Here is a 56,028-nt window from a genome sequence, read left to right as displayed (position 1 = left end):
CATCTGTGTGGCACTGCTGTTGGTCGGTGCAGCGATCGCCGCGACGCTGATCCGCACTCCGACAGTAGAGCCTGTTCAGGAAGCGGATTCGGTTGCCTGCAAGCCGCATTGTGATCTGACGGGACCTGCAGTGCAACCGAATCCGATGAGGGACTAGACGCTGATGTCGCGATCGCGGCTGGGCACCAAGGGAATTGCTGCGGCGGGAAATGCCGCGACTATCGCGAAGGCGAGCGGGTAGCCGACCGCGCCGATCAGCGCACCGACCACCGGGCCCACTGCTGACGCGGCAATGAACTGCCCGGTGTTCTGTGCGCCCAATGCTTTTCCTTGCCATTTCGGCCCGGCAGCTTCGGCCACGGAAGTGAATGCCAAACCGTTGTCGGCGACGCTGATAGTGGTTGCCAGCAGCAGGATCAAGGCGGGAACGCCCCAAGGCGCTGCGCCGGCTGCCGCCATTGCCAACATGACCGCAGACGCGGAGACGGCAACCAACCGCAGCGGGCCTACTCTGCTTCCGGCGCGATCACTCCAGATGCCGACAACGATGCGTCCGAGTGCACCCACGAACTGGGAGATCCCGATCAGGAGCCCAGCGGGCGCAGCGTCCCATCCTTGCTCGCTGATCAGCCAGACCAGACCGAATGTCGAGAGGGTGAACTGCGGAAACACCAGCAGTGCCGAGACGACGTGAATGCGCCATAGGAACCAGTTCGAGCGATAAGGATTTACCGTTTCGACCGGGATGTCTGTGGGCCGCGCCGCCGGCCGCGGGGGATTGATCAATGCGACGGCGCAGATCAGGGCGAGAACGCCGTTGAGAGCTACCGACAGTCCGACGGCCGAACCGATTCCTACGTTCGCAGCGAGAGTCGGGATGGTCAGCGACGCGATGGTCACGCCCAGGGGCTGTGACATCTGCCGGATTCCCATCGCGAGGCCGCGCCGATCCTTGGGAAACCAGCCGACCACAACACGTCCACTGGCAGCATTGGTGCTCGCCGCAGCCATTCCGCCCAGCAGAAATGCGATCCCGAGGAGGGTGTAGTTGTCGGTGGTGGTCGCGGCCAGCGCGGCGATCGCCGTCAGGCCGAGCCCGATGGAGATGACCCATTTCTCGCCGAATCTGTCAGCCATGGCTCCCCACGCCACCAGCGTGAGAACCATGCCGAAAGTGGGTGCAGCGGCCAGAGTTCCGGCCTGCGTCAACGAGAGGCCGTGCGCGGAATGCAGCAGCGGGATCAAAAAGGCGGGGGTGCTGACGAAGACAGTGCCTGCGGCCTGGGCTGCGACGCCGATTCCGAGCATCGTCCACGCCTTCGGGGAGACGGCCGTCTTTTCCAGCCGCGACGCCTGCGTCATGGTGCCCCTCCGATCTCTGCGCTGTTCGACGATGCCGACGCTACTCCCGTGGTTTCACATGTTGAAACCAGAATCCCATTATTTGGTTAAACGCGGACGGTTCAGGGTGCGAAGTGCCCATCCCTTTTCGAGCGAACGGTACGACGATCGCCTTGGGTGCGCCGAAAGGTACGTTCGCTCGGGAAGGGGTCAGCGACGGGGCAGGCGAACCGTGAAGACCGTGCGACCATCCACCTGGTCGACGCCGATGGTGCCGCCGTGCAGGTGCACGTTCTCGACGGCGAGCGAGAGTCCGAGTCCGCTGCCCTCGCTGCGTCCGCGCGCGGTGTCGACCTTGTAGAACCGCCGAAAGATCGCCTGCCGGTCTTCGGGTGAGATGCCGGGGCCGTGGTCGACGACGGTGATGACGGAGAAACCGGATTCGACGCTCAACTCGACGCGAACCGGGGGCGCTCCGTGGCGCAGTGCATTGCCGACGAGGTTGGCGACGACAATGTCGATCCGACGCGAATCGACTCTGGCGCTGACACTTTCGGGTGCGCGCAGTTCGACGGTGTCGGTCCATCCGCGGCTCTCGAGTGTGCGCTCGGTCAATTCGACGAGGTCGACGTCGTCGAGGACGAGGTGCGCTTGCTGAGAGTCGTGGCGAGACATTTCGATGAGGTCTTCGACAAGTCGAGTGAGCTTGCCGATCTCACTGCTCACGATGCGCGCGGCAGCGGCGGCGTCGGGCGGAAGATTGGGGATCTCTTCACGGAGGATCTCACTGACCGGCACCAGTGCTGCGAGCGGCGTCCGGAGCTCGTGGGAGACGTCTGCGACAAACCTTCTCGACTGCTCTTCCGATTCTTCCAGACCGTGGATGACCGCTTCGTTGCGAGCGACCATGTTGTTGAACGTTGTTGTGACCTGGGCGAGTTCGGCTACTCCGTCTTCGGGGAGTCGGACGCTGAGGTCGCCGTCGGCAGCACGGGCGGCCGCCTTGTCCAGGCGTTTGAGCGGACGGACAAGCGTCGACGCGATCCACAGCCCGAGTAGTCCGCTCACCAACACACCGGCGGCGAGGGTGAGGCCGACAGCTCGAAGCAGGTCGTCGAACTTGTCCTGCACTCCTACCAGCGGCCGGATGGTGACGGCTTTGACCAATGTCTCGTTGTCGTAGCTGTCGTCCGCGCTCATGTCCACGACATTGACGGACATTCCCAACATGATGCGCTGGGAGTCGAGCCTCTCGAAACGGATCAGCTTCGGACTGTCCAAACCTTCGTCGAAGCTGGGCGGAATGGTCGCCGCATCCACGGATCCTTGACGGATGACTTCGCCGTCGACGATCAGCGTCATGTCGGACTGGAAGATCTGTTGGAGGTTGGCAGGCGTCAACTCGTCTACCGGTGTTCCGTTGACGTATTGCAGTTCGTCGCGAAATTGTGCGGTCGCGACATCCTGAGCGTTGGAATAGATCCACGACCGCGCCATGAACGAGACGACACCCGCGGTTGCCCCGGCGATGATCACGACGATTGCGATGAACACAAGCACGAGCCTGGTTCGCAGACCGTCGACCTGAAGCCAGGTCGGTTTCATCGGGCTGGGCTGGTGTTGAAGCGATACCCGAACCCGCGCACCGTTTCGATGACGGTCGGTGCGGCCGGGTCGTCCTCGATCTTTCCGCGCAGCCGCTGCACTGCTGCATCGACGATTCTGGAATCACCCAGATACTCCTGGTCCCAGGCTGCGGACAACAACTGTCGGCGGCTCAGGACCTGTCCGGGGTTCTCGGTCAGCGCCAGGATCAGTCGGAGTTCGGTCGGGGTGAGGGTCAGCAGCATCCCGGCCTTGCGGACCTGCAGCGACGACCGATCCAATTCCAGGTCGCCGAACGTCTCTGCACCCGGCGTCGCATCCGGGCGCGTCGTTGCCGGTGCCGAGCGCCGCACGACGGCTTTGATACGAGCGTCGAGGACGCGCGGACTGGCCGGTTTGACGACGTAGTCGTCGGCACCGGCTTCCAGGCCGGCGACGGTGTCGATGTCGTCGGATCGAGCGGTCAGAATGATGATCGGGATCGAACTTCGTGTGCGGATACGTCGGCAGATCTCGTAACCGTCGGCACCCGGCAGCCCGAGGTCGAGTAGGACGAGGTCCGTGGCACCCAGGGCGTCGTCGAAATCACCGTTACCGTCGGGGCGATGGCTGACGTCGTGCCCGAGTCGGTTCAGTCCCAACGTGATTGCCTCGGCCACGGCTGGATCGTCTTCTATGAAAAGAATGCTCACCATGAGCTCACCTTGGACTCGCCATGATCAGGGGCCTTCTGCGGTCGGAGAAATCTCGGTCAGCCAAGGGTACAGGGGTCACACTCGCGAGAGTCGCTCGTTGCCTGAGTCTGCCAGCACCGCATGCCGGGCGACGCTGGTGTTCAAGGGAAATGCCGACACAGCGAGGGTGTAGCAGCCGACGAGCAGTAGTGCACCGATCACGTCGCTCGGGCGGTGCCATTGCAGCACGACTACCGAGATCGCGGTTCCGATGGTGATCAGCGCACCGTTGACCGCAACGACCGCCCGCCACCTCGAGGGCGTGACGATCACGATCGCGCAGACCAGAGCAGCTATGGCCGTCAAAGTGCCGCTGGGGAAGGAATTGTGCATCACCAGACCGTTCAGGTCCGGTCGATTCAGCGATTGTTTGAGAACCCAGGCTGTCGTGATGGGGCCGAGGGTCACGACGACGACGCGTAAGGCTAGCGCAATCGGGTTGTTGCGCAATGTGATCATGAGCGCCACGAGCACTCCTCCCACTATCAGTATCGGGGTGACGAGGCCGATGAACTCGGCGGAGAACACGCTGAGGCGTTCGGAGGTGGCCGCGCCCACCATGAGTTGTTGGTCGACGATCTGACCACCGGTGGTGTTGACCGCCAATTCGAATTCGACGACTCCGAGGATCAAGACTGCCAGTGCGGCAATCAGTCTCGCTGGTTTGACTCGTGTCATGATCAGCCTTCCGCTCTCTCGTCCGAGGGGTTGCTCAGTTGTGGCGGGCATTCCCCGCCAGGAGTGGTTGCCAATTCGAAATGCCACATCTCGTTGGCGTAGGTCTGGCAGAGGCCGTAATCGCTGCCGTGCTGAATGAGCCAGTCGTCGGCGTCGGTCGGTCCGATGTCGACGGCCTGTCCACTGACATGCTTGGACAGGCTCGGCGAGTGCACCCACTTGGACGCTTCGTCCACGCTGCCGTACTTGACGACGGCTTCGTCGAACAGTCGCTGTTGGTATGCCGCGGACCGCCAACCCGACGTGACGTGCATGTCCACGCCGGATGCCTGTGCGTCGGCCGCTGCCGACTGGAGCGCCGCGAGCAGTGCGGAATCGAGACGGGCAAGCGCGGGCACATGAGTGTCCTGCAAGCTGATGCCGTCCTCGATCTCGCCGCCTGAGGGTCCTGAATCAGGCTGAGTGGCAAGGTAGTTACCGCTCTTCGGTTGTGCTTCTTCTGTGTACGAGCAGGAGCTGAGCGCGACCGCACCGAGCACGACTGCACCGAGTGCGACGAAGCGGATGATTCCGCGGTGGCTGGGCATACAACAGAGACTTCTCGGTCAGTGTCACCGGCAGGTGGTCACCGTTCGTCGACGGTGTCACGGTCTGCAACAGCTCTGTAACAGGACGGAACGGGGCTGGTGAGCGCGCGCTACGCGGGGCGCGGGATCGACGCGAAAGTCGACAGCTCGAACCACGAAGGCAAGCTACGACGCAACGCAGTAGGCCCAGAGATGGTGACGTCACCGGACCGTATGGCGTCCGACCAGGTCAGGTTACCTCGCCAGATCTCGGTCATCTGTCGCAAGCCCGCAGAGACCGACACTGCAACGTCGAAACCCGGATCGATATCGCACATGTCCACCTCCCCGGAATTGATGACGAGCCACCAGTTCCGCGAATGTCCACGTACTCCGGAGAATGCGAAGTGCACCACGGTCTTGCCTTCAGGCACCACGGAATGATCCACGCGGCGATGCATGTCCCACAGCAGCAGTTTCGGATCCAGATCTTCGTCGCCCAGTTCACCGATCCACCTGGTACCCCAGATGCCGAGAGCTTCGACCACAGGGCGCAGTTCACGGCCGGCGTCGGTCAGACGATAGCTGACGACACAGTCGGTTTCTTCTCGCTCCACGATGCCGGCGACCGCGAGTTGGTGAAGCCGGGTCGAGAGCAGAGTCGGTGACATTCGCGGGAGCCCGCGGCGGAGATCGTTGAAATGTTCGCTTCCCATGATCAGTTCGCGGAGGAGAAGCAGTGTCCACCGCTCGTCGAGTAGCTCCATCGCCTTGGCGACGGGGCAGAACTGGTGGTACGAGGACCCCATCTCTCGATCGTAGGCCTCCGGGGTGCTCCGGTACAGATTTCGTACTGGAGAGGAGTGAACCGTCGTCGTAGCGTCGGAGTAACGGCATGAACGCTGTCGGGCTCCGAGTACGAAAATTATTGAAGGAGAACGGTAATGAGTGAATCAACGGGGACTCTCGGGTTGGACCGGGAGCTGAAGGCCAAGCACCGGGCAATGTGGGGGCTCGGTAACTATCCGGCGGTGGCGACGCAGGTCATCGCGGAACTCGGACCTGTATTGGTGCGTGAATGCGGCGTGCAGAAAGGAGATCGGGTGCTCGACGTCGCGGCGGGGTCCGGCAACGCCGCCATTCCGGCGGCTGCGCTGGGTGCGCAGGTGATCGCCACCGACCTGGCTCCCGAACTGTTCGTGGCAGGACGGGAGGCCGCGGCACTCGCGGGTGTCGAACTCGATTGGCAGGAGGCCGACGCCGAGGCTCTTCCGTTCGGCGACAACGAGTTCGACGTAGTGCTCTCGTGCGTCGGTGTGATGTTTGCCCCGCATCATCGGCGCGCCGCGGACGAACTTTTGCGAGTATGCCGACCCGGCGGAAAGATCGGAGTGCTGAGTTGGACTCCGACGGGGTTCATCGGCGAGATGTTCAAAACGATGAAGCCGTATGCACCGCCCCCGCCTCCTGGTTCGCAGCCGGCGCCTTTGTGGGGCGACGAGAACCATGTTCGTGATCTGCTCGGCGATGTTGCCGCAAGGAAAGACGTACTTCGTGTGGACACATTCAGCGGGCCGGAAGATTTCCGCGATTTCTTCAAGAAGAATTACGGCCCGACCATCGCGGTGTACCGGAACATCGCCGGCGATCCTGACCGCACACAGGCGCTCGATCGCGATCTGCTCGAGTTGGCAAAGAAGTACGGCAGCGGAAGCGAGCCGTTCGTGATGGAGTGGGAATACCTGCTTCTCACCGCGACACCCGACGAGGGCGGTGCATGATGACGACGGTCGAGTTCGCGCCACTGAAATCGGCGATCACGGGTTCTGTGTTCAGCCCCCGAGATCCGGAGTACGACGACGCCAGGTCGATCTGGAACGGGCAGATCGATCATCGTCCGGCGGTGATCGCCAGGTGCCGGTCGGCGTCGGATGTATCTGTGGCACTTGCATTTGCCAGAGCCCATTCGTTGGAGGTTTCGGTCAGAGGTGGTGGGCATTCCTACCGAGGTACCTCGGTGTGTGAAGGCGGTGTGATGATCGATCTCAGTGCGATCAACGTAGTCAGTGTCGCCCCGTCCGCGAAGCGAGCCAGGGTCGGTGGTGGTGCGACGATTGCCGACCTCGACGCCGCGACGCAGGAACACGGATTGGCAGTGACCGGTGGAGTGATCAGTGATACCGGCGTCGGTGGCCTGACCCTCGGCGGCGGCATGGGGTGGTTGACGCGCACGCTCGGCCTGGCGATCGACAATCTGGTGTCGGCAGAGGTGGTGCTCGCCGACGGTTCGATCGTGCGGGCCTCCGAGAACGATCACAGCGACTTGTTCTGGGCGCTGCGCGGCGGCGGCGGAAACTTCGGAGTGGTCACCGAGTTCGAGTACCGTCTGAGCGAGATCGGTCCGGAAGTGCATCTGGGACTGTTCTTCTGGGGGATGGAGGACGGACCCGCAGCGCTTCGTCTGTGCCGCGAAGTGGTGCCTGCCCTGCCGAGAAATGCCGGAGCGATGGTTGCCGTCGGTTTGTCCGCGCCTCCGGCACCGTTTGTTCCGGATCAGTTTCACCTGCTGCCCGGATACGCGTTGCTGGTAGCCGGTTTCGGATCGGAAGAGGAACACTCGAACGCGATTGCGCCGATTCGAGAGGGCGTGCCGACGCTGTTCGAGTTCGTCACCCCGCTCCCGTACATCGGTTTACAGTCGATGCTCGACGAATCGGAACCATGGGGTGCATACGCCTATGAGAAGGCCTTGGACCTGGTGGATTTCTCCGACGCCGTGATCGATGTTCTGACCGAGCAAGCGGGCAAGAAATCGTCGCCGATGTCCTTCATGCCGATCTTTCCGCTGCAGGGAGCTTTCACCTCCGTCGGCGAGGACGACACTGCGTTCGGTGGTTCTCGCACACCACATTACGTGTGCAACATGACGGCTACGGCCACCGATGCCGGGACACTGGAATTGGATCGATCGTGGGTGCGTGAGACCTGGGAAGCCTTGCGTCCGTTCTCGTCCAATCAAGGCGGGTACGTCAACTTCATGACCGATGTCGACGAGGACCGAGTGCGAGCGTCCTACGGTGCGGCGAAGTACGCGCGATTGTCCGCCGTCAAGGCGAAGTACGACCCGGACAACGTGTTTCACCTCAACGCAAACATTCTGCCCGCGTAGAGCGTCCGGTCAGGCCGTGAATACCAGGATGACGACGATCAGTGCGGCCAAGATGATGACGGCAACCATGCCTGTCATGGCGAGGGGAGCCCAGGCCACTACCTTGTCGCGGGTGCTGGCATCGGCGGGGCCGGTCGGTATCCGCGGCGGCCAGGAGAACATGTCCATGGGGCTGGGGACGTTCCGCAGTGGCGTGTTCTGTTGCACTGCAGGCAGTCCGGTGATCGTGGAGCCGGTCAGGCGATTGCGGCGGTGTGGGTCGGCGAGTTGTGTGGTGCGGTGAGCCCACGCCGGCACGGCGCCTTCGGACGAGTAGACGGGAGCGTCGATCAACTGCTCGATCGTGCCACCGCCCGTCGCGGCTGCAGCGAGCGCGTCGCGTGCCTGCGCCATCGTCGGCCGACGGGTGGGGTCCGGCTCGAGGAGCTGAAGGAGAACGTCGGTGAGCGGTCCGGACTTGGTGGGTCGGTAGATCTCGGCCTTGGCGACACGATGCAGTAGAGCGATGGCGTCCGAGTCGATGCCGAAGGGCGGTTGACCCTCGATCACCGTGTAGAGCGTCGACCCGAGTGAGAAGACGTCACTGGCCTCGGTGGGATCGTCGCCGCGGGCAACTTCGGGTGCAAAGTACGCGGGAGTGCCGGTGATGACCTCGTCCTGGGTGTCGGATACGTCGCTCTTTGCGCGGGCGATGCCGAAGTCACTGATCTTGACGGTGCCGAGAGACTTGCCTCGGTCGGCGATCAGGATGTTGCCGGGCTTGATGTCGCGGTGGACGATGCCGGCGGCGTGCGCCTCGGTGAGTGCCGCAGCGATCTGCGCGCCGATCTGCGCGACCTCCAGCGGTGGCAACGTGTCGGCCAGGTTCATCGCCTGGGCGAGGCTGCGGGCGGGGAAGTACTCCATGACCAACCACGGTTCACCGGACTCGATCGCGACGTCGTACATGGCGATGGAGTGGGGGTGGGTGAGCTTTGCGGCGTTCCTGCCTTCGCGCAATGTACGTTCACGGACCTCTTCGGCCGTTTCGGTGTCGAGGCCTTCCGTGCTTGTGACCTGTTTCACCGCGACGTCACGGCTGAGGAGGGTGTCGCGGGCCAGCCAGACGGCGCCCATGCCTCCGTCGCCGATCTTGGAGCGGAGTCGGTACCGCCCCGCCAGCAGGTATTCGGGCCCGATGCCCCTCCCGGTCTGCTCCTGAGCTGTCACATCTCAAGGTTAATGGATTGATGCCACTGTGACGCTCGAGGCTCCTGTGAACTGGGTTTTTTGCTCTGCTTGACGTGTCGGGGGTGACACGGTTTACTGAAAACAGTTCGAAAATATGTTCGAAATTGCTGTTCGTTGGATGCATGTCAGACCCGACTTCCCCGCGGTTTGCCGGCTGGTTATGGATTGCTGCCGAGTGAGTTTTTCCGGTGTTCCGGAGGATGGGGATGACCGAGGTGACCGAGTTGGTGGAGCTGTCGGCAGATGCGGCGGGGTTGTCCCGTCAGGATCGGCTGGCACAGCTCCGCCGACAGATCGCGTCCATTCCCTCTCGCGGCGATACGTCGTTTTCGGGACCGAGTGTTTCCGTGGCTGGTGTTTCCGGGACAAGTGCAGCAGCCTTCGAGAGTGTTGCCGACCGGGACATACCGGTCGTGAACCGCGCGCACAAGGCTGGTGTTCTCCCAGTGCCGGAAGGTATCGGGGCATTGCTACCGCAGGGCGGTTTGGTGCGCGGAACCGTGGTGTCCGTCGAGGGCGCTGCTTCCTTGCTCTTGGGATTGGTCGCGTCCGTGACGGCGTCCGGGGGGCATGTGGCAGTCATCGGGCAACCTCGACTGGGATTGCTGGCGGCGTACGAGATGGGTGCGCAACTGGAACGTCTGGCGCTCATTCCGGCGCCTGGGCCGGATCCGGTCGAGATCGCTGCTGTGCTGCTCGACGGTATGGATCTGGTGATTCTGGGATTGGCGGGTGCGTCGGTATCCCCGTCGCGTGCGCGAGCGGTGGTGGCGCGCGCCCGGAGCAAGGGCTCGACTCTTGTTGTCACCGAAGGTCACTGGGACGGGGCCGAAGTTCGGTTGGACGCTCGGGTTCATGGTTACGGTGGGTTCGGTCAGGGCCGTGAGTTGGGGCGTGGTCGGCTCAGTTCCCTGAGCCTCGCGGTTCGTGCTCGGGGGCGCTCGTTCCAGCCCCGGACCACGCGTCTGGACATCTGCAGTGCAGCCGGGCGGGTCGAGTGGGTACCTTCCCGGCCGGTCGAGGCCGTGTCGGAGCAGGTGGTGTCGTCGCGGGTGGTGTCACTGTGAGCAGAGTTCTGGCGTTGTGGTGCCCGGACTGGCCGGCGGTGGCAGCGGCAGCGCTTGCCGATCTTCCTGCCACGCATCCTGTCGCAGTCACCTCGGGTAATCGGGTGATCGCATGTTCGGCGACGGCCCGCGCGGAGGGAGTGCGACGAGGCCTGCGCCGACGCGAGTCGCAGGCCCGCTGCCCGGAACTGTATGTGGCGATGGCAGATCCGGAACGCGACGCCAGATTGTTCGAGCCGGTCGCCGCGGCCATCGATGCGGTGGCACCGGGCGTCGAGGTACTTCGTCCTGGTTTGTTGGTGCTCAGTGCGCGAGGTGTCAGTCGGTACTTCGGTTCGGAGGAAGCCGCGGCGGAACGATTGGTGGATCAGGCATCTGCTGCGGGCGTCGAGAGTCAGGTGGGTGTGGCGGATCAACTGTCCACAGCGGTCATCGCCGCGCGCCGGGCAGCGCTGGTGCCGCCGGGGGAGGGGGCACGGTTTCTGGCGCCGCTACCCATGCCGGAGTTGGCGGCCGAGCCCAGTCTGTCTGCGCCGCATCGCGGGGAGTTGGTGGATCTGCTGCGCAGGCTCGGGATCAGAACCATCGGTGCTTTCGCGGATTTACCGGCAGTGGACGTCGCTTCGCGTTTCGGGGCCGATGCGGTGCTCGCGCATCGTGCGGCGCGCGGTGAACCCGAGCGGCCACCGTCGGCGCGGACGCTTCCGCCGGATCTGGAAGTGGAGCAGCATTACGATCCGTCGATCGAGCGGGTGGATGCCGCAGCGTTTGCCGGGCGCGCCTTGGCGAGTCTCCTGCACGACAAATTGTCGGCTGCCGCAGTGGCGTGCACCCGCCTGTCGATTTCGGCCAGCACGGGCAACGGTGAAAATCTTTCTCGGACTTGGCGTTGCGCCGAACCTCTGACACCGGAGGGAACGGCCGATCGAGTGCGATGGCAACTGGACGGCTGGCTCACCGGGCGCAGTGGGACCCGGCCGACCGCAGGCATAGCGGTGTTGCGTCTGGAACCGGTGGAGGTGGTCAGTGCCGGCGCTTTGCAGTTGGGGCTGTGGGGCGGTGTCGGCGACGAGGAGGAGCGGGCCAGGCGAGCATTGGTGCGCGTGCAAGGTCTTCTGGGCGGCGAATCGGTTCAGGTCGGTGTCCTGAGCGGTGGTCGAGGGCCCTCGGAGCGAATTACCCTGTTGCCCTTGGGTGACGAGCGGGTAGCTGCTCATGATCCGACAGCCCCGTGGCCTGGTCGTCTGCCGCAGCCGTCTCCGGGGTCGATCTTCGTCGACAATCCCAAGGTATGGCTGGAGGATGTGGCCGGCAACGCCGTGTACGTCACTGAGCGCGGTGTCTTCAGCTCGCAGCCGGGAAGGCTGAAGTGGGGGAGCAAGGAATGGGCAGTGCAGGGATGGGCCGGGCCCTGGCCGGTGGACGAGCGATGGTGGGACGCAGCCTCGGCGCGCACGGCCGCGCGGGCTCAGGTGCTGTTGGAGGAATCGCGGGCGTTGCTGATGATCTGTGAAGGCGGTGGATGGTCGGTGGAGGGCGTGTACGAATGAGCTCGTAGGTACAGCCAGCTGTACCGGACATGGTCGAGTCGACTGTACGAACAGTAGGGGCGCTGGCGCCATCGCACCGACGCCATCGGGCGCCTAGCGTTGATGACATTCAAAAACTCACTGTTGCAATGATTCTCGTCGTTGCAACTCTTCGCGAGGAGTGTCATGAAAACGGCGGGTCGAGCTGACGTTTCCGGAACCGATCGACTTCACTACGAGCCGATGGAGCTACGCGACGCACAACTTCTGGCATACGACGAGTCCGGCGAAGGCCGGATCGTGGAGGTGTTCGGCGATGTCGCCACAGCCGAGCACATCATGATCTTCGTGCCGGGCAACGACAACGGACTGGGAAACTACTTCGACGAGAACCGTCCGACAGGACCACGCGCGAGCGGATGGACACTGGGAAGGATGCTCCGAACGCTCGGGCCGAACGACCGCGTCGCGGTGATCGTGTGGGTCGGTTATCGGACGCCGTGGGGATTTCTCGAGTCGTTCTCCCGGACACTTGCAGAACTTGGTGCGATAGATCTGGCGCGGTTGACTCGTATCCTGCCGCGATCGGCGCATGTGACGCTCGTCGGGCACAGCTACGGGGCCGTGGTGTGCGGACTCGCTCTCCCGTCGGCGCGAGTGGACGATTGCGTGGTGCTGGGTAGTCCGGGGATGGGGACCAGTTCGCGCGAAGACCTGTGCTTTGCCGGAAATCTCTGGGCTGCGCTTGGTCCGTCGGACTGGATCCGCTACTTCCCACGCGTGAAGATCGGCCGCATCGGCCACGGCCCGTCTCCAGTTCGGGCGCAGCACGGAGCCATTGTTTTCGGTACCGGAGCCGTTCGAGGGCATTGCGGCTACTTCGCCGATGCAAGCGAGTCGCTGCGAAACATCGCGAGGATCGGACTCGGTCGCTACGACGAGGTCACGCGACCAGGGGAGTTGCAGCCTCGGCTGACCGCGTCAGCAATCCGTGAGGACGGGTCTATCCTGGGAACTCGTGAGTGTCGCTAACGTACGAAGTGCCGGCGGGGTCCAGATCAGCTACCGCGATTCCGGCTCGCATCCCAGTGTGGCCGATCTGCCTCCGGTAGTCCTCGTGCACGGGATGGGCGGCGACAGCGGTACCTGGGACAAGTTCGCGCGGACCTTGCGATCACGCAACCGGCGAGTTGTCTCGGTCGACCTTCGCGGCCACGGCCGGAGCGCTCGTGCGTCGTCGTATCTGTTCGAGGAGTTCGCGGACGACGTCATGGACGTGTGTGATCATCTCGAACTCGAGCAGGTGGATCTGGTCGGCCACTCGCTCGGCGGGCACGCGGCGTCGTTGATCGCGCAGAAACGTCCCACCGCGGTGCGGAAGTTGGTCATCGAGGAAGCGCCGTTACCACTACGTGCGGGTGACCCGGAACAGGTGTTCGCGAGGAAATTGCCGAGTGTCCCAGAACTGTGGCACGCCACAACAAGTTTGGTGCGGCATCCGCGAGCCGCGTTGACGTTCGATCGCTCGATGACGCGGTCCGCGCTCGAGCAGTTCCGCCGACCGGATCCGCAGTGGTGGGATCGGTTGCCGCTCATCGAGGCTGACATGTTGTTCCTGCGTGGAGGTCTGGGCGGGATGGTGGATCCTGTTCGCCTCGACGCTGTTGCAGCCACCGTCGCACGCTGCGAATTGGTCTCTTTCCGTACCGGCCACAGTGTCCACCGCGACGGTCATCGCCAATTCGAATCCGTTGTGTTGCCGTTCATTTCCTGAAAGCGCAATACTCGATCGGTGATGCCACGAACCCATCCGAAACGTGTGTGGCACCGAATGTACTTCCATGCATACCAACGGCAACGACTGGTCCGCACACGAATACGTCGACGCGGTAGCACGATCCGTTCACGGTGAGACAGTTCGATGGCCGCAGGGTCCGAGCACGGATGCGGTGATCGTTCTCCCCGTTCATGCCCGAAACCATCCGGGGAAGAACGCAGTTCTGCTCTGGAATCACGACTTCGGTTGGTCGTGGGGTGTCGAGGAGGCTGATGTGCGAAGGACGATTTCGATAGTCGACACCCTCGGTATCGGCCGGACACCGGATCCGCTGCGCTGTGCGGATCGGGTTATCGAACTGATCAGCGCACGGGCAGTTTGCTCGCGCATGTGTAGCGAAGAGTGATTCGGTCAACTCTGGGGCGACAACGCCTCCGAGAGGACGACGCCCGTGAACCCAGAGAACGTTCCAGCCCCGCATTGTCATTCATTGCCGCGCCGGACGTTCCTCGGTGGCGTCGGTGCCCTTGTCCTCGCGGGAGTGGCAGACGTCGCGGCCGGCGCGGTGAGCGCGGTGCCGGTACAAGCAGCACCTGCCGATCGGTTTCCGCAGAAACCCAACATCGTTGTCATCATCACCGATCAGGAACGCCGGCCGATGTACTGGCCACAAGGCTGGGCTGAACAGAATCTGCCCAACCGCAAGAGGATTGCCGATCACGGGCTGAGTTTCGACCAGGCAGTGTGCAACACCGCGATGTGCTCGCCCAGTCGCAGTACGTTCTTCACCGGCCTCTACCCCGCGCAGCACGGGGTCACCAGAACGCTCACCGAAGGTGGCACTGTCTCACCCACCGAGCCACAGTTGCAGGTCTCCGAACAGAACATGGCAAAGCTGCTGGCGTCGGCCGGCTACAACGTCCAGTACCGGGGGAAATGGCATCTGAGCAAAGGCGTCGAGGGTGGTGATCCGACAAGCGAGGACGTGGCAGGATTCGGCTTCGAGGGGTGGATTCCGCCGGACGCGGGCCAGGACACCAATCCGGATCACTTCGGTGGCGGGTGCGCAGACCATGATCGCCGTGTCGCCGAGGAAGCTGTCGAGTTTCTCTCCGGACCCGCAGTCGCATCCGGACAGCCTTGGGCGCTGATCGTCTCGTTCGTGAACCCGCACGATGTCCTCGCGTACCCCCAGACGTGGAACGCGATGAACGGCACGTGCGACAACTACGGATCGGACGCGCCAGGCGCCTTCGAGCAGGGTATCGACTTGCCGCCCACCTTCGACGAGATCCTGGCGCTCAATCACAAACCGACAGCCCAGGTTCAGTCGGAACTGCTGTTGGCAGCCGGGCTCGGGCCGCTGCTCGGACCCGATCAGGCGCGTAACTACATCAACTTCTACGCCTATATGCACAAGGTGGTCGACGAACACATCGGCAGCGTGCTCGACGCGATCGAAGCCACTCCACAGATGCTCGACGACACGGTGATCGTTCGGATGTCCGATCACGGGGAGATGGGGATGAGCCACGGAGGTTTGCGGCAGAAAGTGTTCAACGCCTACGAGGAAACACTGCGCGTTCCACTGGTCATCAGCAACCCCTTGCTGTTTCCCGAACCCGTTCGCACCGACGCCCTGGCGTCGTTGATCGACGTGATGCCCACTCTCGCCACACTCGCCCAAGCGCCTGCGCGTCAATCGTGGAACTTCCTGGGTACCGATCTGACACCGGTCATCGTCGACGCTGCGGCGTATCCGAAAAGTCCCAGCGCGCAGGTTCAGGACACGATTCTGTTCACCTACGACGATCAGAACTGTGCGACGCCCGACGGTCAGAACATCGTCACGCAGCCCAACCACATTCGGTGCATACGCGAGAGCCGCTGGAAGTACACGATGTACTTCGATCCTGCGGGAGTTGCTGCGCCGCAATACGAACTGTACGACTTACAAGCCGACCCCTTGGAACTGAACAATCTCGCCAATCCGCTCAACATCGGTTCGTATCGGCCGGATCTGGCAGCTCAGATGAACGCCAAGCTCTTCGCAGTGATGGAGACCAAGGGTGTTTCCCTGAAGGAATAGATCGAATTTCGTCAAAACTGATTCACGTTTCAGTTCTGCGGGCATGCTGGTGGGGCATCTGTCTTCGGTTCGGGAAGAAGGAATGTCATGACTGTCACCTCGCCGGGGCGAGAAGGTTTCAGTTCTCTTCGGTCGGGAGGGTTGAACTGGGATTCGTTCCCACTCCGATTGTTCACCAAGGGAAACGCCAAATTCTGGAACCCAACCGACCTCGATTTTTCGCAGGATGCCCGTGACTGGCAGGAGCTGACCAGCGAACAACAGCGCAGCGCCACCTTCCTGTGTGCGCAGTTCATCGCCGGTGAAGAAGCCGTCACCGAAGACATTCAACCGTTCATGAAAGCAATGTCGACCGAGGGACGATTCGGCGACGAGATGTACTTGACGCAGTTCTGTTTCGAGGAAGCCAAGCACACCCAGGTGTTTCGGCTGTGGATGGACGAAGTGGGATTGACCAGTGACCTGCATTCCTACGTCGCTGACAATCCATACTACCGGCAACTGTTCTACGAGGAGCTGCCGTCGTCGCTACGCATTCTCGAGACAGACCCCAGCCCGGTCAACCAGGTGCGTGCCAGCGTCACGTACAACCACGTCATCGAGGGCAGTCTGGCGTTGACGGGTTACTACGCCTGGCAGAAAGTTTGTGCGACGCGCGGAATCCTCCCTGGCATGCAGCAATTGGTGCGAAAGATCGGTGACGACGAACGACGGCACATGGCTTGGGGAACGTTCACCTGCCGAAGGCACGTCGCCGCCGACGATCACAACTGGGACGTCGTTCAGCAGCGGATGGGTGAACTCATGCCCATGGCCCTCGGAATGATCAACTGGGTCAACGATCAATTCGAGGTGCAGCCGTTCGGTTTGGACAATCAGGAGTTCCTCGAGTATGCCGCAGACCGTGCGCAGCGCCGACTTTCGGCGATCGAGTCTGCACGCGGGCGCGACGTCGCCGAGATCGACCTCGACTATTCGCCGGAGACCCTCGAGGAAAAGTTCGGGGCAGAAGATGCCGCTGCGATGAGTGAGGCGGCCAAATGACTGCGAATTCTATTGGGGCCAAGCCGAGTTCTGGATGACCTCGACAAAATCGATGTGCCGAAATCCCGGGACAAAATGTTCGAGTACGTCAGCGTTCACCGTCCCGAACGTGCTTTCGGGACGGTGCTTGAAGCCGTCGGTGAAGGCCTTCAAGATCTGATTCTTGAAATCCGGACGGGGGTGGGCCGCGGTGACGGCGTCGATGTCGGCCTGGTCGAGTTCGCTGTATCCGATTCCGAGTACATCGGTCTCCACACCCGCTGTCACCAAGGCGATTTCGGGCTCCAGCCGCGAGGGGACCTCGGGCGTCGTATGTAGAGCGATGCCTTCCCACACTTTGCGGATGTCGGTTTCGTCGACTTCGTAGCCGGTGAGGAATCGCCGCGCTTCGTCCGCGCTGTCCAATTCGAATCGCGCCGTACTGTCCCGGAATTTCTCGGTGAGCCCCAGGTCGTGAAACATGGCGCCGACGTAGAGCAATTCGGGGTCGGCGTGCAGTCCCAAACGCGCGCCTTGCAGCGATCCGAAGAGGAAGACGCGTCGCGAGTGGTGAAACAGTAACTCGGACGCCGTATCTCGGACGAGTTCGGTGGCGTCGGCAGCCATCTTCGAATCGGGGATTTTCACACCGGCAATGATCGTGTTCATCGGTACCTGCTCTGCTCGTCGCTACTGCGAATTTCTCGGTCTGTCCCAGTGTCGGTCGAGCACGCACGCGGGCGCACCCTGATCTCGGCCATACTGTCCACAGATCAGGACGAAGGGGAGCGATCGTGACCGCAGTGCATCGAGTTGCCGTCCTGGTGTTCGACGGCGTCAAACTGCTCGACGTCGCAGGTCCGAGCGAGGTGTTCGCAGAGGCCAATCGCGGCGGAGCGAACTACGAGTTGGTGATCTGCTCGGTGGGTGGACACGATGTCGACTCGTCGACCGGCATGCGCATTCCGGTCGACTGTGACGTCGCAGATTCCGGTTCCTTCGACACGTTGCTGGTCATGGGTGGCGACGTGTTCCCGTCGATGCCGGTGAGTCCGGAATTGCGTGAGGCAGCGAGCGATCTTGCGAGACGTTCGGGTCGGGTTGCCTCGATCTGTACCGGGACATTCATCCTGGCGGCGAGTGGACTGCTCGATGGACGCCGCGCAACGACGCATTGGCAACACACGGCAACGCTGGCGCGCGCCTATCCGCAGATCACGGTAGTTCCCGACGCCATTTTCATCCAGGACGGCACGGTGTTCTCGTCGGCGGGTGTGACCGCCGGGATCGACCTCGCGCTCGCATTGCTCGAGCGAGATCAGGGTGCAGAAATGGCCCGACGTGTCGCACAGCTTCTGGTGGTATTTCTCCAACGTCCAGGTGGGCAGTCACAGTTCTCGCCGTCGTTGAGCGGGCCGCGGCCCCGGGTGCCCGCGCTTCGCGCAGTGGTCGAGGCGGTGGCCGCCGATCCGGCGGGGGAGTACTCGGTCGACGAACTGGCTGCCCTGGCGCACCTGAGCCCACGGCATCTGACGAGGCTCTTTCGGGAAGAACTCGGTACGACGCCGGCCAAATACGTCGAGTTGATCCGTTTCGACTCCGCGAAAGCGCTCCTCGATGCCGGCCACTCGGTGACCGAAGCCGCGCAATTGGCGGGATTCGGCAGTTCGGAATCCCTACGACGAGCATTTTCGACGCATCTCGGAATCTCGCCGCAGGTGTACCGCCGTCGTTTTCAAGCTTTCGGCTGAGACTGACTTTCGTGCTTGCCTTGCGGCGGGCTCATGCCCTGCTTGTCGAGCCAGGCAAGGCTGTAGTCCGCGATCTCACGCCAGCCGTGGTCGATGGTCAGCGAGTGACCTCGATCGCCGAAGACCTTGTATTCGTTGATCGTCGGGGCCTTGGCGTACTTCTTGAACGAGCTGTCCGAACTGGCCTTCGGGACTGTGCGATCCTTGCCGCCGCCGATCATCAGGAGTGGCCCGCGGCGGGCGTTGAAATCTACTGCAGCGGGGCTGTGGGGCGCGAAGTTGGCGAGTGCTGCCTCGAACAACGGCCGACCAGGGGCGGGAATCGCATACTGCTCGAACAAGGCGTCGGACTCGTCCTTGGACACGGCACTGGCGAAGGACTTGTGGAACGACTCTCTGTTGTGTGAGTACGCCTTCCGGTAGTTCCCGGGGTTGGACAGGACCGGGAAAACACTGCCCAGTTGAACGAGGGGAAGTTTCAACACCCCTTTGGGCTGAGCCGGGTCGATGGCAATTGCCGCGGTCGCCAACTTCTGGCCCAGCAGTTTCTGCGCGATCAAACCTCCGAACGAATGCCCCACCACGATCGGTGGCTCGTCGAGATCGGCTATCACCTTGGCGTAGTGATCCGTCACGTCCTCGATGCCGTGTCCCGCGATGTCTTCCGGGTGTTCACGCGTCTCACCCACGGTCGACGCGTCCCCTGGCCATCCCGGCGCCATTGTGGAGTACCCCTGCGCGCTGAAAACCTGCGCCCAGGGGTCCCAGGTGGTCGGGTGCATCCAAAGTCCGTGGATGAACAGAACAGTCGGGTTGGATTTGGGCGACATGCGCGCTCCCCGCTATCGGACCGATGATCGATACGGAATGCCCGCTTTTTACAACCTCATTCACATTTGAGGCGAGCTCTTCCGTCGGGCCGTTCCGTTCTGTTGTGCGAAGATGGCACGATCGTGGCATGGCACCAACTGGATCTGCGAAGGCGATGGCACTGTGGACCACCGCTTTTGTTGTCTCACAAGCGAATATTGCTCGCCTACTCGGGCCGGTGGCTCCCAAAGTATTGGAAGTGCAGACGGCCTTCTCTGCTCGCCGGTACGTCGAAATATTGGACTCCATGGACGCAGAGGCCACGGCACGATTTCGTAGTCACTACTACCCCGACTTCGTACATCCCGCGATCTACGCGATGGCTTTGCGGTCAGCGGGCACGAGGCTCGGGGAGCGGGTTCCCCTTTCCCCGGCAACTCGGCGCGCCCTTGCCGTAGTGCCCGTACTGTCGGCGGCCGGCGACTACGTCGAGAACGTGGTCGGACTCCATTTCCTCGATCATCGCGACAGGATCACCGACTCGAGGGTTCGCGCCGCTTCGACCGTCAGTATTGCCAAATGGGTGCTCGCACTCGGAACTCTCGGATATTTGTCGCAGGGTTTTGTCAGAGTATGGGTATCGCGAAAATGAGGAGCACTGATGGCAGTCGAACTCGGCACCGAATACTTCGCTGACGGAGCAGAGTTCCGTCGATGGCTGTCCGAGAACCACGAGGTGGTCCCCGGCCTTTGGCTGAAAATGGCCAAGAAGACCTCGTCGCACAGTTCGATCGACTACGACCAAGCGTTGGACGTTGCCCTGTGCTTCGGCTGGATCGACAGCCTCGCACGGCGAATCGACGACGATTTCTTCGTACAGAAGTTTTCACGACGCACCGCGCGGAGTCCGTGGTCCAAACGCAACGTCGAGATAGTCGCCCGCCTCGACGCTGCGGGACTTCTCGAGCCTTCCGGCATCGCCGAGATCGAGAAGGCCAAGGCCGACGGTCGATGGGATCGCGCGTACGAGGGATCAGCCAAGGCCGAGGTCCCGAAAGACTTTCTCGATGCGCTCGCGGAAAACCCGAAGGCTCGTGAGTTCTACGCGACGCTCAATTCCACCAACCGATTCACCATCGCGTACCGACTGCAGGAGGCAAAGCGTCCGGAGACGCGAGCCAGGCGGATCGAGAAGTTCGTGAACCAGCTTGCGGAGGGCAAGAAGTTCTACTGAGCTGCCGCGTCACTGGGCCACAGGGACTTGCGAATCGACACCCAGCGAGGCTGACACAATGGGCCTCGTGATCGAAGCCGAAACCTGTTCCGCGCTGTCTGCTGTCGATGAACCGCTGGCAGGCAGCGCTGCCGTCGTGCAGGGCTGGGTATGCCTCGAATTCAATGCCGCGTGGGGTCGTGACGTGTTGGACGGTACGGCCTTGGGGGAGGAGCTTGCCGCCGAGTTGAGCCGCCGAGCCGATGCAGCGAACGTACGAATCATGTTCGTTCGGCGACCCGGGCGCACCGATCCGATGGCTGATGGACACACCGTCCTGCTTGCGCGCTCCGATCCGAGCGACTCATGGTGTGAAAGGTTGCACATCGATTCGCCGATGGAATTACTCGACGTCGATTTCTTCTTGTTGGATGGGCCGCCACCAGGACTGGGCGAGCAAGTGACCGAGCCAGTCGTATTGGTTTGCGCACACGGCAAGCGCGACCAGTGCTGCGCTGTATTCGGCAGGCCGATCGCCGCAGCGCTGATGTCGTCCTTCGGACCCCAGGTGTGGGAGTGTTCGCATACCGGCGGGCACCGATTCGCGCCGTCGATGATCCTGTTGCCGAGCGGCAATACGTACGGCCGTCTGTCCGCAAGTGAGAGTGTCACGGCCGTGGAGGTGGCTTCCCGAGATCAGGTCCATTTGCCAGGCCTGCGTGGACGGAGTTGTTGGTCTCCTGCGGGGCAGGCTTCGGAAATTGCTGTGCGACAGCAAATAACCTGCAGAATCGACGACTTGGCTGTCATCGAGCAGGCGAGTGACGGGACATGCGTCGTCGCACATGTGGACGGCCGGCGATGGGCGGTGGAGACGGCACTCTCCGAACTCGAGCCGCGTCCACCGAGTTGCGGCGCGGCGCCCAAGCCGGTCAGGCCAGTTGTGGTCACGGCGATTCGAGACCTGTGATTTCATCGTCGGTTTTCTACGATCAGTCTCGATGAACTCGGGTGTGGGTCATCGCTACTGCAACAGGAGCGCAATGACTGCGGGCGGTAATTGACGTTGTCCGAGGAGGTTTACGCGTTGGCATCCGTCGAGTTCGACTGCCATCCGCGTGCCGCCCGATCCGTCGGGACGAAGTACGTCGATCGAAGCGATGTGATGGGCGACGAGATCGCATGGGCCTGCAGGTGGCGCGGTGGATGCAACCTCCATCAGATCAGTACTCTGCTGGCGTGACAAGCGGATTCGGGACTCGGGCAGCGGCGGTTCGGTGGAATAGCGGCACACCCGTAGTCTGCCGACGTCGGAAATCGGTGTAGCCAAAGCTGTTTCCGTCAGTGGGCGCGCGTGAGTGTCTTCGTGTTCTGCCATGCGACTCATGTCAGCTTCAGTGGTCGTCGCGAACGGTTGTCCGATCGACTCCGCGCAGGTTCCGGCATCATCGGAGGAGATGCCGTCGACCGGATGCTGCGCGCGGCTGATCTCATGTAGTTGGCTCAGGGCTGCGTGTGGTTTCTCTTGCAGTCCGCAGGGCGCGGTCGGCCAGGTAGGGCGTATGGCTGCTCCTGCTTCGTCTACCAGCCACAAACCGGCTGGCGGGACGAGACGGTACGCGCAGTCGGCCCGGACGTTGGCAGGAAATCGACGAGACTGTTCGCGGAATGCATCGTCCATCGCGTGGATGTCCCCCTCGAGGCGTACGGAGTCGATGGTCAACCCACCGTCGGACGTTTCTCCGCGTTCGCATCGAACAACGGCAACGGGGCTGAAATCAGGAGGCGGGTAACCACTTCCCTCGGGGCGAAGTGCGATGCTGCTGTCGCGTGCCTCGGGGGCTACGAGCGCGGCGGTGATATCAGGGGCGAGGCAGTCTGCCCGATCGACCACCGTCGCGACCGGTGGAGTGAAAGATTCATAGTCTCGAACGCCGGTCCAAACCAACGCAACGGCGACGACACTGACGACGACGATAAAGACCCCAGCTGTGAATCGTCCACTCATACATCGACACTATGTGCTTTTGCGATGGATTGAGGTGAAGTCTCGACCATTGCGGGTGCGACGTAGCATCGCTGCTATGACAGTCGATTTGGTTGCGCCTGACGAGGCCTTGTGGGTGTCCTGGTTGGAGTCGCGTGACGAGTGGGGTGGACCGCAGGCGGATCAGCCCGGTTCGGCGTTGGGAGTTGCGCAACGTCTGGATCTCGACCTTGCCTCCCGCGATGGATTCGGGCAGTGGGTTCAGGAGTTGTTGGCGCAGCCCGAGGCGTTGCCGGGGCCCGACATTGTCCCGGCAACCAACTGGTGGATCGTGCGAGACGGCAGGTATCTCGGTGCTATCCAGTTGCGACACAGCTTGAATGAGTTCTTGGCTGATCTTGGTGGTCATATCGGCTACGGGATTCGGCCGTCGGAACGGCGGAAAGGGATAGCGTCGGCTGCTCTGCGGGAAGTGCTCACGTATGCCGGCGACCCGGTGGGGCTCAGTGGCGTCCTGATTACGTGCGACGAGACCAACGCGGGTTCGCGTAGGGCAATCGAAGCGTGCGGGGGACTTCTCGATAGCGTGCGCCCAGCTGATCAGTTGTCGCGCAACCTCGGCCATTCGGGAGACACGCTTCGCTACTGGGCGGCCACGGGCCGGTCAAGCGCCAGTTGACCGTTTTTGACCGTCAACGGGAAGTCGCGGTCGCAGGGTAGGCGACACGGGACGCGATGCTTTCGCTGAGGTCGTGGATTTCTGCGGCGAGGACGTCTCGGCTCTTCGTGTCCGACTCGTGAACGAAGGTTGTCGATCCCAGTGTGGCACCGCAATATTCGATGATTCCGCGTTCGATCTGTGTCCAGAAGGCCTCGTACACGCCGTGTCGGTCGAAACTCTCGGCGTCGTCACCTGCGACTGGAATCAGGTGGACGGTGAGTCGGTCCAGTTTCTTCACGAATTCGCTTCCCGGGGTGAATTCGTAAGCCCATCCGCTGACGAAGACTCGATCGATCCAACCTTTGAGTAGTGCGGGCATCGACCACCAGTACATCGGAAACACGAGAATCAGATCGTCTGCACGATCGATTCGCTCCTGCTCGGCTACAACGTCGGCCGGGGGAGTCCCTTTGCCGCGGAACAGGTTCACATCGGCTTCGGCGAATCGGGGATCGAAATTCTCGGCATGTAGGTCCGCGAAGTCGACGTCGCCGCCCAGGTCGCGGATCGCGTCGGCGGTAGAACGGGCGACATGCTGGGTAAGTGACTGGGGATCGGGGTGGGAGACTACGAGGAGTGTGGTCATGAGCGTCCTTCGGTAGATGGTGCGCTTATGTACTAAGAGTAGGTTACTATTGGTATATAGCGCAAGGAGGTGTCCGATGGCACGTACGAGACTGTCGCGAGCCGGCAGGTACGAACAACTCGTGGAGGTGTCGTGGGCGTTGGTGCGAGAGGAGGGTGCGGACGCGCTGACCCTTGGTCGGTTGGCTGAACGTGCCGGCGTTGCAAAGCCGGTTGTATACAGCCATTTCGCCTCTCGCGCCGCGTTGTTGGCAGCCCTCTTCAAGGAATTCGACGATCGTCAGACGGTGATGCTCGAGGAGTATCTCGATGCCGCGGATGAGTCTCTGAACGGACGCGCGAATGCCATCGCCGACTCCTACGTCGGATGTTCGCTGGCGCAGGGGCGTGAACTGACGGGTGTGCTTGCAGCGCTGGAGGGTTCGCCCGAGCTGGAGCGGGTCAAGCGTGAATCGGAACACGCCTATTCCGAACGATGTCGGGAGGTGCTGACTCCCTTTGGTGCGGGCGGAGGACTTGCGCAACCTTCGATGACCGCAATATTCGGTGCTGCAGAGGCACTCTCGCATGCGGCGGTAGCGGGAGCGCTCTCGCCCGACGATGCTCGAAGCGAACTTGCCGCACTGATAGTCGCGGTGGTCGGCCGGACCTGAGGTCACCGGTTATCTTGGTGCCCATCCAATTCGACGCGCTCACGCATGGATTCGGATATCGCTGTCAGAGTTCTGACGAACGCGTCGATCGCGGGAGCAAGTGGAGGTTTGCCGTAGGTTGCGACGGAGACAGTGCGTCGCTCGCCGGGTATGCGGTGTGCGCGGATACTCGGGTTCTGATGTGCCTGGAGGGCGAGGGCCGGAAGGGTGCTTACCCCGCTTCCGGAGGCGACCAGGGCTTGGACGGCGACGTAGTCGTCGGTCTCGAACTCGATCCGCGGAATGAATCCAGCTCGATTGCAAGCGGTGAGGAGGTGGGCTCGGCAGCTCGGGCAACCGGCAATCCAGGTCTCACCGGCGTAGTCCGTGATCTCGTTGGTGGCATCTGCATTCCGTGCAGAGGTGATCAGGTACAACGGATCTTCCAGCAAAGTCGTCTGCGCGACCTGCTTGAGCCCGACTTCAGGGGTGTCCTCGTGCGCGAAGACAACAGCTACGTCGACATCGTTGTTACGGAGCAGTGCAAGTGCTTTGGGTGGTTCTGCATCAACGAGGCTGATGGACACATCGGGGTACTGGGACGTGAACGCTGCCATCGCCTGCGGAATCAAACTCGCCAGGGCTGACGGGAATGCGGCCAGTCGTACCCGCCCGGCCCTCAGTCCTGCGTACGTCTGGACTTCGGCTACCGCTGCGTCGACGTGGCCGAGGATCTCGGTGGCTCGCCGAACCAGCACTGCGCCGGCGTCCGTCAGGCGCAGTCCACGACCCGCTCGCTGGAACAGTGGAACCACGACTTCCGATTCGAGCTGTCGAAGGTGGTGACTGATGGAGGGCTGCGCGTAACCGAGAGAATCGGCGGCGGCTGTCACCGACCCTTCCTGTGCAACAGCGACCAGGACCCTCAGCCGAATTAGATCGAGCATGCCAAAATCATAGAAGATTTCGATGCTTTGGACGAAAACACGTATTGGATCTATGAATCGGTGTTTGGCAGGGTGAATCACATGGCACCGGCATCTGATCTCACGGCATCAAACCAGCTACATCCACCCGTATGGGCAGACATCGAGCGTGCCAGTCAGGTCGTCCGTCGGCATCTACCGGTCACGCCCCTGATATCGCACCCGACCTTGGGTGCGGGCTCGTGCAGCCAATTGTTCGTCAAACACGAGAACGTGCACCCCACGGGTGCGTTCAAGGTTCGCGGCGGACTGAACCTGGTGGCAGGACTGGATGAGGCGACGCGGGCGCGGGGGATTGTCGGCTACTCGACCGGAAACCATGCTCAATCCTTGGCGTATGCCGCGGCGGGTGCGGGCGTGCGGTGTGTGATCGTCATGCCGGTTGGGGCGAATCCAGTCAAGGCTCACGCTGTCCGCATGCTCGGAGCCGAGCTCATCGAGCACGGTGTGAACTTCGACGAGGCACGTGCTCATGCCGATTTCATCAGCGAACGTGACGGCCTGCGTCTCGTGAGCGCCGCCAATGAGCCGGCAATCCTCGCCGGTGTTGCAACGGCCTACGTCGAACTCCTCGAACAACAACCTGATCTGGACGCGGTGGTGGTCCCAGTCGGTGGCGGCAGCGGTGCGGCGGCGGCGTGTCTCGTCGCCAGTGCGCTTGCACCGCACCTCGAGGTGTTCGCAGTGCAGTCTGAGGCCGCACGAGCCGCACATGACTCGTGGAGTTCCGGCACGTGCGTCGAGCGCCCGAACACCACCCGTGTCGAAGGGCTTGCGACCGGTGCCGGGTTCGCACTCACTCAACGTGTCTTGCGTGAACGCCTCGGGGGATTCCTGCTCGTCACGGACGACGACATCACCCTCGCGCAGCGGGCGTTGCTCTTCGACGCTCACACTTTGAGCGAAGGCGCCGGTGCGGCCGCACTTGCTGCGGTCTATGCGCATCCGAACACCTTCGCTGGCAAGCGCGTTGCTGTTGTCTGCACGGGCGCCAATGCCTCCGAGAATGAGATCCGCAGGATCGTCGGCTGACCGATGGCATGATCGGAACCATGGGCCAGTTTGGTAGGGCGGCACCAATTTTGCATCGCGTATGTGTGTCTGGAACAAGATTTCGCTTCCACGATTCAGCAAAGTGAACAGGGTCGCATCTCGCGACAGCAAGGCCACCGTGGAGGAGACGTGATGCTGCCGACAATCGTCGTTCGGGACGGGACTGTGCTCGATGGTAGAGGGAGCCCGCCCAGGAAAGCGGATGTTGCGATCTCCGGTGACACGATCGTGGAAGTCGGAACGATCGGTGCTGTGCCGGGGGCGATCGACATCGATGCTCGCGGTTGCATGGTGGCTCCCGGTTTTGTGAATGTGCTCAGCCATAGTTACCTCACGCTGCAGCAAGACCCACGAGGATTGTCGGACTTGTATCAGGGGGTCACAACCCAGGTCTTCGGTGAAGGCGTGTCTCTCGGACCGGTCACGGGTTCGATGACTCCGGCGATGCTCGGATTGGGCGCGATTCCAACTGGGGTGCAATCACATTGGCCGAGGTTGCATGATTTTCTCGAATCCTTGGAGACGAACGGCGTCGGTTTCAACGTGGCGAGCTTCGTCGGCGCGGCGAATCTGCGCATGGTGGTTGCGGGTGTGGACAATCGCCTGTTGAGTGAACAAGAGCTGGCCGAAGCGTGTGCCCTGCTCGACGAGGAGCTTGAAAATGGAGCTCTCGGAGTGGGTTCGGCTCTGATCTATCCACCCGGAAGCTATGCGGATTCCGGCGAGTTGCGAGCATTTTCGCAGGTGCTCGCCAGACACGATGCCGTCCATATCTGCCATCTCCGAAGCGAAGGGCAGAGGTTTCTCGAAAGCATCGAGGAACTGGTCGATATCGCTCGAACGACAGGAGCGCGCGGGGAGATCTACCACCTCAAGGTTGCTGGTAAGTCGCACTGGCACAAAATGTCCGAGGCCTTGCAATTCGTTGAGTCGGCTCGCGAGGACGGTGTGCGAATCACCGCGGACGTATATCCGTACGAGGCGGGGAACACGCTGCTCAGTGCCGCGTTGCCACCGGAGTTTCGGTGTCGTGACACCACGGCCGGGCGCACGCACCTGAACTCGACCGGTGTCCGAGAGCAGATCCGCGAGAGGATCCATCGTGAGGACGAGGACTGGGAGAATCTCTACGCTGCGTCCGGAGGCGCCGATGGGGTGACGATCTTGTCCGAGGTACCGGCACTCGGGATCCGAGCGGGGGAAGCTCTGGGATCTATTGCTCGGAGGATGGGGCATCACGACCCGGTGGACACCATACTGGCTGTTCTCGACGCTCTCCCCACAGCCGAGGCTGCCTATTTCATTGCGTCGGAGGACAACACGCGAACTGCCTTCGAGCGTCCCTGGGTTTCGGTTGGTTCCGATGCCGATGCTCAAAGCACGGAGACCCTTTTCGCGGGGCAACCCGTCCACCCCCGTTCATTCGGAACTTTCGCCCGTATTCTGAGCCGCTACACCCGCGGCATTGGCGGGCAATCAGTCGAGGAATGCGTTCGCCGAATGACCAGCCTTCCTGCTGAAAACTTCGGTTTGGCGAAGCGGGGCTACATTGCGCCAGGGGGATACGCCGATCTGGCGATCTTTGACCCCTCGCAGGTAGAGGATCTCGCGACATACGACAACCCAAGAGTGTATGCGACCGGAATGCGGCACGTTGTGGTCAATGGGCAACCGGCACTGTCGGACGGGGTGCCGACGGGGATGCTTGCAGGGCGCGCACTTCGGCGCTCGCGCAACGGGTTCGATGCAGTGAGGTGACGAGCTGGCACCGGGGTCAGCTCCGGATCGGCGAAGCGGCCACTGCCGGGAACGACCCTTCAGCGGCCACTTCGCCGGACCACGTGAGAGCCCTCAGAATTTCGCCGGGGTTTGCGGAACGATCATGGCCACCAAAGCCGCCGCAGCCGTCGCGCCGACCAGGACTCCGAACGCGGCCATGTACGAGAACTGGTCCACCATCCATCCCATCACGAGGGGGGTGATGAAACCGGCGAGCTGTCCACAACCGTTGATCAAACCCATTCCGGAACCGAGGAATTCGGCAGGCAATGCCCGCAACGGGAGGGCGAAGATCGACATCGAGCACAGTCCGCTGACGCCCATCGCGAGGGTTTGATAGAACGTGAACATCGCGACGGTATCGGTGGTAGTCATCAAGAACAGCAGAATGGCGGAGGTGGCCATGCACGGAACGAGCAGAATGCGCGCGCTGTCGTGAAAGTACTTGTCCACCAGACGTCCACCGACGACGATGGCCAATGCCGTGACGATGAACGGGATCGCCGCGAAGATTCCCGTATCGATCAGCGAGAGCCCCTTTTCGTTGAGGAGGTAGCTCGGCACCCAGGTCAACAGCCCATATCCGGCCATGTTGGCCAGGCAGAACAGAAGTGCGAACTTCCAGACCGAAACGGACTTGAATACCGCGGCGCGTGAGTGTTCACTGGCGAGCGGTTGCAGTGCGGCCTCCGGATCTTCCGTGATCTCTGTGTCCAACGGCGCCGGGAGCACCAACCAGACGACTGTGCCGATCACGGCGCCGACTATGGCCACCAGCCAAAATGCGTCCCGCCAACCGACGGCCATGAGAACTGGGGCGATGATCAATGGTGCGATGCCGGGGCCCAGGTTGTTTGCACCGATCATGAAGCCCATGGCCGTGGCGCGAGTTTTCGGACGGGTTCGCTCAGCCAGAGCTTTGAACGACGCTGCTGGGAAGAGGCCCTGGCTGAGCCCGAACATCGCACGCATGACCATCAGCGAGACGAGTCCCCAGGCGAATCCTGTCAGTGCGGTGAACACCGACCACAGGATCAACGCAACGATCAATAGTGGCCGGGGTCCGAATCGGTCGGCCAGCATGCCGCCGGGGACCTGCCCGAGCATGTAAAAGATGGCGAAGATCGACACGACTCCGCCCAATTGCGTATTACTGAGGGAGAATTCGTCTCCGATCATCGGCAGTGCAAGCCCGATCATCACGCGATCTATCATGTCGATCATCCAGATCGTACTGAGCAGCCCAACAGTCATAGTCGTTGTTCGACGAATTGACCTGTTGTCCAATATGTTTTGTATCGACTTGCCGCCGCTATGCGAGGGTTCCTCAACTGTGGCGCGTTCCGACTTCATCATGTCTCCTGAATTGCGTTGTGCCGCATGGACTGATGAAGTGTGGCAGCGGACACGTTGGCCGCATTGGTCCGTTCGGCCAATAACCGACCGAATGTTTCGTCGGGCGGTACAGCGTCACTCGGGTGAGATTCCGGGTGACGCTGTCACCAGAGCTTTAACTGCACAAAGCTCTGTCCACGGTGTCTACGACGTGTTGCGTGGCGGACGCAGTCGTGGGAAGAGCAGTCACCGCAAGGTTTACGGCGCGCCCGTTGTCGGTGATGCCGCCGCGGGTCTCGTAACCGACTATGTCGCCGCCATGGCCCCAGTAGACCCCGCCGCACGAGAGAGTCCTGCTGGTGAGGCCGAGGCCGTACTCGAGTCCGGTGGGCCCGCCGACGTGGACGGTGGTACGCATCTGGTCGAGTTCGGCTGCGGGGAGCAGTCGTCCGTCGAGTAGCGCGTAGAGGAACTGGTTGAGGTCCGAGGTGGTGGAGATCAGCTGCCCTGCGGCCCATCCCCACGACGGGTCCATCTCTGTGACGTCACTCAGTGGGCTGTCTGGTGCGGTGCGGTGGTATCCCTTGGGATGGGGACCCCGGATGGTCATGTCTCCCGGGGATGGGAAGTAGGTGTCGCGCAGGCCGATCGGCGCGAAGATACGTCGATTCATCTCCTCGGCGAGGGGGCGGCCGGTAACCTTCTGTACGAGTAGGCCGGCCAGAATGTAGTTGGTGTTGCTGTACCCCCAACTCGTTCCGGGCGGTGCGTCGGCGGGGTGTTGGAACGCGACGTCGAGCAAATCGTGGGGGTCGGCGTAGCGGTATCTGATCTCTTCGTCATTGACGTGTATTCCGTAATCGGGGAGTCCGCTGGTGTGTTGGAGGAGTTGGCGGATGGTGATGTTGTGGCCGTCGATCCCGTCTCCGCGGACGAGTCCGGGTAGGTGGGTCTCGATGGGGGTGTCGAGTTCGATCTTTCCTTCGGCGACCAGTTGCAGGACCACCACTGCGGTGAAGGTTTTGGTGTTGCTGCCGATTCGTATCTGGCCGTTGGGGGGTACCTCTGATCCGGTGGTCAGGTCACCGACTCCTGCGGTGTAGTTGTGGGAGTTGCCGTTTCGGTCTTGGATGCTTGCGAGGGCGGCGGGTAGTCCGTCCTCGCTCACCAGCGCGTCGAGGGAGCGTTGAACCGCGTCGGACTCGGTGGAGGAAGAACCGACGGTATCGGGACTGAGGGCGGATGACGGCGAGCAGGACGCCAGCGTCATGGCACCGAGGGCCGCCGCGGCAACGACCGAAAAGGTCCGGTGCCGTTTGCGGTCCTGCCGGCGATCTGAGGAAGGGAAGCCCTTTCGAATATTGTTACGCATCAGTAGAACTCCTGAGGATTGGTAGGTTCGGGACATCGTTCGCTCGGGAAGAATTGTTGTTCGATGTTGCGTGCGAAGTCGTGCACGAACATGTTTCCTTCACTTCTCGCACATCGCTGCGTCGACAACTCGCTGTGCTGCTACGAAGGCGTCCTCGCTCATCGGGATGTGATTGAGGGTGAGAGTCACAGCGCGTCCTGTGGTATCGACTCCGCCCGAGGTGCCGAAGCCGGGAATTCCGCCGCCGTGACCCCAGATCTCCTTCCCGCAGGAGCTGTTCACGCGGACTAGTCCGAGTCCGTAGCTGTCCTGCGGGCTCCTGTCGAACGGCACGGTGTGTTTCATCTCGGCGAGCCTGTCATTCGAGACGAGATCGCCGCGTAGCAAAGCCGTGAAGAAAGTGTTGAGGTCGGCGCCCGTTGCGACCATCGCACCTGCGGTGTCGGCCCACGACACGTCGCCATCGGTGACATCGACCTGAATGCCGTCAATCGGGTGATAGCCCTGTGCATGAGAACCGCGGATCTGTGTCTCGCGGGAGGCGGGAAAATAGGTGTCCATCAGTCCGAGCGGATCGATTATGCGGGTGGTGATCTCCTGCGCAGCAGGGCGTCCTGTGACCTTCTCGATGAGCATCCCGAGCAGAATGTAGTTCGTGTTCGAATAGACAGCCTTGTCTTTGGCTGCCGGGCCGGGTGGAAGAGACATCGCGATATCGACCAGTTCAGTGGGGGAGAAGTGCTCGGGTGGTTGTGCGCTTGTCCCCACCAGCAGCTGGCCGGGCTTGATGTCTTCCGGCCGTGCTCCGCCGGCGGCGAGGTAGTCCGTCAGTCCACTGGTGTGCTGCAAGAGATCTCGAATGGTGACTCGGTTGCCGTCGTTCCCGTTGCCTACGACCGTTCCGGGCAGGTAGTGCTCGATGCTCATATCGAGGTCGAGCAGTCCGTCGTCGACGAGTTGCATGACGACGGTCGAGACGAAGGCCTTTGTGTTGCTGCCGATTCGGACCCGCGCATCATCGGGGATAGGCTCGCCGGTGGCGGTGTTTCCCATTCCTGCACGAATGATGCGAGTGCCCCGCGACGGGTCGGAGATCACGAGTTGTGCGCCGGGGATCCCCTGCTCGATGACGCCGTCGAGCGCCTGTTGCACGGCAGCGTCGGTTTGCCGAGTGGAATCAGTGGAGTCAGTGGTGTCACCACATCCGCTCACGCCCAATATGAGGGCTGCAGCGGTGACTGCCGGAAGCACGGTGAGCAGGGGGCGACGTCGAAGGGTGGTCATTGGTTGTGGTCTCCTGTTCGTCGAATCTCGTGGTGAGTTCCACATGCAGAGAACAGTATTGACGTGCGTACGCGTCCTCCATGGTGCGAAGTGCAGTCTCTCGGTGGTGCGTGCCGGAGCGTACGGGGTGTAGCTGGCTGCACCTCGGAGTCCGGCGTCTCGCGGCCGATACTGTCGGTTTGACGAGCTATTTCGGAGTAGGCGGCCTTTGGTGATTGACAGGAGGCCTCAGCGACAAAGGGCGATATCCACCGCGTGTTCGAGTTTTCTCCGGGTGGCGTCGTCGACTACTTGCATGCTGACCGCGATGTTCGCTTCGCGTCCGTCGTCGGTAGCGCCCCCGCGTGTCTCGTATCCAGGGAAACTGCCGCCGTGGCTCCAGGACAGGCCGCCACACGGTAGCGGGCGGCTGACCAATCCAAGTCCGTAGCGGGCATCGGGTCCGAAGGTTTCCTCCGCGGGGACGGTAGTGCGCATCTGGTCGAGTTGGGCTGCGGGGAGCAGTCGTCCGTCGAGGAGTGCGTGGAGAAACTGGTTGAGGTCCGAGGTGGTGGAGATCAATTGCCCTGCGGCCCATCCCCACGAGGGGTCTATCTCTGTGATGTCGACGGGAGGCGCGTCCGATGACTCCCGGTAGTAGCCGCGGGGGTGAAGTTCCGAGATCTTCTCGTCGTATGGTTCAGGAAAGTATGTGTGCTGCAGATCGATCGGCGCGAAGATTCGCCGGTTCATCTCCTCGGCGAGGGGTTTTTCAGTGATCTTCTGTACGAGTAGGCCGGCGAGGACGTAGTTGGTGTTGCTGTACTTCCAACTCGTTCCGGGGGCGAAGTCGGCAGGATGTTCGAGCGCGATGTCGAGAAGTTCGCGTGGGTCGTAATATCGGACTTCGTCTTCCAGGTAGTTGCTGTAGTTGGGGAGTCCGCTGGTGTGTTGGAGGAGTTGGCGGATGGTGATGTTGTGGCCGTCGATCCCGTCTCCGCGGACGAGTCCGGGTAGGTAGGTCTCGATGGGGGTGTCGAGTTCGATCTTTCCTTCGGCGACCAGTTGCAGGACCACTACTGCGGTGAAGGTTTTGGTGTTGCTGCCGATTCGTATCTGGCCGTTGGGGGGTACCTCTGATCCGGTGGTCAGATCACCGACTCCTGCGGTGTAGTTGTGGGAGTTGCCGTTTCGGTCTTGGATGCTTGCGAGGGCGGCGGGTAGTCCGTCCTCGCTCACCAGCGCGTCGAGGGAGCGTTGAACCGCATCGTGACGCGCAGCGACGGTATCGGCGGACGACGAGCACGCACCGAGGGTGACCACGCTGAGAGTCATTGCGACGGAACAGAGGGCGCGGTGCCGTTTCCGGCTTTGTCTTTGGGGTGAGGGAGGCTGGCCCTGTCGACTGTGGCGGCGCATCAGTAGAACTCCTTGGAGAGATTGATCGGTCTGGACACGATCCTGTCTGCTGGAGGATTGGTCGCGCATCGCTCCGACGCGGGAAAACCATCTCCCTCGATCGGGGGAGGCCATCGCCGAGCGGCCCAGTCATACTTGTCGAATCATGATCACCGGACTACGACCGCTGATGCGGGGCTCTACATACTCAGCTGTACTTTTCGCCTTTTGTGGTGTGTTGGCAAGCCTGCCACTTCTGGTGGTTGCGATGTTGCCTGCTCTCGCGTGGCAATCCGCACCCGAGTTCGTCCGGGTGCTTTCGGTCCTGCTCATATGGGTGACTTTGGTAGGAGCACTCGGCCTGGTGCATCCTGTGCGACGCGCGCTCATCGTTTCTGCCCGCCGACTGCTGCAGGTGTCGCTGCCGAGTCCAGCGCTCGGACACCGTACTCCTAACCTCTCGGACATTGATCGCTGGCGGGCCCCGCTCTGGATTGTCCTGCATGTCATGGTGGGTTGGCTGGCGGCGCTCGCGACCAGCGTCCTTTTCATCATGGGGATTTCGCTCCCGGGGAACTGGCTCGGCGGCACGGCGCGAATCAGTCTGTTCGATACGTCGGTTGACGTGACGGGTGGATGGACCTGGGTCGTGGCGGCCGGCTGCCTCCTGCTTGCGGTAGGAATTTGTGTCCTGGTGGCAACACTGCTGAGATGGCTGGCGCCACGACTGTTGGGGCCGTCCACGGCTGAACGGCTCGCGCTGGCGGAAGAACGTGAACTGCAACTGGCCGAACGTAATCGGGTCGCTCACGAGTTGCACGACTCGATCGGACACACGCTCACCGCCGCCACGATCCAGGCGGCGGTGGCCGGCGAGGTGCTTGCCTCCGATCCTGCCGCAGCGAGGGCCGCCATGCGTAGCATCGAGGAGTCGACACGGGCAGCGCTCGAGGACCTGGACTACGTACTGGGTGTACTTCGCGAGGAGAGGCCTGGGGCTGTACCTTCTCGGACGCTGTCGGACTTGCCTGCGTTAATTGATCGGTTGCGGCATGCGGGGGCGGTTGTGGAGGTGAACCTGTCGGGTGACCTTTCACAGATCCAGGGGACACTCTCTCGCGCGGCGTACCGGATCCTGCAAGAGGGGACGACCAATGCTCTGCGGCACGGGGACAGCGGGCCGATCGAAATCACGGTGGCAGTCGGCTCGGAGAGCGTCGAGCTCAGAGTGGTCAACAGCATCGGGGCAGTGACCGGGGGAAAGGCAGACGTAGTTCGAAGATCAGGGCGCGGCCTGGCAGGTTTGGCCGAGCGCGTGCGACTCTTGAACGGTGAGTTCAAGGCTGGACCGGACGGAGCCCAGGGCTGGCGATTGAGTGTTCAGTTGCCGGTACGGGTGGCACGATGACCGAAGCCAATTGGAGTGAGGACGCCGCCAAACCTGCAAGCATGCCAGTCACCCTGCTGATTGCGGATGACGACGACGTTACCCGCAGCGGCCTGCGTATGCTGCTCGCAGCTCAGCCCGGGATTGTGGTCGTCGGCGAGGCTTCCGACGGTATCGAAGCAGTGGAGCTTTCGCGGCAACTTCGTCCGGATGTGGTGCTGATGGACGTGCGGATGCCGCTGCGCAACGGAATAGAGGCAACTCGGCACCTCCAGGCCGAGTGCACCGAACCGCCGAAAGTCTTGGTAATCACCACTTTCGAAAACGATGGCCACGTCACGGCCGCACTCAGTGCGGGCGCGAGTGGCTTCGTGCTGAAGCGGCTCCCAGTCCCGCAGATCGCAGCGGCAGTACGTGTGGTGGCGGCGGGCGAAGTGATCCTGTTCCCTGCCGCGCTACGCCGGATGGTTACGCCCCGCCCGTTGGTCTCCGCTGAGGCGTTCCCGAATGCAGCGCTGACAGCAAAGGAGGAAGAGGTATTGCGGTTGATGGCCACCGGGCTGTGCAACTCGGATATTGCTCAGGTTCTGGTTGTGAGCCTGGAGACAGTGAAAACGCATGTCGGGAACGTGCTGGCAAAGCTCGGTGCTCAGAATCGGACGCACGCTGTCGTCATCGCCTACGAGTCTGGTCTGGTGGTCCCGGGGTCAGGCACCGATACGGAACCCTGTGCAACTGGCGGTTGATTGCTTTTGTCAGCGTGACCCGGTGAGGATTCGCCGACTGAACCTACAGATCCGTTCCTCTTGCCGAAACGCTCTGAGACGAAGTCACACCACCGGTCACCAGTGCGTACCGGGCACGAGTCGGGCGGCCCGACGGCCGAGTTTGCGGATGCGCGAGCGCGAGTGGTGCTGTCGCGCCGGTGTTGCCGGAGCGTCTGCCGGAGTTTCCTTGTCTACCTGACCCTTTGCCGCCGGAGAATCGGGGAAGGCCTGGTACATCTGGTTGAGAATTCGGTCCTTGGTGTGCGGTGCGAACAGGGTTCCCAGATCACCCAGGGTTCCCAGTGGTACGTCGATGCGTTTGGGGCGGTCGATCAGCGCGCGGATCACCATTGCCGCAGCCTTTTCCGGGCTGGTGATCGGGCCGTTGTTGTATTCGCCGGTCGGAGCGATCATCGGTGTTTCGACCAGCGGCATGTGGATGGTCGTGAAAGTGATTCCGTCCGCCAGGGTTTCAGAGGCGGCTACGTCCGAGAAACCGTCGAGGGCGGCCTTGCTCGCCACGTAGGCCGAGAATCTAGGCGTTGCCGCCTGGACTCCCGCGCTGCTGATGTTCACGATGTGGCCGAAGCGGCGAGAACGCATGGTCGGTAACAAGGCGAGCACCAATCGCACAGCGCCGAAGTAGTTCACGGCCATCGTTCGTTCGTAGTCGTGGAAACGATCAGTGGAGTGGTAAATGCCGCGCCGGATGGATCGGCCGGCGTTGTTTACCAACATGTCTACGTGATCGTGTTCTGTCAGAATGCTTTTGATCGTGTGCTGGACCGACTCGTCGTCGGTGATGTCGCAGGGGTAACCGAACGCCTTGCCTCCGGCTGATCGAATCTCCTGTACTGCGGCATCGAGTTCGTCGGTGCGGCGTGCGATCAGGAGAACGGTGGCGCCCTTCTGAGCGGCGGCAATGGCCGATGCCTTGCCGATTCCGGAAGAGCCTCCGGTGATCAGAACGATCCGACCGACGAGTGGTCCTTCGGGACTGTTACGTCGTGCGCGATTGGGATCGAGGTTTGCGCGCCAGTACTTCCACAACACAGTGGAGTACGACCCGAACTCGGGGACCGCCAGTCCTGATCCGGCCAGGGCGGCAACGGTTCTCGCGGAGGTGAAGGTCGGCGCCATCGTCATGTTGTCGAGTAATGCTGCAGGCATGCCGATGCGATCGAGGAAGACCTTCCGCGCCGATTCTGCCGAATCCATCGGCAATGGCGAGACAAAGGGTTTGGCGATCACGCCCGGCAGGCTGAGTGCGGGCCGGGGCGCTCCGGCGGCCTTGGCGAGTCCGGCATAGATTTCGCGTACCGGTTGAGGTTTCGGATTCACGAGATGGAATGCTTCGCCGTCGTGGCCGGGCGCGTGCATCAATTCGACGAGGGCGGCGGCTACGTAATCGACGGGCACCACATTGGTTGCGCCGAGGTTGGGGATCGGGACGGGGAGTGCTGCAGGTAGTTTCGCGAGTAGCGCCAGTCCTGGAAACAAGTAGTACGGACCGTCGATCTTGTCCATCTCCCCGGTGACGGAGTTGCCGACCACGGCAGACGGTCGATAAACACGCCAGGTGAGGCCTTCTCGTTCTCGAACGAGCTTCTCGGCCTCGAACTTGGTTCGGTGGTAGGGCGTCGGAAAGCCTTGGCCGCAATCGAAATCGGTCTCGCTGAACGTGCCCGGATAGTCGCCTGCGACTGCGACCGATGACACGTGATGAAGGGTGGCTCCCAGTTTCGCAGCAAGTTCGACCACGGAGCGTGTGCCCTCGACATTCGTCGAAGCCTGCTCGTCTCCGGCGGTGATGTCGTAGATCGCGCCGAGGTGAAGGACGTGGTCGGCAGGTGGGGGAGAATCGATGCCCAGCCCAGGCTCGGTCAGATCTCCAATGAGCGGATGCACGCGATCGCCGCCGGGAATTGCCGACACCTGTTCTTCGAGTTTGGCGACAGAACCGGCTCTGACCAGCACATGGATCTGAGCAGTTTGATCACGCTCGAGCAGGAGTGGCAGTGCAGCTCGTCCGAGGAATCCGGTACCGCCAGTGACGATGTAAGTGGCCATAGTCGGTAACTTACTCCAAAGTAAGATCAGCGGCTAGAGGGAAACGAACATCAGTGCGTCATGACACCGTCCTCGGCGTCGAAGTCGATGCCCGCGGAGATGATTCCGGAGAACAAGAACGCGACGGCAAGCGCAAGAGCGGGGATTGCAAGGATCCATTCGAAAATTGTCATGCTCCAAGTCTGACGAAATCAGCTTCGGAGAACATCGCCCTGCGGAGCGATTTAGACGATCGGGCAGTCATCCTCGAGGACGACTGCCCGATCAGGGAAATCCACTAGGTCTGTTGCTGAAGAGTTTCGGGCGCGTGGGGGTGCGCCCTCGTCCTTGCGTCGCATGACGTGATTTCGGATGAGATGTGGGCGGCCGTTGTTCCGAGGGTGTGAAGGCCACGTGCCGTCCGGAAGTAGACCGGCGCACCATCGTCGAGGCGATGGCGTGGACAGGCCGGCAAACCCTAGGCCGGTTCAGCGCCCGACAAGTCCTCGACCGCATACGGGGTCGTTCCTTCGAACAGAACACCGATCCCGAAAGGATCGGCCATCTCGAGCCTTGACTCAGCGAACCGCAGCAGCCAGGTTCCGTCAGCCCAGATCACCGCCTCAGGTTCGCCGAACAGTGACTCCGTGGCGTCCAATCCTACGAGTTCGGAGTGGCGAAGGCCGAACTGTGGCCCACGCAGCTGTTGACGCAGGTAATCGGCGGCGACTTCGGCAAACTCACCGAACCGGGCCATCACGGTCGCAGCGAGCTCACACACCGCAGACTCCGGCACGGTGGCCGGCTCGATAACCAGACTCACCGGCCTGGAGTCACCGACCCCCTGGACATCGATGATCGATGTCCAGCACGCCAACGAATCGTCCGAGTCGACACGCGAAAACACTGCTGAGCCGACCACAACACTCTCAGGTAAGTCATCCACGACCCCTAGTCAAACACGGCTCTCCGCAGGATCCCAGGCACTCTTCAGCGACATGATCCAGTCGCGATCAGTGGCCGATGCCGACCTTCGCGTGAACCTTTTTCATCCACACAGGAGCCCACCAGTTCGCTTCGCCCATCAACTTCACGAGCGAGGGCACGAGCAACATGCGGATGATGGTCGCGTCGACGATCAGCGCGACGATCATGCCGACGCCCAGGAACTTCATCACTGACAGCCCTGACATTGCGAAGGCCCCCGTCACCACTATCAGGAGTAAGGCGGCAGCCGTCACGATGCGGCCGGTGCGCTCGGTTCCGAACTTGACCGCTTCCTCTGTCGTCGCTCCCGCGTTCTTGGCCTCGACCATCCGTGACATCAGGAAAACCTCGTAGTCCGTGGACAATCCGAAGACCACCGCCAGGATGAGCACGACAAACGTAGCCTCCAGCGGAGTTTGACTGACCCCGAGGAGTTCGACGCCGTGTCCGTCCTGGAAGACGAAGGTGAGGACACCGAAGGTGGTCGCGAGGCTCAGGGCTGCCATCAGCACCGCCTTGATCGGCAGCACCACCGAACCGAACGCGAGGAACAACAGGATCAGGGTGGATCCGACCATGATGAGGATCATCACCGGTAGCCAGTGCAGGACGGCGTTGTTGCCGTCGTCGACCATGGCTTGACCGCCGCCGACAAGCAGCACCGTTCCGTCGGGAGCGGAGATTGCACGCAGATCTGTCACTGCGGCGCTCTGTGATTGGGGTGTAGAGCCCTCGCTGTAGAGAGCCTGAACCGCGACGAGTTGATTGGTGCTCGCGACGACGGTCGCCTGACCGATGCCCTCGACTCGACCGGCGGACTCGGCGATCGCTGCACCTTCGGCCGGGGTGAGAGTGTTCCCGTCCTCGGCCTGAAGGATCATCGTTGCGCCGTTTCCGGTTTGCGGGAAGTCGTTGACCAACGTGTCCATTGCGACGCGAGCGGGGTCGTTGTCCGGTAGTGCGGTGTACGAGAGTTCTCCCAGCCGGGCGCCGAGCAGCGGCGAGGCCATCACGAGCAGCACAGCCACGATCGTCACCGAGACTGCGACCGGACGCTTCATCACCCACGTGACGACGCGGCCCCAGAACTTGCGCGAGCGTTCCTCGCCGCGTTGCGCCGCATCCTTGCGCCACGTCAGGGCGTTGATGCGATGCCCCAGAATGGCAAGCAGCGCAGGCACAGCGGTCAGCGACAGGACGGCCGCGCTCAATACCGCAGCGATCGCGCCGAAGCCCAGAGACCGGATGACGGCCTGGGGGAATACGAGCATGCCGCTGAACGCACAGATCAGCAGTAGACCCGAGAACATGACGGTGCGACCCGCCGTCAGAACTGTCCGCTGAGCAGCCGCTCCCGGGTTCGAGCCCGAATTCAGTTCTTCACGGAACCGACCGACCACGAACAGTCCGTAGTCGATGGCCAGTCCCAACCCGAGAAGAGAAGCGACGTTGATCGAGAACGAGGACACATCGGTGATCAGCGTGAGGATTCGCAGAACCGCCAAAGCACTCAGGACACTGAGTACACCCACGAACACGGGCACGGCAGCAGCGACGATGCCGCCGAAGATGAAGACCAACAGCACCAGAGTGATCGGAATGGCGATGGCTTCGGCGACCACCAGGTCCTTCTCGAGCTTGGTGTTGAATGCGACGCCGACGACGGTGTTACCCGCGAATTGTGCCTCGGCACCTTCGACTTCGAGCTTCGGCAGGAGATCGGCGAAAGTGGCGGGCGTGACGCCCGAGTCCGGTGCCAACGTGATCGCAACGGCCGCCATGGATCCGTCGTTCGAGAGCAGGCTGGCCTTCGCTGCGGCGTCTGTTCCCCAATACGATTTCACCGAAGCGGTCGGCACTTCGGTTTTGAACTGGTCGACGGCGGCTGTCACTGCCGGCCCGATGTCGTCCAGAGTCTTGCCGTCCGTGGGCGAGTAGATCGCGATGATGTCCGGGGTCTGCGGTCCGAGATTGTCTTCGATGATGTCGGCGACCTTCGCGGAGTCGCTGCCCGGATCGATGAAGCCGCCCTGGCTGAGCTTGCCGAACACTCCGAGTCCCCACACCCCACTGATGAGAACTATCAGAACCGCGAGGCTCAGTACCCACCATTTCCGGGCGACGACGGTTTGGGCCCAGCGTGTCATGTATCAACTCCGGTGTGTGGGGGCGTCTGGCCAGATCGACTGTAGTGGGCGTTTGGTCTTGAATCGGAAACGTCATGCATACTGCTCGAAGCACTTGCAAGCCACGCGTGTGGGGGAAGCCGGTCCGAATCCGGCGCTGACCCGCAACGGTAGGTCGATTCTCGGTAGTCACCGAGTGTCGGCAAGCCCGATTACCCGCCGCGCGGTGTGCGACATCCATTCGTCGTGGTCTACGAAAAGGAAGTCCAGCAGGAGCTCTGGCCGAGGATCAGCGTGCGGGCGGAGTTGTCTGTCGGATTCTCATTCGTGGCTCAGAGCCCTTACGAGGTCCCCGTGTCACTTCAGTTCTCCCCGTCCCGCGCCGCCGCTGTTCTCATCGCGGTCGCCTTGGTTTCGGCAGGTTGTTCCAAAGGTCAGGAATCAGAGTCGGCGTCTGCTGCGGAATCCTTCGCACAGCCGGTGTCCGTGACCAACTGCGATCGCGAGATGACCTTCGATTCGCCGCCGCAGCGCATCGTGTCTTTGAACGGACACGTCACCGAAGCCCTCATCGAGATCGGCGCGGGTGATCGGATTGTCGGGCGGGCGTACAGCGACAACCCGCCAACTGCCGAGACCGCCGATGTATTCAACAAGATTCCCAGCCTTTCCGATACGTTCCCCAGCATGGAGCAGGTTCTCGACGTCGATCCGGACTTCGTGGTCGGAGGAATGACCAGTGCCTTCAACGAGAAGCAAGGCCGTCCCCGAGACGCTTTCGGCGAGCGCGGAATCAACACCTTCCTCTTCTCGGAATACTGTGGCACCGGTTTCCCCGACATCGGATTGCTCGAGAACGACTACACGCAACTCGGTCGAGTCCTGGGCGTCGAAGATTCCGCCCGCGAGGTCGCAGAGGAGATCAGCGATGGTCTCGATTCCGTCCGCGCTTCGGTCGGAGACGCGGCGCCGGTACCGACCTTCTTCTACGACAGCGGTGACCAGGTTCCGACGACCATCGGCGGAGTCGGCGTCGGTCAATTGGTCGCGGAATACTCCGGCGTCTCGAACATCTTCGCCGAAGGGACAAAGCCCTACATCGACGCATCGTGGGAAGCTGTTGCCGAGCGTGCACCCCAGGCGATCGTGGTCATCGACTACGGCGACAAGACCGCCGAGCAGAAGATCGACTTCCTCCGTGCCCAGCCGTTGATGGCGACCACCCCTGCTGTGCAGCAGAACCGGTTCGTCGTGGTTCCTCTCGCTGACCTGTTCGAGAGTTCACGGTTGGTGCGTTCGGCACAGACCATCGCAACAGCCTTCCATCCAGGCGCTGACGCGGCGAAGTGACCCGCACGCGTTACGGGTACGGCGCCCTGCTTGTCGGCTTGGCGGTCGCCTTGGCGATCGTCCTGGGGTTGGCCGTCTCCTTGGGATCGGTTCGCATTCCCGTCGGTGACGTCTGGGCGATAGTCGGAGCCCGTTTGGCGCCAGGGACTTTCGAGACGTGGTGGACCGCGGCGCGGGAGTCGATCGTGATCGACTCCCGCCTGCCACGTGCACTCACTGCCGCGGTAGTGGGTGCTTCGTTGGCCATGGCAGGTGCAGTTGCTCAAGCTGTCACCCGTAATCCGCTTGCCGATCCGTATCTGCTCGGAGTCTCGTCGGGCGCGGGATTCATGGTGGTGCTCGTGTCGGTGCTGGGTTTCGGCGCCGGCCTCCTCGGGGTTTTCACGATTCCGGTCGCAGCATTCGCCGGGGCGATGATCCCGTTGTTTCTCGCACTGCTGATCGGCGGCCGGTATCCGCAGCCGACCGCGATCATTTTGGTGGGTGTCGCGCTCGCCCAGATATTCTCGGCGCTCATCACCTTTTGCATCCTGGTATTGGCCGATGATCGGCACGTGACGTCGGTGATGCACTGGATTGCCGGCGGATTCGGTGATGCACGATGGTCGACGCTGATCTTCCCGACGATCACACTGGCCGTCGTCGGCACAGCCCTTCTGTTCAGTTCGCGATGGATGGACGTTTTGCAGACCGGTGACGACGGGGCCGCTGCACTCGGTATGAACGTCCGACGGTTCCGTGTCTTGTCCTTGCTCGCGGTCTCCGTACTGGCGGGCGCAGCAGTCAGCGTTGCCGGTGGAATCGGTTTCATCGGTCTGCTGATCCCGCATCTGGCCGGCTTCATCGTCGGCACCAGAGCAATTCGACTGCTCCCTGTTGCAGCCCTGCTGGGCGCCGTCGCGATGGTTGCCGCGGATACCGCTGCGCGCTCGGTGGCACAATCCACTGAAGTTCCGGTCGGAGTGATCACGGCCCTCGTGGGTGCACCGATCTTCGTCTGGATGCTCTACCGGCAGTATCGGAGGCTCGAACAGTGACACAGGCCAGAACAGTGACACTCCCGAAAGACTCCGAAACTGCGCCCCTGCTCGAACTCGTCGAGACCCGGGCGCGGCTCGGAAATCGCGAAGTGTTGCGCGGCATCACTTTCGCAGTCAAGTCCGGTGAAATATTGGGCTTGGTCGGGCCGAACGGCAGTGGCAAGACGACGGCGCTGCGCTGCTGCTACAACGCTTTGACGCCGACAGGTGGCGCAGTTCTGATCGATCAAGTCGACTCGACGACGCTCTCGCGTAAGGACATCGCCCGAACTGTCTCGGCAAGTGTTCAAGAACCCACTGTCTCGGCAGGACTTTCGGTTCGTGAATCGATCGCGCTCGGACGAACTCCGCACCGCAGCTGGTTGGACCTAAGCACGGAGCGCGATACCACCATCGTGGACCGGTGCATCGAGCAGGTCGGTTTGGTCGAGCTTGCCGGACGAGACGTATCGACCCTGTCGGGTGGTGAGCGGCAACGTGTCTCGATAGCTCGCGCATTGGCTCAGGAGCCCAAGGTTCTGTTGTTGGACGAGCCGACCAATCATCTCGATCTTCGTCACCAGTTGATCGTGATGGAACTGCTTACCGAACTTGCGTCGGCGGGGCTCGCAGTTGTGGTCACGATGCACGATCTACGGTTGGCAGTCGAGTACTGCGACAACCTTGCCGTGCTCACCGAAGGTGAACTCCGCGCGTGTGGGTCTACGGTCGAGGTGTTGGACGAGCCGTTGTTGGCCGAGGTTTTCGGCATCAGGGCGCGAGTCGAACGCGGAGTACGTCCGCGGATGGAGATATTGGGGCTGGCATGACGGAATCGGTGGCCGGGATCTACGCCCGTATGGCAGTAGCTGTGCCGTTCTTCGACAACCTGAGCGCGTATCCGGATACGGTGCCCGCGGTGTTGATGACCGACCCCCAGTGGTTGGCAGCACGTGTCGCCGATACGGCAGAGCGATGGGGGAGTGCGGACAGTCGAGTGAACGGCACGTTGTGGTGGTACTCGGCCAGCTCGACGCTGACCGGCATTCCGATCGGAACCGGGATGGTCACCGGGTTCGCGGCCGATCCATCGTTGGACGGTGGGCGGATCTTCTTGCGTGACAACGGCTATCTGGGCGGTTTTGCTGCCGGATCGGTCATTCCGATCTCGCGGAGTGTGGCGGAGTTGGGCCACGCGATGTTCCGCTCGCTCAATCCCGTGATCGAGGTACTCGCCGAGGTCTCCGGCGTTCGGCAGCAGGCGCTGTGGGCGATCACGACGGACTCCATCGCCAATCGCAGCCTCGATGCCGCCGGTAATGCGCGGGAGCGCGGAAGTGCATTTGCGGCCGGTCTGATCGAAGTTCTCCGCGGTGAGAACCCGGGCATTCCGGTCCCGCGTTTCGTGGACGTGGATCGCAGAGAATCTGCTGTGCGCGTAAGTAATCCATTGACGCCGGTGGCATTCGGGCGACGCAGATTCACGCAGCGGGCGTCGTGCTGCCTGATCTACGAGGTACCCGGTGAAGGCAAATGCACCAGTTGCCCGAAGCGCGCACCCGAAGATCGGGTGCGCGCCTTGGCCGCTCTGGTGTGACTGTGGGTGGGCGGATTCAGGTGTTATCGGATCAGTGAGCTGCGACCTTGGAACGGTCGAGTCCCAGCGCGTCGGTCATCGTGAAGAACAGGTCGGTCTGGTCCGTGAGACCGCTGACGTTGGCCGCATGCGGGCCGAAAGCTGCTACGCGCAACTGAGTTCCGGTGTGTCCTTCGGACTCGACGGCCGGATCCTCGGACGTTCCGTAGCTGATCGTCATCTCCGAGCCGTCCTTGGTGGTCAGCTTGCGGGTCAGGCCGGGGTAGACGATTTCCTGGGCGCGCTCGACCGGGATGTTCTGGTCCTTGGCGATGGTGGCGATGTCGTCGGCGCTGACATTGGTGACGATCTGGCTGGTGTGAGCGTGGTCGGCTGTGACGATGACCAGGGTTTCTCCGTCGGTCTTCGCAAATTCGAGTGCCTTCTGCACAGCTTCGTCGAGGTCGACGGTTTCACCGATCTGACCGCATGCGTTGGCTGCGTGATCCTGCTTGTCGATCGAGGCACCTTCGACCTGGAGGAAGAATCCGCTGTCGTTGACCTTCAGTAGGTCGATGGCCTTCTGAGTCATGTCCGCGAGCTTCGGTACGTCGGAGGTTCGCTTGGGGTTGTCGACGCAGGTTTCGGCGGGCTGCAGGTAACCGTCGCGGGTGGCGACGGATCCTTCCCAGCGGACGGGCATGTTGCCGTCGGCGAACAAGCCGAGCACGGGTGCATCCTGATCGGCCTTGCCGACCTCGTTCATCTCGGCGGCGTTCTTCACCAGCTGGTAGCCACGGGCGGCGGCCTGCTCATTGAGTGTCTTGCCCTGCCAGTCACCGGCTTTCGCAGTCTCGGCGAAGGACTTGGCGCCGCCGGCAAAGGTGACGTCGGCGCGGGTGTCGAGGAGTTGTTCGCTGATCGATCCCTTGCCGCCGTTCTCGAGGGCGTTCTCCGGGCAGGACTTGGACGTCGCCTCCGGTCCGTAGCACTTGCGGCCACTGACGTGCGCGACCTGCACTGCGGGGGTGGCGTCCTGCACCTCGGCGGTGGAGACGTTGCCGGTGGCCTTGCCGTTCGCCTTGGCGATCTCGAGGACGGTCGACTGGGCCTGCCCCTTGATGTCGACGGAAATCGCGCCGTTGTAGGTCTTGGTGCCGGTGGACCATGCCGATCCGCTGGCTGCGGAGTCGGTGACGTAGTCGGGCTTGCCGTCCTTGGTCAGTGCGTAGTGCGTGTACTGGCCGGTGATCGGCAGGGCGTCGAGGCCTGGGAAGCTGCCCGCAGCGCCTTCGGCGTAGTTGCGTGCGGCGGTGATCTCCGAGTCGCCCATGCCGTCCCCGATCAGGAGGATGACGTTCTTCGCGCCGGAGGCATTGACGGCGTCGCGCACTGCGGCCGACTGATCACCGTCGATGCGACGAGCGCCACCGTTCGAGGACAGTTCGCCGGTCGCGGCGCGATCGACGGTCGCGCCGTTCGAGCCGGTGGCCTCGTCGGCGCTGCTGCTGCAGCCGGCAGCGGCCAGAACGGCGACGGCGCCGGCGACGGCCGTCAACCTACGTGTGTTGCGCGAGAACGACATACGAGTAGTACTCCTGGAAACAGTATGGATGGAGATTATGAACGCCGCTAATGATCTGGGGCGAAAGTGAACGGAGTGCAGACATGCGTACATCTGAATGTGACGAGACGGTGAGGGTTGAGATTCGCTCTGTTGACTGTGGGTGAGTGACCTGTCAGACTGAATCTGCATCGAACATCAGTTCGATGCATGTGGTGCGTCTTCCCTTTCGGCATCCTCGAGCAGTCGGTCGTCCCTGACGGCCGACTCGATCAGGTGCGAGGTCAGTGTGGGTTGGGGAAATGGGCCGCCGACGTGGTCCGAGATGGAACGGGTGCTTTCCGGACGACCCGGCCGTGTGGAACATGAGGATTTGTTTCCGGGCGATGGAAGCGACAGCCCCGCCTGGTCAAGAAAGCGCGGCGAGTACCACGCGGGCGAGCTCACCCGTGGTGCCGGTGTAGTTCCTTACGCAGAACTGCACGCTCACTCGGCCTTCAGTTTCCTCGACGGTGCATCACCGCCGGAAGAGCTGGTCGAGGAAGCAGTGCGTCTCGGGCTCGAAGCTATCGCCGTCACCGATCACGACGGCTTCTACGGCGTGGTGAGGTTTGCGGAAGCCGCACGTGAATGGGGAATGCGCACCGTGTTCGGGGCCGAGTTGTCTCTGGATTCGGTACCCAGAACCGGCACGGCAGATCCCGGTGGAACACACCTCCTGGTGCTTGCCCGTGGGCAGGAAGGGTATCGCCGGCTTTCGCGGGAGATCGCTGCCGCGCATCTGGCGGGCGGCGAGAAGGGCAAACTGCAGTACGACTACGACGTGCTGACCGAAGCGGCCGGTGGGCACTGGCAGATCCTGACCGGGTGCCGGAAAGGTCATGTGCGGCAAGCCTTGACGTCGGGTGGTCGCGAAGCAGCGGCGGATGCCTTGGGGGATCTGGTCGAGCGTTTCGGGGCGGAGCGAGTGTCGGTGGAACTCACTCATCATGGGTTGGCGGAGGACGACGAGCGCAATGCCGTTCTGGCCGAATTGGCGAGAGAGCATGGACTACGTACGGTGGCGACCACCGCCGCGCACTTCGCCGCTCCTCCGCGTCGACGCCTCGCCATGGCAATGGCGGCTGTGCGGTCGCGTCAAAGCTTGGACGAGGCAGCAGGATGGTTGGCCCCTACCGGCGGAGCGCACCTGCGGTCCGGCGCGGAGATGGCGGCACTGTTCTCGCTCTATCCCGAGGCTGTCAGTGGTGCCGCCGATCTTGGTCGTGAGTGCGCTTTCGATCTCAAGCTCATCGCGCCCAAATTGCCACCGTTCGACGTGCCAGCCGGGCATACCGAGGCGTCGTGGTTGCGTGAGCTCACCATGGTGGGGGCGCTGGAACGCTACGGACCGCCGGAAGGTGCACCGAAGGCATACAAACAGCTCGAACATGAACTTGCCATCATCGAGGGATTGAACTTTCCCGGATATTTCCTGGTGGTGCATGACATCGTGTCGTTCTGCAAGAACAACGACATCCTCTGTCAGGGAAGAGGTTCCGCTGCGAACTCGGCGGTGTGTTACGCGATCGGCATCACCAATGTCGATCCGGTTCGCAACAAACTGCTGTTCGAGAGGTTTCTTGCGCCTGAACGTGACGGCCCGCCGGACATCGACGTGGACATCGAGTCCGACCGCCGGGAAGAGGCGATCCAGCACGTGTACGCGAAGTACGGGCGTACGTATGCCGCGCAGGTAGCCAATGTCATCACCTATCGAGGAAAGTCGTCGGTGCGGGACATGGCTCGGGCGCTGGGCTTTTCGCAGGGCCAGCAAGATGCGTGGAGTAAGCAGGTCGGCCGGTGGGGCGGTATCGACAAGAATGCGGATACCGATATTCCGCGTCCGGTACTCGAACTGGCGGCGCAGATCGAAGGCTATCCGCGGCACCTCGGTATCCACTCGGGCGGCATGGTCATCTGCGATCGTCCCATCTCCGACGTCTGTCCGGTGGAGTGGGCGCGAATGGCCAATCGTAGTGTCCTGCAGTGGGACAAGGACGACTGTGCTGCCGCTGGGCTGGTCAAATTCGACCTGCTCGGCCTCGGCATGCTTTCTGCTTTGCACTACATGATGGATCTGGTGGCCGAACACAAAGGCATCACAGTCGATCTGGCGCAACTCGATCTGTCGGAAACGGCGGTGTACGAGATGCTGCAGCGGGCAGATTCGGTGGGGGTGTTCCAAGTGGAATCACGTGCGCAGATGGCGACACTGCCGCGTCTGAAGCCTCGAAACTTCTACGACCTGGTAGTCGAGGTCGCGCTCATCCGTCCGGGGCCGATTCAAGGCGGATCAGTGCATCCGTACATTCGTCGGCGCAACAAACTCGAACCTGTGTCCTACGACCATCCGTCGCTCGAGAAGGCACTCGAACGCACGTTGGGGGTTCCGCTGTTCCAGGAACAGTTGATGCAGATGGCCGTCGACGTTGCGGGCTTCACGCCGTCCGAGGCCGATCAATTGCGTCGGGCAATGGGATCGAAACGCTCCACCGAGAAGATGGAACAACTGCGCGCGAGGTTCTATCAGGGCATGCGAGACCTACACGGCATCGGTGACGAGGTTGCCGACCGGATCTACGAAAAGCTGTATGCATTCGCTAATTTCGGTTTCCCGGAAAGCCATTCACAGAGTTTTGCCGCGCTGGTCTTCTACTCCTCGTGGTTCAAACTTCATCATCCCGCTGCGTTCTGCGCCGGACTTCTGCGCGCGCAGCCCATGGGTTTCTACTCGCCGCAGTCCTTGGTTGCCGATGCGCGCCGGCACGGAGTGCAGGTACACGGTGCAGACATCAATGTCAGCCTCGCGCATGCCACCGTCGAGGCAGGTGGATTCGAGGTTCGGCTGGGGCTGGGGGAAGTGCGCAACATCGGCGATGCACTCGCCGAGAAAATTGTCGAACAGCGCGACCTCGGTGGACCGTTCACGTCGTTTCTCGATCTGACCGGGCGGGTGGAACTGACTACCGCACAAGCTGAATCGCTGGCGACCGCCGGTGCGCTAGCCAGCTTCGGTATCTCGCGTAGAGAAGCGCTGTGGGCAGCGGGCGCTGCGGCGGGGGAGCGCCCCGACCGCTTGCCCGGTATCGGTGCGTCGGTCACAGCTCCCACCCTGCCCGGCATGAGCGACGTCGAATTGGCGGCAGCGGATGTCTGGGCGACAGGAGTATCTCCCGACACCTACCCGACACAATTCCTCCGCCCACAGCTCGACGCGCTCGGCGTGGTGCCGGCGTCGAGACTTCTCGACATCCCGGACGGTGACCGTGTGCTGGTGGGGGGAGCAGTCACACACCGGCAGCGTCCGGCCACAGCTGCGGGCGTCACGTTCATCAACCTCGAGGACGAAACCGGCATGGTCAACGTCGTGTGTTCGGTGGGGTTGTGGGCAAAGTACCGAAAATTGGCAAATACGGCGCCGGCGTTGCTTATTCGAGGGAAGGTGCAGAATGCAGAAGGCGCTGTCACCGTCGTGGCAGACCGGATGCAGCTGATGGATCTGCGAGTCACGGCCAAATCGCGAGACTTCCGTTAACGCCTGATTCTGGCCACCGTGTTAGTGCCGAGAGACAGTTTTGTGCCGAGAGGACAAATGTGGAGCTCAACTCTGACCTCCGAGCATATGGTGCGGGTCACATTTGCTCCCTAGGGTTGTCGCTTGAACGCGATCGATTCACCACACGCAGCCGCGGTCAGTTGCCTTGCGCGTGAATATCGTCGCCTTCCAAACGCGCTGAACCAAAAGCACTTCGAGTCGAAGAGGAACTTCATGAGCACAGCGATTCTCGTCGCACACGTACACCCCGCCGATCCGTCTTCGGAGGATGCGTTCAACCGCTGGTACGACGACGTGCATATTCCGCAGGTCGTCGAACGAGTGCCCGGAGTTGTCTCCGCCTCCAGATTCTTCCTGGCGGATGTGCAGTTGCTGCCCGAGGATGCATTGCCCGCGCGCCGCTACCTGAGCATCTATCAACTCGACACGGAAGATCTCGCGGGCACCGCGCAGGCGTTGGGAAGTGCTTTGGGCGACGGAACTCTCGACATGTCCGAGGCCATCGCGACCACCGGCGACACCGGACCCGAATTGCTTTTCTACGTCCCGACCGAGAATTGAAGGGGAACGCTGACATGTCCGATCTTCTCGCGAACAAAGTTGCAATTGTCACCGGCGCAGGTGCCGGAATCGGCGCCGCCATTGCCCGGGCGTTCGGGGCGGAGGGCGCGAGGGTCGTGGTCTCCGACATCAACGGTGGCGCAGCACAGGCAGTGGCGGACTCGATCGACGGAGCTATCGCTGTCACAACTGATGTCACCGACGAACAGCAGGTCAAGGATCTCGTCGCCAGAGCGGTCGAAGAGTTCGGCGGACTGAACGTCGTAGTACCCAACGCCGGTATCGCCACCACGACCCCGCTGATCGAGACCTCGTTCGAGGACTGGCGGAAAGTGATGTCGGTCAACCTCGATGGAGTGTTCTTGACAGTGCGTCATTCGCTGCCCGCTCTCGTCGCATCCGGTGGCGGTTCGATCGTGAACATCTCGTCGATCTCGTCGACCACCGGCTCGCCTTTGATCGGCAGCTATGCCGCAGCCAAAGCAGCAGTTCGCAATCTCACCGAAACCCTGTCAGCCGAACTTCGCTTCCACGGAATCCGCGCGAATGCATTGCTGCCCGGATTCATCGATACCGACCTGGTCAAGAGTCACCAGCAGGATTTCGAGAATGCCCTCGGCCTCGAGTCCGGGGGATTCGACGACTTGATGGTCACGAAGCAGACGCGCTATGGCCGGACCGAGGAAGTTGCCGCCGCCGCAGTGTTCTTTGCGAGCGACCAGTCGTCGTGGTGCAACGGCAGCAGCCTGGTTCTCGACGGAGGGTTCACCGCTTCTCTCCTCTGAGCAGTAGAACCCTTTCCGAACGTCACCCGATCACCATTCGTGCGAGGATCCACACCATGACCAACCGCGCCGTGTACGTACTCCCGCCTGGAGGATTGAACAACCTCGAATCGAGGACGATCGAGACCCCGGGCCCGGGTGCGGGTGAGGTGACGATCGCGATCCACGCGAATTCGCTCAACCACCATGACTACCTCGTGGCGACCGGAGAGATAGCAACCGACGGTCCGCGGATCCTGTTGTCCGATGCTGCCGGGGAGGTCGTTGCGGTCGGAGACGGCGTAACACAGTTCAGCGTCGGAGATCGCGTGATGAGCACCTATTTGCCGCATTGGCGGAGCGGCACACCGGATTTCGACGGATTCGGAAATTCGCCGGGTGACGGTGTCGACGGGTTCGCCCGCGACACCGTCACCGTGCCGGTATCTGCTGTGACAGTGATGCCGCGAAACTACACCTACGAGGAAGCCGCTACCTTGCCCACCGCGGGATTGTCAGCGTGGCGCGCACTATTTGCCGGAGTCCCGATCATCCCAGGGTCGTCGGTGTTGATCCCTGGGACCAGCACGGTAGCGTTGTTTGCCGTCCAGCTGGCCAAAGCTGTTGGAGCTCAGGTGATCGCAACCTCGTCGGCCCCCGACAAGATGGCTCGATTGACCGAACTCGGTGCCGATCACGTGGTCAACTACCGCGAGCGCCCGGACTGGGGATCGGAGGCGATGCGGCTCAGCGGCGGAATCGATCTCGTCCTCGACGTCGGCGGGCCTTCCACGCTCGGTCAATCTCTCGCTGCAGTCCGACCCGGCGGGCGGATCTGTGCGCTGGGAATCATGAACGGCCCGTCGTCGTCGATCGACCTGACTTCGCTACTGATTAAACAGGTCACCATCGAAGGTGTTCTGGTGGGCAGTCGTGCACATCAGGAGGAGATGGTCGCCGGGCTGGAGAGCCTGGCGTTTCGTCCCGTCATAGATTCTTCCTACAGCCTCGACCACCTCGCTGATGCTTTCGAGCAGCAGAAATCCGGGCAGGCCTACGGCAAGATCGTCATCACAAACCCTTGATCGCTTGCCGGTCCCAACTGGGATCGGTGAGGATTTCCGCCGAGTCGCCGACAAATGCACGTGCGGCAGTCTGGTCGCCGCTGAGGGTGAATCTCAGCCATGCGGTGAGGTAGCCCCGGAATCCTTCGCCGTCTGCGGCCCAATTGTGGCCGACACCAAGCAGTCTGCCGCGGACCGCCGGTCCGGCGGTTTTGTCGAAGTACTCGGCTTGCGGATCGGCGGTGGAGACCGGGTCGTCGGCGCCGGTCATGAAGAACGTCGGTCCGGTCAACTGGGCCACGTCGATCACGTCGACAGGTCGCGAGGCCCACCACGGGTCAGGCAAATCGAGTACCGCCGTGGCGGTGATCAGATTCGCGGACTGGGTTGCCGCGTTGATCGCGCCACCGGCGCCCTGGGAGTGTCCGACCGAGGCAATGTTGTCGGTGTCGATCCGCTGGTGAAAAATGCTCTCAGCGTTGGTGTTCTGATCGACGACGTACTGGGCAGCCCCCAAGATCTCCGTCCCGTCGCCGGTGACGCTGCTGTCGGCCACCACAACGACAAAACCCCAAGAAGCGAGATGCTGCAGGAGCGCTTCGTACTCTTCGTAAGTCGCATAGCTGCCGTTGCCGAAGGTGACGACGGGATGCCGATTGCCATCAGACGACAAGTCGGCTGGGTAGAACAGTTGGTACCCGGGAACTGAATCGGCAGCCACTTCGTGCGCGCCCTGGGCTGCATACAGATCGCTGATCGATTCCGACGCGATGGATTCGGTGGTCGCGACTTCGGGAGTTGTCGGAACCCCCGCGGTGGCATGAGTGACGGCACCGGAGAGTGCCAGCACACACGATGCAGTCACGACGGCGAACGAGTACTTGGTTCGAGAAGGCATGGGCACAAGTATGTCTTGTACAGTCGCGGTCGGTCAGGCCGAGACGGGTGTGTGCCGTTCTTCGCCGATTCGATCTCGGATGAGGAAGACGGCGATCACCCCGAAGACGACCAAGAGGACCGTCAGTAGAGAGGTGATGGCGGCGGCGCCGCTCACTTCCGTGGTCACCGAAGTGTCCAGCCCGCCGGTCGAGAGAATTGTGGTGGGGTCGGTGAGGCCGTGTAACACGATTGCGGCCCAGATCGTGCCCGTCACACGCATTGTCAGGTACATGCACATACCGAAACCGAAGGTGTAGACCACGGTGACAAGGACGGTCGACGGCTTCATCCCGGCGATCAGGTTGACCGTGTGCATGAGTGCAAACACCAGTGAAGACACGACGGCGACAAAGCGCTCGCGGTGGCCGGCGTCGCGCAGCATCTTCACTGCCAGGCCACGGGTGGCCAATTCCTCGGTCAGGCCGACGCACGCACCGAGCACCAGCAGGGCGATTACCTCGCCGGTGGTCCAGGCGCTCCAATCGGTTCCCGCCAGATGCGCAACAATGGCGGCGACCACGATGATCGGACCGATCCACATCCAACCGCGCCCACGAATGGGTTGTGGGCCGAAGACGCCGCGCAGCCAGCCGACCTTTGTCGTGAAAACCAGCAGGGCGATCCCGCCGATCGCGATGGGCAATGCGACGCCGAGGAGGATGCTGGAGGCGCTTGCCACGACATTGTCCGTGTCGATCTGGTCTGCAAAAACTCTGGAGGTAACCTGCCCGACAGCAAGATAGAACGCCAGGTAGACGACGATCAGCAGGAGCACTTTCCATACGGTGGGGCGACTCCAAAAACCGGACTTTTCGGGAACCGTATTGGTCATTGTCAGATCGTAAAGGGAGCTGCACGAAAACGCGCGGGTACCGTCTATTCGGACAGCAGCGAACACGAAGGCAGGCGCAGAAGAAATGTTGGAAGTCGATTTGAATGCACTGGACACGGCTTTGGCAGCGGGTGAGCCGTTGATCGACGTCCGTGAGGCCGACGAGTTCGCTCAGGTCCGAGTTCCCGGTGCGACGCTCATTCCGCTCAGCGAATTCGTCTCTCGCGTGGGTGAAATTCCGGACGCGGAAACGGTGTACATCATCTGCGCCGTCGGTGGTCGGAGCTTGCAAGCCGCTGAGTATCTGCAGGCTCGCGGCATCAATGCCGTTTCGGTGGCCGGTGGAACGATGGCGTGGTACCAGTCGGGGCGCCAGGTCGAGACCGGCGAATAGTGCGTAACTGTTGGGGCAGCTCCCGTTTACGGAGCTGCCCCAACACGTCACTTCCGCCAGAACAGGTGGTGCGTCACGCCGCTCGGGCTCGGCACAACGTCGAGGTTGAAGCGGTCGAGTAACTCGTCAGGTGTCTCCCACAGTCGTAGACCGGATCCGAATTTGATCGGGGAGACAGCGATGTGCATCGTGTCGACCAGATCGGCGTCGAGGAATTCACGGATAGTGCTGACTCCGCCGCCGAGTCGAACGTCCTTGCCCTGCGCTGCCTCACGTGCCTGCGCGAGGGCCGTCGCGGGGTCGGCGTCGACGAAGTGGAATGTCGTGTCCGATAGCGTGAACGACGGCCGCACGTGGTGGGTCAAGACAAAAACCGGGGTGTGGAACGGTGGCTCGTCGCCCCACCAGCCCTGCCACTCGAGATTCTCCCAAGGGCCGCGGTAGGGTGAGAATTTGTTGCGGCCCATGATTTCGGCGCCGATGTTGTTGGAGAAGTCCCGCGTGAAATAGTCGTCGAGGCCTCGGCTGCCGCCGGGATCGGTGCGATTGGGCCAGCTGGCCGTAGCTCCTGCCCACGCAAACATTTCACCGTGGTCCAGGCCGAACGGGCTCTCGAAGCTCTGGTCCGGACCGCAGGCTATTCCGTCACTGGAAACGCCGAAATTCTGCACTCGCAATAACTGACTCACCGTGTACTCCTGCTCTCGACAATGGTCTACGTGAGTACAGACCGTACGGCGAGCCAAAACTCATCGGTGCGAATTCATGCAGCCGCCGGTAGAACTCCACTGCGGATCGACCGGACGGTCCTGACCGCGACGGTTGCCCAGATGGGGATCAGTACGGTCAGCAGGGCAAGTGCGATTCCCAGGATCAGGGTGGAACCGGTGGCGACTCCGAAGGCATTCGCTCCGACGGCACATGCTCCGATGGGGAAGGTGAAGCTCCACCAGCCGAGCGAGAAGTCCAAGCCGCGGCGCAGTGCGTGGATGGTGACGACGGTGACGGTGACAAACGCGATCACGCCGATGATTCCGACGACGGTTCCGTAGGCGATCCCGAATTCGTGCAGGGTGTCGGCATGCTCGGGGCTGAGTGCATGCCGTGAGGCGGCGGCCAACAGGTTGGATGCCGCGATCGACTGTCCGATCACGCCCAACGGAATCCACAGTGAGGGAATGGCATTGAACGGGATCACGTCGACGCCGGCCGAACGGTTGCGTGCGAACTGCCTGGCGACGGCTACCAGAATGCCGATGGCGGCGGTCAGCGCCAGAGCGAACAGGATGTAGCAGAAAACCAGTACCGCGATGCGTGGAGCGCCTTCGGGCATGTGGGTGCTGACCGCTGCGCCGGTG

54 protein-coding genes and 1 riboswitch (2 of these 55 cut by a window edge) are annotated in these 56,028 nt (G+C 62.1%); of the genes, 29 read left to right on the top strand and 25 right to left on the bottom strand.

Annotation, left to right across the window (positions count from 1 at the left end; translation table 11 throughout):
* Window positions 1-157: the 3' portion of an MFS transporter gene (locus RhoBH5_RS05805; protein ID WP_270008030.1), read on the top strand. The gene continues 1,298 nt to the left of window position 1, outside the view; 157 of the gene's 1,455 nt are visible here — the last part of the coding sequence; the start codon falls outside the window, past its left edge; its stop codon occupies window positions 155-157.
* Here RhoBH5_RS05805 and RhoBH5_RS05800 read toward each other — a convergent pair.
* From RhoBH5_RS05800 to RhoBH5_RS05775, 6 genes are all read right to left on the bottom strand, one after another.
* The gene (locus tag RhoBH5_RS05800; RefSeq protein ID WP_083057657.1) at window positions 154-1,362 is read right to left on the bottom strand and encodes an MFS transporter; all 1,209 of its coding nucleotides are present in this window, start codon (window positions 1,360-1,362) and stop codon (window positions 154-156) included. The two genes, RhoBH5_RS05805 and RhoBH5_RS05800, sit on opposite strands and share 4 nt — an antisense overlap.
* A gap of 189 nt (window positions 1,363-1,551) precedes the next feature.
* The gene (locus tag RhoBH5_RS05795) at window positions 1,552-2,946 is read right to left on the bottom strand and encodes a sensor histidine kinase (RefSeq protein WP_270008029.1); all 1,395 of its coding nucleotides are present in this window, start codon (window positions 2,944-2,946) and stop codon (window positions 1,552-1,554) included.
* The gene (locus tag RhoBH5_RS05790) at window positions 2,943-3,641 is read right to left on the bottom strand and encodes a response regulator transcription factor (protein WP_058039028.1); all 699 of its coding nucleotides are present in this window, start codon (window positions 3,639-3,641) and stop codon (window positions 2,943-2,945) included. The genes RhoBH5_RS05795 and RhoBH5_RS05790 overlap by 4 nt, the downstream gene beginning before the upstream one ends.
* Before the next feature lie 75 nt (window positions 3,642-3,716).
* Window positions 3,717-4,358 (bottom strand): phosphatase PAP2 family protein, encoded by a 642-nt coding sequence (locus RhoBH5_RS05785; protein ID WP_003940956.1) that lies wholly within the window; start codon window positions 4,356-4,358, stop codon window positions 3,717-3,719.
* A gap of 2 nt (window positions 4,359-4,360) precedes the next feature.
* Window positions 4,361-4,945, bottom strand: a complete 585-nt coding sequence (locus RhoBH5_RS05780; protein WP_003940687.1) for a M15 family metallopeptidase — start codon at window positions 4,943-4,945, stop codon at window positions 4,361-4,363.
* A 110-nt stretch (window positions 4,946-5,055) separates the two neighbouring features.
* A complete protein-coding gene (locus tag RhoBH5_RS05775; RefSeq protein WP_003940889.1) occupies window positions 5,056-5,733 on the bottom strand; it encodes a winged helix-turn-helix transcriptional regulator in 678 nt (225 codons plus the stop codon).
* Between the two features lie 135 nt (window positions 5,734-5,868).
* On the opposite strand from RhoBH5_RS05775, the gene RhoBH5_RS05770 reads away from it, so the two are divergent.
* Window positions 5,869-6,705, top strand: a complete 837-nt coding sequence (locus RhoBH5_RS05770; protein WP_047270192.1) for a class I SAM-dependent methyltransferase — start codon at window positions 5,869-5,871, stop codon at window positions 6,703-6,705.
* Window positions 6,702-8,093: an FAD-binding oxidoreductase gene (locus RhoBH5_RS05765; protein WP_047270191.1), complete on the top strand. Its 1,392-nt coding sequence runs from the start codon at window positions 6,702-6,704 to the stop codon at window positions 8,091-8,093. Before RhoBH5_RS05770 ends, RhoBH5_RS05765 begins: the two co-directional genes overlap by 4 nt.
* A 9-nt stretch (window positions 8,094-8,102) precedes the next feature.
* On the opposite strand, the gene RhoBH5_RS05760 is transcribed toward RhoBH5_RS05765, so the two are convergent.
* Entirely contained in the window at window positions 8,103-9,302 is a 1,200-nt protein-coding gene (locus RhoBH5_RS05760) for a serine/threonine-protein kinase (protein ID WP_003940952.1), read from the bottom strand.
* A 227-nt stretch (window positions 9,303-9,529) separates the two neighbouring features.
* Between RhoBH5_RS05760 and RhoBH5_RS05755 the strand changes: the two genes are divergently transcribed.
* From RhoBH5_RS05755 to RhoBH5_RS05725, 7 genes are all read left to right on the top strand, one after another.
* Window positions 9,530-10,390 carry a hypothetical protein gene (locus RhoBH5_RS05755; protein ID WP_047270228.1) on the top strand — a complete coding sequence of 287 codons (861 nt, stop codon included), beginning with the start codon at window positions 9,530-9,532 and terminating at the stop codon, window positions 10,388-10,390.
* On the top strand, window positions 10,387-11,940 hold the full coding sequence (locus tag RhoBH5_RS05750) for a DNA polymerase Y family protein (protein ID WP_047270190.1): 1,554 nt from the start codon (window positions 10,387-10,389) through the stop codon (window positions 11,938-11,940). The genes RhoBH5_RS05755 and RhoBH5_RS05750 overlap by 4 nt, the downstream gene beginning before the upstream one ends.
* Before the next feature lie 165 nt (window positions 11,941-12,105).
* Window positions 12,106-12,951: an alpha/beta hydrolase gene (locus RhoBH5_RS05745; protein WP_070162768.1), complete on the top strand. Its 846-nt coding sequence runs from the start codon at window positions 12,106-12,108 to the stop codon at window positions 12,949-12,951.
* On the top strand, window positions 12,938-13,693 hold the full coding sequence (locus tag RhoBH5_RS05740) for an alpha/beta fold hydrolase (protein WP_030535116.1): 756 nt from the start codon (window positions 12,938-12,940) through the stop codon (window positions 13,691-13,693). The genes RhoBH5_RS05745 and RhoBH5_RS05740 overlap by 14 nt, the downstream gene beginning before the upstream one ends.
* Window positions 13,694-13,760: 67 nt before the next feature.
* Window positions 13,761-14,102 (top strand): DUF6292 family protein, encoded by a 342-nt coding sequence (locus RhoBH5_RS05735; RefSeq protein WP_042923438.1) that lies wholly within the window; start codon window positions 13,761-13,763, stop codon window positions 14,100-14,102.
* A 45-nt stretch (window positions 14,103-14,147) separates the two neighbouring features.
* On the top strand, window positions 14,148-15,785 hold the full coding sequence (locus RhoBH5_RS05730) for a sulfatase-like hydrolase/transferase (protein WP_270008028.1): 1,638 nt from the start codon (window positions 14,148-14,150) through the stop codon (window positions 15,783-15,785).
* 87 nt (window positions 15,786-15,872) lie between these two features.
* Window positions 15,873-16,829, top strand: coding sequence for a R2-like ligand-binding oxidase (locus tag RhoBH5_RS05725; protein ID WP_003940790.1), 957 nt, complete (start codon window positions 15,873-15,875; stop codon window positions 16,827-16,829).
* 9 nt (window positions 16,830-16,838) lie between these two features.
* Here the strand turns inward: RhoBH5_RS05725 and RhoBH5_RS05720 are convergent, their stop codons facing one another.
* Entirely contained in the window at window positions 16,839-17,477 is a 639-nt protein-coding gene (locus RhoBH5_RS05720) for an HD domain-containing protein (protein ID WP_007727481.1), read from the bottom strand.
* A 125-nt stretch (window positions 17,478-17,602) separates the two neighbouring features.
* On the opposite strand from RhoBH5_RS05720, the gene RhoBH5_RS05715 reads away from it, so the two are divergent.
* A complete protein-coding gene (locus RhoBH5_RS05715; protein ID WP_270008027.1) occupies window positions 17,603-18,559 on the top strand; it encodes a GlxA family transcriptional regulator in 957 nt (318 codons plus the stop codon).
* Here RhoBH5_RS05715 and RhoBH5_RS05710 read toward each other — a convergent pair.
* Window positions 18,544-19,389, bottom strand: coding sequence for an alpha/beta hydrolase (locus tag RhoBH5_RS05710; RefSeq protein ID WP_003940761.1), 846 nt, complete (start codon window positions 19,387-19,389; stop codon window positions 18,544-18,546). The two genes, RhoBH5_RS05715 and RhoBH5_RS05710, sit on opposite strands and share 16 nt — an antisense overlap.
* A 128-nt stretch (window positions 19,390-19,517) precedes the next feature.
* On the opposite strand from RhoBH5_RS05710, the gene RhoBH5_RS05705 reads away from it, so the two are divergent.
* Genes RhoBH5_RS05705 through RhoBH5_RS05695 form a run of 3 tightly spaced genes read left to right on the top strand, consistent with a single transcriptional unit; the run spans window position 19,518 to window position 21,552 of the window.
* A complete protein-coding gene (locus RhoBH5_RS05705; protein ID WP_075832765.1) occupies window positions 19,518-20,021 on the top strand; it encodes a hypothetical protein in 504 nt (167 codons plus the stop codon).
* Window positions 20,022-20,030: 9 nt separating this feature from the next.
* On the top strand, window positions 20,031-20,603 hold the full coding sequence (locus tag RhoBH5_RS05700; protein WP_007727476.1) for a YdeI/OmpD-associated family protein: 573 nt from the start codon (window positions 20,031-20,033) through the stop codon (window positions 20,601-20,603).
* Between the two features lie 58 nt (window positions 20,604-20,661).
* Window positions 20,662-21,552, top strand: coding sequence for a sucrase ferredoxin (locus tag RhoBH5_RS05695; protein ID WP_270008026.1), 891 nt, complete (start codon window positions 20,662-20,664; stop codon window positions 21,550-21,552).
* Window positions 21,553-21,606: 54 nt separating this feature from the next.
* Here RhoBH5_RS05695 and RhoBH5_RS05690 read toward each other — a convergent pair whose 3' ends face one another.
* A complete protein-coding gene (locus RhoBH5_RS05690; RefSeq protein ID WP_270008025.1) occupies window positions 21,607-22,590 on the bottom strand; it encodes a hypothetical protein in 984 nt (327 codons plus the stop codon).
* Window positions 22,591-22,666: 76 nt separating this feature from the next.
* Between RhoBH5_RS05690 and RhoBH5_RS05685 the strand changes: the two genes are divergently transcribed.
* Window positions 22,667-23,248, top strand: a complete 582-nt coding sequence (locus RhoBH5_RS05685) for a GNAT family N-acetyltransferase (RefSeq protein ID WP_073512445.1) — start codon at window positions 22,667-22,669, stop codon at window positions 23,246-23,248.
* A 13-nt stretch (window positions 23,249-23,261) separates the two neighbouring features.
* On the opposite strand, the gene RhoBH5_RS05680 is transcribed toward RhoBH5_RS05685, so the two are convergent.
* On the bottom strand, window positions 23,262-23,876 hold the full coding sequence (locus RhoBH5_RS05680; RefSeq protein ID WP_270008024.1) for an NAD(P)H-dependent oxidoreductase: 615 nt from the start codon (window positions 23,874-23,876) through the stop codon (window positions 23,262-23,264).
* 76 nt (window positions 23,877-23,952) lie between these two features.
* On the opposite strand from RhoBH5_RS05680, the gene RhoBH5_RS05675 reads away from it, so the two are divergent.
* Window positions 23,953-24,528: a TetR/AcrR family transcriptional regulator gene (locus RhoBH5_RS05675; RefSeq protein WP_042449699.1), complete on the top strand. Its 576-nt coding sequence runs from the start codon at window positions 23,953-23,955 to the stop codon at window positions 24,526-24,528.
* A 2-nt stretch (window positions 24,529-24,530) separates the two neighbouring features.
* Here the strand turns inward: RhoBH5_RS05675 and RhoBH5_RS05670 are convergent, their stop codons facing one another.
* Window positions 24,531-25,454, bottom strand: a complete 924-nt coding sequence (locus RhoBH5_RS05670; RefSeq protein ID WP_270008023.1) for a LysR family transcriptional regulator — start codon at window positions 25,452-25,454, stop codon at window positions 24,531-24,533.
* 81 nt (window positions 25,455-25,535) lie between these two features.
* Between RhoBH5_RS05670 and RhoBH5_RS05665 the strand changes: the two genes are divergently transcribed.
* On the top strand, window positions 25,536-26,525 hold the full coding sequence (locus RhoBH5_RS05665) for a threonine ammonia-lyase (RefSeq protein ID WP_270008022.1): 990 nt from the start codon (window positions 25,536-25,538) through the stop codon (window positions 26,523-26,525).
* A 153-nt stretch (window positions 26,526-26,678) separates the two neighbouring features.
* Window positions 26,679-28,304 (top strand): N-acyl-D-amino-acid deacylase family protein, encoded by a 1,626-nt coding sequence (locus RhoBH5_RS05660; protein ID WP_270008021.1) that lies wholly within the window; start codon window positions 26,679-26,681, stop codon window positions 28,302-28,304.
* A gap of 93 nt (window positions 28,305-28,397) precedes the next feature.
* On the opposite strand, the gene RhoBH5_RS05655 is transcribed toward RhoBH5_RS05660, so the two are convergent.
* The 4 genes from RhoBH5_RS05655 to RhoBH5_RS05640 all read right to left on the bottom strand — a co-directional run bounded on the left by RhoBH5_RS05655 (window position 28,398) and on the right by RhoBH5_RS05640 (window position 33,630).
* The gene (locus tag RhoBH5_RS05655; protein ID WP_223304655.1) at window positions 28,398-29,549 is read right to left on the bottom strand and encodes an MFS transporter; all 1,152 of its coding nucleotides are present in this window, start codon (window positions 29,547-29,549) and stop codon (window positions 28,398-28,400) included.
* Window positions 29,550-29,835: 286 nt separating this feature from the next.
* Window positions 29,836-31,032, bottom strand: a complete 1,197-nt coding sequence (locus RhoBH5_RS05650; protein WP_270008020.1) for a serine hydrolase domain-containing protein — start codon at window positions 31,030-31,032, stop codon at window positions 29,836-29,838.
* Window positions 31,033-31,131: 99 nt separating this feature from the next.
* The gene (locus tag RhoBH5_RS05645; protein ID WP_270008019.1) at window positions 31,132-32,316 is read right to left on the bottom strand and encodes a serine hydrolase domain-containing protein; all 1,185 of its coding nucleotides are present in this window, start codon (window positions 32,314-32,316) and stop codon (window positions 31,132-31,134) included.
* A gap of 228 nt (window positions 32,317-32,544) precedes the next feature.
* Window positions 32,545-33,630 (bottom strand): serine hydrolase domain-containing protein, encoded by a 1,086-nt coding sequence (locus tag RhoBH5_RS05640; RefSeq protein WP_228232550.1) that lies wholly within the window; start codon window positions 33,628-33,630, stop codon window positions 32,545-32,547.
* 298 nt (window positions 33,631-33,928) lie between these two features.
* On the opposite strand from RhoBH5_RS05640, the gene RhoBH5_RS05635 reads away from it, so the two are divergent.
* Window positions 33,929-35,101, top strand: a complete 1,173-nt coding sequence (locus RhoBH5_RS05635) for a sensor histidine kinase (protein WP_244993285.1) — start codon at window positions 33,929-33,931, stop codon at window positions 35,099-35,101.
* A complete protein-coding gene (locus tag RhoBH5_RS05630) occupies window positions 35,098-35,826 on the top strand; it encodes a response regulator transcription factor (protein ID WP_047271818.1) in 729 nt (242 codons plus the stop codon). Before RhoBH5_RS05635 ends, RhoBH5_RS05630 begins: the two co-directional genes overlap by 4 nt.
* A 96-nt stretch (window positions 35,827-35,922) precedes the next feature.
* On the opposite strand, the gene RhoBH5_RS05625 is transcribed toward RhoBH5_RS05630, so the two are convergent.
* The 4 genes from RhoBH5_RS05625 to RhoBH5_RS05610 form a co-directional block, all read right to left on the bottom strand.
* Complete coding sequence (locus RhoBH5_RS05625; protein ID WP_064689606.1) at window positions 35,923-37,917, bottom strand: SDR family oxidoreductase; 1,995 nt, start codon at window positions 37,915-37,917, stop codon at window positions 35,923-35,925.
* A 50-nt stretch (window positions 37,918-37,967) separates the two neighbouring features.
* Window positions 37,968-38,090: a hypothetical protein gene (locus tag RhoBH5_RS05620; RefSeq protein WP_003940840.1), complete on the bottom strand. Its 123-nt coding sequence runs from the start codon at window positions 38,088-38,090 to the stop codon at window positions 37,968-37,970.
* 284 nt (window positions 38,091-38,374) lie between these two features.
* Window positions 38,375-38,842 (bottom strand): hypothetical protein, encoded by a 468-nt coding sequence (locus RhoBH5_RS05615; RefSeq protein ID WP_244993286.1) that lies wholly within the window; start codon window positions 38,840-38,842, stop codon window positions 38,375-38,377.
* 67 nt (window positions 38,843-38,909) lie between these two features.
* On the bottom strand, window positions 38,910-41,030 hold the full coding sequence (locus RhoBH5_RS05610; protein WP_209920835.1) for an MMPL family transporter: 2,121 nt from the start codon (window positions 41,028-41,030) through the stop codon (window positions 38,910-38,912).
* A 71-nt stretch (window positions 41,031-41,101) separates the two neighbouring features.
* Window positions 41,102-41,247: riboswitch (cobalamin riboswitch) on the top strand.
* Window positions 41,248-41,363: 116 nt separating this feature from the next.
* Between RhoBH5_RS05610 and RhoBH5_RS05605 the strand changes: the two genes are divergently transcribed.
* The 4 genes from RhoBH5_RS05605 to RhoBH5_RS05590 are packed head-to-tail and all read left to right on the top strand — an operon-like array spanning window position 41,364 to window position 44,975.
* Window positions 41,364-42,359, top strand: coding sequence for an ABC transporter substrate-binding protein (locus RhoBH5_RS05605; RefSeq protein WP_270008070.1), 996 nt, complete (start codon window positions 41,364-41,366; stop codon window positions 42,357-42,359).
* On the top strand, window positions 42,356-43,396 hold the full coding sequence (locus RhoBH5_RS05600; protein WP_042449686.1) for a FecCD family ABC transporter permease: 1,041 nt from the start codon (window positions 42,356-42,358) through the stop codon (window positions 43,394-43,396). Before RhoBH5_RS05605 ends, RhoBH5_RS05600 begins: the two co-directional genes overlap by 4 nt.
* Window positions 43,393-44,208, top strand: a complete 816-nt coding sequence (locus RhoBH5_RS05595) for an ABC transporter ATP-binding protein (RefSeq protein ID WP_442972448.1) — start codon at window positions 43,393-43,395, stop codon at window positions 44,206-44,208. The genes RhoBH5_RS05600 and RhoBH5_RS05595 overlap by 4 nt, the downstream gene beginning before the upstream one ends.
* A complete protein-coding gene (locus RhoBH5_RS05590) occupies window positions 44,205-44,975 on the top strand; it encodes a (2Fe-2S)-binding protein (protein ID WP_003940787.1) in 771 nt (256 codons plus the stop codon). Before RhoBH5_RS05595 ends, RhoBH5_RS05590 begins: the two co-directional genes overlap by 4 nt.
* A gap of 31 nt (window positions 44,976-45,006) precedes the next feature.
* On the opposite strand, the gene phoA is transcribed toward RhoBH5_RS05590, so the two are convergent.
* The gene (gene phoA, locus RhoBH5_RS05585) at window positions 45,007-46,539 is read right to left on the bottom strand and encodes an alkaline phosphatase (protein WP_204855626.1); all 1,533 of its coding nucleotides are present in this window, start codon (window positions 46,537-46,539) and stop codon (window positions 45,007-45,009) included.
* Window positions 46,540-46,807: 268 nt separating this feature from the next.
* On the opposite strand from phoA, the gene RhoBH5_RS05580 reads away from it, so the two are divergent.
* The 4 genes from RhoBH5_RS05580 (at window position 46,808) to RhoBH5_RS05565 (ending at window position 52,526) form a co-directional block, all read left to right on the top strand.
* Complete coding sequence (locus RhoBH5_RS05580) at window positions 46,808-50,095, top strand: error-prone DNA polymerase (protein ID WP_270008018.1); 3,288 nt, start codon at window positions 46,808-46,810, stop codon at window positions 50,093-50,095.
* Window positions 50,096-50,329: 234 nt separating this feature from the next.
* Window positions 50,330-50,677, top strand: coding sequence for a hypothetical protein (locus tag RhoBH5_RS05575; protein WP_007727425.1), 348 nt, complete (start codon window positions 50,330-50,332; stop codon window positions 50,675-50,677).
* 14 nt (window positions 50,678-50,691) lie between these two features.
* Window positions 50,692-51,462, top strand: a complete 771-nt coding sequence (locus tag RhoBH5_RS05570) for a glucose 1-dehydrogenase (RefSeq protein WP_003940866.1) — start codon at window positions 50,692-50,694, stop codon at window positions 51,460-51,462.
* Between the two features lie 56 nt (window positions 51,463-51,518).
* Window positions 51,519-52,526, top strand: coding sequence for a zinc-dependent alcohol dehydrogenase family protein (locus RhoBH5_RS05565; RefSeq protein WP_050654850.1), 1,008 nt, complete (start codon window positions 51,519-51,521; stop codon window positions 52,524-52,526).
* Here RhoBH5_RS05565 and RhoBH5_RS05560 read toward each other — a convergent pair.
* Entirely contained in the window at window positions 52,513-53,403 is an 891-nt protein-coding gene (locus tag RhoBH5_RS05560; protein ID WP_050654851.1) for a dienelactone hydrolase family protein, read from the bottom strand. The two genes, RhoBH5_RS05565 and RhoBH5_RS05560, sit on opposite strands and share 14 nt — an antisense overlap.
* Window positions 53,404-53,436: 33 nt before the next feature.
* Window positions 53,437-54,276: a CPBP family intramembrane glutamic endopeptidase gene (locus RhoBH5_RS05555; protein ID WP_003941033.1), complete on the bottom strand. Its 840-nt coding sequence runs from the start codon at window positions 54,274-54,276 to the stop codon at window positions 53,437-53,439.
* Between the two features lie 85 nt (window positions 54,277-54,361).
* Here RhoBH5_RS05555 and RhoBH5_RS05550 point away from each other — a divergent pair, with 85 nt between their 5' ends.
* The gene (locus tag RhoBH5_RS05550; protein WP_003940684.1) at window positions 54,362-54,670 is read left to right on the top strand and encodes a rhodanese-like domain-containing protein; all 309 of its coding nucleotides are present in this window, start codon (window positions 54,362-54,364) and stop codon (window positions 54,668-54,670) included.
* A gap of 47 nt (window positions 54,671-54,717) precedes the next feature.
* On the opposite strand, the gene RhoBH5_RS05545 is transcribed toward RhoBH5_RS05550, so the two are convergent.
* Window positions 54,718-55,359 carry a dihydrofolate reductase family protein gene (locus RhoBH5_RS05545; RefSeq protein ID WP_050654852.1) on the bottom strand — a complete coding sequence of 214 codons (642 nt, stop codon included), beginning with the start codon at window positions 55,357-55,359 and terminating at the stop codon, window positions 54,718-54,720.
* 74 nt (window positions 55,360-55,433) lie between these two features.
* Window positions 55,434-56,028, bottom strand: the 3' portion of a protein-coding gene (locus RhoBH5_RS05540; RefSeq protein WP_042449826.1) for a TDT family transporter. Its footprint extends 491 nt past the window's final position; 595 of the gene's 1,086 nt are visible here — the last part of the coding sequence; its start codon lies off the right edge, out of view; its stop codon occupies window positions 55,434-55,436.

It is taken from the genome of Rhodococcus sp. BH5 (assembly GCF_027583855.1).
Taxonomy (GTDB): domain Bacteria; phylum Actinomycetota; class Actinomycetes; order Mycobacteriales; family Mycobacteriaceae; genus Rhodococcus_F; species Rhodococcus_F qingshengii.
This window is presented reverse-complemented; position numbering and strand designations above follow the sequence as displayed.

Bases quoted from the DNA above. Each gene is read 5' to 3' on its own strand.
- RhoBH5_RS05800 (WP_083057657.1), bottom strand. From the start codon at position 1,362: ATGACGCAGGCGTCGCGGCTGGAAAAGACGGCCGTCTCCCCGAAGGCG.
- RhoBH5_RS05795 (WP_270008029.1), bottom strand. From the start codon at position 2,946: ATGAAACCGACCTGGCTTCAGGTCGACGGTCTGCGAACCAGGCTCGTG.
- RhoBH5_RS05790 (WP_058039028.1), bottom strand. From the start codon at position 3,641: ATGGTGAGCATTCTTTTCATAGAAGACGATCCAGCCGTGGCCGAGGCA.
- RhoBH5_RS05785 (WP_003940956.1), bottom strand. From the start codon at position 4,358: ATGACACGAGTCAAACCAGCGAGACTGATTGCCGCACTGGCAGTCTTG.
- RhoBH5_RS05780 (WP_003940687.1), bottom strand. From the start codon at position 4,945: ATGCCCAGCCACCGCGGAATCATCCGCTTCGTCGCACTCGGTGCAGTC.
- RhoBH5_RS05775 (WP_003940889.1), bottom strand. From the start codon at position 5,733: ATGGGGTCCTCGTACCACCAGTTCTGCCCCGTCGCCAAGGCGATGGAG.
- RhoBH5_RS05770 (WP_047270192.1), top strand. From the start codon at position 5,869: ATGAGTGAATCAACGGGGACTCTCGGGTTGGACCGGGAGCTGAAGGCC.
- RhoBH5_RS05765 (WP_047270191.1), top strand. From the start codon at position 6,702: ATGATGACGACGGTCGAGTTCGCGCCACTGAAATCGGCGATCACGGGT.
- RhoBH5_RS05755 (WP_047270228.1), top strand. From the start codon at position 9,530: ATGACCGAGGTGACCGAGTTGGTGGAGCTGTCGGCAGATGCGGCGGGG.
- RhoBH5_RS05745 (WP_070162768.1), top strand. From the start codon at position 12,106: ATGAAAACGGCGGGTCGAGCTGACGTTTCCGGAACCGATCGACTTCAC.
- RhoBH5_RS05735 (WP_042923438.1), top strand. From the start codon at position 13,761: ATGCATACCAACGGCAACGACTGGTCCGCACACGAATACGTCGACGCG.
- RhoBH5_RS05725 (WP_003940790.1), top strand. From the start codon at position 15,873: ATGACTGTCACCTCGCCGGGGCGAGAAGGTTTCAGTTCTCTTCGGTCG.
- RhoBH5_RS05720 (WP_007727481.1), bottom strand. From the start codon at position 17,477: ATGAACACGATCATTGCCGGTGTGAAAATCCCCGATTCGAAGATGGCT.
- RhoBH5_RS05710 (WP_003940761.1), bottom strand. From the start codon at position 19,389: ATGTCGCCCAAATCCAACCCGACTGTTCTGTTCATCCACGGACTTTGG.
- RhoBH5_RS05705 (WP_075832765.1), top strand. From the start codon at position 19,518: ATGGCACCAACTGGATCTGCGAAGGCGATGGCACTGTGGACCACCGCT.
- RhoBH5_RS05700 (WP_007727476.1), top strand. From the start codon at position 20,031: ATGGCAGTCGAACTCGGCACCGAATACTTCGCTGACGGAGCAGAGTTC.
- RhoBH5_RS05695 (WP_270008026.1), top strand. From the start codon at position 20,662: ATGGGCCTCGTGATCGAAGCCGAAACCTGTTCCGCGCTGTCTGCTGTC.
- RhoBH5_RS05690 (WP_270008025.1), bottom strand. From the start codon at position 22,590: ATGAGTGGACGATTCACAGCTGGGGTCTTTATCGTCGTCGTCAGTGTC.
- RhoBH5_RS05685 (WP_073512445.1), top strand. From the start codon at position 22,667: ATGACAGTCGATTTGGTTGCGCCTGACGAGGCCTTGTGGGTGTCCTGG.
- RhoBH5_RS05680 (WP_270008024.1), bottom strand. From the start codon at position 23,876: ATGACCACACTCCTCGTAGTCTCCCACCCCGATCCCCAGTCACTTACC.
- RhoBH5_RS05675 (WP_042449699.1), top strand. From the start codon at position 23,953: ATGGCACGTACGAGACTGTCGCGAGCCGGCAGGTACGAACAACTCGTG.
- RhoBH5_RS05670 (WP_270008023.1), bottom strand. From the start codon at position 25,454: ATGCTCGATCTAATTCGGCTGAGGGTCCTGGTCGCTGTTGCACAGGAA.
- RhoBH5_RS05665 (WP_270008022.1), top strand. From the start codon at position 25,536: ATGGCACCGGCATCTGATCTCACGGCATCAAACCAGCTACATCCACCC.
- RhoBH5_RS05660 (WP_270008021.1), top strand. From the start codon at position 26,679: ATGCTGCCGACAATCGTCGTTCGGGACGGGACTGTGCTCGATGGTAGA.
- RhoBH5_RS05655 (WP_223304655.1), bottom strand. From the start codon at position 29,549: ATGATCGACATGATAGATCGCGTGATGATCGGGCTTGCACTGCCGATG.
- RhoBH5_RS05650 (WP_270008020.1), bottom strand. From the start codon at position 31,032: ATGCGTAACAATATTCGAAAGGGCTTCCCTTCCTCAGATCGCCGGCAG.
- RhoBH5_RS05645 (WP_270008019.1), bottom strand. From the start codon at position 32,316: ATGACCACCCTTCGACGTCGCCCCCTGCTCACCGTGCTTCCGGCAGTC.
- RhoBH5_RS05640 (WP_228232550.1), bottom strand. From the start codon at position 33,630: ATGACTCTCAGCGTGGTCACCCTCGGTGCGTGCTCGTCGTCCGCCGAT.
- RhoBH5_RS05630 (WP_047271818.1), top strand. From the start codon at position 35,098: ATGACCGAAGCCAATTGGAGTGAGGACGCCGCCAAACCTGCAAGCATG.
- RhoBH5_RS05625 (WP_064689606.1), bottom strand. From the start codon at position 37,917: ATGGCCACTTACATCGTCACTGGCGGTACCGGATTCCTCGGACGAGCT.
- RhoBH5_RS05620 (WP_003940840.1), bottom strand. From the start codon at position 38,090: ATGACAATTTTCGAATGGATCCTTGCAATCCCCGCTCTTGCGCTTGCC.
- RhoBH5_RS05610 (WP_209920835.1), bottom strand. From the start codon at position 41,030: ATGACACGCTGGGCCCAAACCGTCGTCGCCCGGAAATGGTGGGTACTG.
- RhoBH5_RS05590 (WP_003940787.1), top strand. From the start codon at position 44,205: ATGACGGAATCGGTGGCCGGGATCTACGCCCGTATGGCAGTAGCTGTG.
- phoA (WP_204855626.1), bottom strand. From the start codon at position 46,539: ATGTCGTTCTCGCGCAACACACGTAGGTTGACGGCCGTCGCCGGCGCC.
- RhoBH5_RS05575 (WP_007727425.1), top strand. From the start codon at position 50,330: ATGAGCACAGCGATTCTCGTCGCACACGTACACCCCGCCGATCCGTCT.
- RhoBH5_RS05570 (WP_003940866.1), top strand. From the start codon at position 50,692: ATGTCCGATCTTCTCGCGAACAAAGTTGCAATTGTCACCGGCGCAGGT.
- RhoBH5_RS05565 (WP_050654850.1), top strand. From the start codon at position 51,519: ATGACCAACCGCGCCGTGTACGTACTCCCGCCTGGAGGATTGAACAAC.
- RhoBH5_RS05560 (WP_050654851.1), bottom strand. From the start codon at position 53,403: ATGCCTTCTCGAACCAAGTACTCGTTCGCCGTCGTGACTGCATCGTGT.
- RhoBH5_RS05555 (WP_003941033.1), bottom strand. From the start codon at position 54,276: ATGACCAATACGGTTCCCGAAAAGTCCGGTTTTTGGAGTCGCCCCACC.
- RhoBH5_RS05550 (WP_003940684.1), top strand. From the start codon at position 54,362: ATGTTGGAAGTCGATTTGAATGCACTGGACACGGCTTTGGCAGCGGGT.